The 57,671-nt window shown below is 44.2% G+C and carries 51 protein-coding genes and 2 tRNA genes (1 of these 53 cut by a window edge); 35 read left to right on the top strand and 18 right to left on the bottom strand.

Going from position 1 to position 57,671, the window contains the following annotated elements; genetic code table 11:
- Positions 1–355 carry the 3' portion of a protein-L-isoaspartate(D-aspartate) O-methyltransferase gene (locus tag J3U67_RS07205; protein WP_323811382.1) on the top strand. Its footprint begins 323 nt before the window's first position, so the window shows 355 of its 678 coding nt (coding positions 324–678); its start codon lies beyond the left edge, outside the window; the stop codon is at positions 353–355.
- An 808-nt stretch (positions 356–1,163) separates the two neighbouring features.
- Positions 1,164–2,204 (top strand): zinc-dependent alcohol dehydrogenase family protein, encoded by a 1,041-nt coding sequence (locus J3U67_RS07200; RefSeq protein WP_267404540.1) that lies wholly within the window; start codon positions 1,164–1,166, stop codon positions 2,202–2,204.
- An 88-nt stretch (positions 2,205–2,292) separates the two neighbouring features.
- Here the strand turns inward: J3U67_RS07200 and J3U67_RS07195 are convergent, their stop codons facing one another.
- The 10 genes from J3U67_RS07195 to tsaB all read right to left on the bottom strand — a co-directional run bounded on the left by J3U67_RS07195 (position 2,293) and on the right by tsaB (position 11,870).
- Positions 2,293–3,300 carry an aldo/keto reductase gene (locus J3U67_RS07195; protein WP_267391237.1) on the bottom strand — a complete coding sequence of 336 codons (1,008 nt, stop codon included), beginning with the start codon at positions 3,298–3,300 and terminating at the stop codon, positions 2,293–2,295.
- 194 nt (positions 3,301–3,494) lie between these two features.
- Complete coding sequence (locus tag J3U67_RS07190) at positions 3,495–4,466, bottom strand: LysR family transcriptional regulator (RefSeq protein WP_267391236.1); 972 nt, start codon at positions 4,464–4,466, stop codon at positions 3,495–3,497.
- A gap of 400 nt (positions 4,467–4,866) precedes the next feature.
- Entirely contained in the window at positions 4,867–5,667 is an 801-nt protein-coding gene (locus tag J3U67_RS07185) for an ABC transporter permease (protein WP_267391235.1), read from the bottom strand.
- On the bottom strand, positions 5,667–6,617 hold the full coding sequence (locus J3U67_RS07180) for an ABC transporter ATP-binding protein (RefSeq protein WP_267391234.1): 951 nt from the start codon (positions 6,615–6,617) through the stop codon (positions 5,667–5,669). Before J3U67_RS07180 ends, J3U67_RS07185 begins: the two co-directional genes overlap by 1 nt.
- Before the next feature lie 981 nt (positions 6,618–7,598).
- Positions 7,599–7,675: transfer RNA gene (locus J3U67_RS07175), tRNA-Asp, on the bottom strand.
- A 33-nt stretch (positions 7,676–7,708) separates the two neighbouring features.
- Positions 7,709–7,784: transfer RNA gene (locus tag J3U67_RS07170), tRNA-Val, on the bottom strand.
- Between the two features lie 65 nt (positions 7,785–7,849).
- Complete coding sequence (locus J3U67_RS07165; protein ID WP_267404709.1) at positions 7,850–9,823, bottom strand: cation:proton antiporter; 1,974 nt, start codon at positions 9,821–9,823, stop codon at positions 7,850–7,852.
- Positions 9,824–9,913: 90 nt separating this feature from the next.
- Positions 9,914–10,765, bottom strand: a complete 852-nt coding sequence (locus J3U67_RS07160; protein ID WP_267404538.1) for a uracil-DNA glycosylase — start codon at positions 10,763–10,765, stop codon at positions 9,914–9,916.
- The gene (gene rimI / locus J3U67_RS07155) at positions 10,759–11,190 is read right to left on the bottom strand and encodes a ribosomal protein S18-alanine N-acetyltransferase (protein ID WP_267404536.1); all 432 of its coding nucleotides are present in this window, start codon (positions 11,188–11,190) and stop codon (positions 10,759–10,761) included. The genes J3U67_RS07160 and rimI overlap by 7 nt, the downstream gene beginning before the upstream one ends.
- Positions 11,187–11,870: a tRNA (adenosine(37)-N6)-threonylcarbamoyltransferase complex dimerization subunit type 1 TsaB gene (tsaB, locus tag J3U67_RS07150; RefSeq protein ID WP_267404534.1), complete on the bottom strand. Its 684-nt coding sequence runs from the start codon at positions 11,868–11,870 to the stop codon at positions 11,187–11,189. Before tsaB ends, rimI begins: the two co-directional genes overlap by 4 nt.
- A gap of 247 nt (positions 11,871–12,117) precedes the next feature.
- Between tsaB and gluQRS the strand changes: the two genes are divergently transcribed.
- The 9 genes from gluQRS (at position 12,118) to J3U67_RS07105 (ending at position 21,365) form a co-directional block, all read left to right on the top strand.
- The gene (gene gluQRS, locus J3U67_RS07145; protein WP_267404707.1) at positions 12,118–13,011 is read left to right on the top strand and encodes a tRNA glutamyl-Q(34) synthetase GluQRS; all 894 of its coding nucleotides are present in this window, start codon (positions 12,118–12,120) and stop codon (positions 13,009–13,011) included.
- Positions 13,012–13,049: 38 nt separating this feature from the next.
- On the top strand, positions 13,050–14,753 hold the full coding sequence (gene cydD, locus J3U67_RS07140) for a thiol reductant ABC exporter subunit CydD (protein WP_267404532.1): 1,704 nt from the start codon (positions 13,050–13,052) through the stop codon (positions 14,751–14,753).
- The gene (locus tag J3U67_RS07135) at positions 14,750–16,408 is read left to right on the top strand and encodes an amino acid ABC transporter ATP-binding/permease protein (RefSeq protein ID WP_267404530.1); all 1,659 of its coding nucleotides are present in this window, start codon (positions 14,750–14,752) and stop codon (positions 16,406–16,408) included. The genes cydD and J3U67_RS07135 overlap by 4 nt, the downstream gene beginning before the upstream one ends.
- Positions 16,409–16,807: 399 nt before the next feature.
- Positions 16,808–18,352 (top strand): cytochrome ubiquinol oxidase subunit I, encoded by a 1,545-nt coding sequence (locus tag J3U67_RS07130; RefSeq protein ID WP_267391227.1) that lies wholly within the window; start codon positions 16,808–16,810, stop codon positions 18,350–18,352.
- Between the two features lie 9 nt (positions 18,353–18,361).
- Positions 18,362–19,510, top strand: a complete 1,149-nt coding sequence (gene cydB, locus J3U67_RS07125) for a cytochrome d ubiquinol oxidase subunit II (RefSeq protein ID WP_100152306.1) — start codon at positions 18,362–18,364, stop codon at positions 19,508–19,510.
- A gap of 58 nt (positions 19,511–19,568) precedes the next feature.
- Positions 19,569–19,691: a cytochrome bd-I oxidase subunit CydX gene (gene cydX, locus J3U67_RS07120; RefSeq protein ID WP_267391225.1), complete on the top strand. Its 123-nt coding sequence runs from the start codon at positions 19,569–19,571 to the stop codon at positions 19,689–19,691.
- A 253-nt stretch (positions 19,692–19,944) separates the two neighbouring features.
- Complete coding sequence (locus J3U67_RS07115; protein WP_100139828.1) at positions 19,945–20,226, top strand: hypothetical protein; 282 nt, start codon at positions 19,945–19,947, stop codon at positions 20,224–20,226.
- Positions 20,227–20,490: 264 nt separating this feature from the next.
- Positions 20,491–20,853, top strand: coding sequence for a DUF423 domain-containing protein (locus tag J3U67_RS07110; RefSeq protein WP_100139829.1), 363 nt, complete (start codon positions 20,491–20,493; stop codon positions 20,851–20,853).
- 29 nt (positions 20,854–20,882) lie between these two features.
- The gene (locus tag J3U67_RS07105) at positions 20,883–21,365 is read left to right on the top strand and encodes a hypothetical protein (protein WP_267404527.1); all 483 of its coding nucleotides are present in this window, start codon (positions 20,883–20,885) and stop codon (positions 21,363–21,365) included.
- A gap of 101 nt (positions 21,366–21,466) precedes the next feature.
- On the opposite strand, the gene J3U67_RS07100 is transcribed toward J3U67_RS07105, so the two are convergent.
- From J3U67_RS07100 to J3U67_RS07090, 3 genes are all read right to left on the bottom strand, one after another.
- Positions 21,467–22,837: an NAD-dependent succinate-semialdehyde dehydrogenase gene (locus J3U67_RS07100; protein WP_267404525.1), complete on the bottom strand. Its 1,371-nt coding sequence runs from the start codon at positions 22,835–22,837 to the stop codon at positions 21,467–21,469.
- Positions 22,838–23,015: 178 nt separating this feature from the next.
- The gene (locus J3U67_RS07095; protein WP_267404523.1) at positions 23,016–23,705 is read right to left on the bottom strand and encodes an LrgB family protein; all 690 of its coding nucleotides are present in this window, start codon (positions 23,703–23,705) and stop codon (positions 23,016–23,018) included.
- Between the two features lie 36 nt (positions 23,706–23,741).
- A complete protein-coding gene (locus J3U67_RS07090) occupies positions 23,742–24,146 on the bottom strand; it encodes a CidA/LrgA family protein (RefSeq protein ID WP_267404521.1) in 405 nt (134 codons plus the stop codon).
- Positions 24,147–24,248: 102 nt separating this feature from the next.
- On the opposite strand from J3U67_RS07090, the gene J3U67_RS07085 reads away from it, so the two are divergent.
- Positions 24,249–25,142 (top strand): LysR substrate-binding domain-containing protein, encoded by an 894-nt coding sequence (locus J3U67_RS07085; protein ID WP_267391221.1) that lies wholly within the window; start codon positions 24,249–24,251, stop codon positions 25,140–25,142.
- A gap of 616 nt (positions 25,143–25,758) precedes the next feature.
- Positions 25,759–25,905 carry a hypothetical protein gene (locus tag J3U67_RS07080; protein WP_267404518.1) on the top strand — a complete coding sequence of 49 codons (147 nt, stop codon included), beginning with the start codon at positions 25,759–25,761 and terminating at the stop codon, positions 25,903–25,905.
- Positions 25,906–26,104: 199 nt separating this feature from the next.
- Here the strand turns inward: J3U67_RS07080 and coaD are convergent, their stop codons facing one another.
- Positions 26,105–26,620, bottom strand: a complete 516-nt coding sequence (gene coaD, locus J3U67_RS07075; protein WP_100139835.1) for a pantetheine-phosphate adenylyltransferase — start codon at positions 26,618–26,620, stop codon at positions 26,105–26,107.
- Between the two features lie 364 nt (positions 26,621–26,984).
- Between coaD and J3U67_RS07070 the strand changes: the two genes are divergently transcribed.
- The 11 genes from J3U67_RS07070 (at position 26,985) to nagZ (ending at position 39,171) form a co-directional block, all read left to right on the top strand.
- Positions 26,985–28,181, top strand: coding sequence for an efflux RND transporter periplasmic adaptor subunit (locus J3U67_RS07070; protein WP_370659349.1), 1,197 nt, complete (start codon positions 26,985–26,987; stop codon positions 28,179–28,181).
- A 3-nt stretch (positions 28,182–28,184) separates the two neighbouring features.
- The gene (locus tag J3U67_RS07065; RefSeq protein WP_267404516.1) at positions 28,185–30,122 is read left to right on the top strand and encodes a MacB family efflux pump subunit; all 1,938 of its coding nucleotides are present in this window, start codon (positions 28,185–28,187) and stop codon (positions 30,120–30,122) included.
- A 96-nt stretch (positions 30,123–30,218) separates the two neighbouring features.
- Positions 30,219–31,610: a TolC family protein gene (locus tag J3U67_RS07060; RefSeq protein ID WP_323811381.1), complete on the top strand. Its 1,392-nt coding sequence runs from the start codon at positions 30,219–30,221 to the stop codon at positions 31,608–31,610.
- A gap of 592 nt (positions 31,611–32,202) precedes the next feature.
- Entirely contained in the window at positions 32,203–32,940 is a 738-nt protein-coding gene (dnaQ, locus tag J3U67_RS07055; protein ID WP_267391217.1) for a DNA polymerase III subunit epsilon, read from the top strand.
- A complete protein-coding gene (gene ispD, locus J3U67_RS07050) occupies positions 32,937–33,644 on the top strand; it encodes a 2-C-methyl-D-erythritol 4-phosphate cytidylyltransferase (RefSeq protein WP_267391216.1) in 708 nt (235 codons plus the stop codon). Before dnaQ ends, ispD begins: the two co-directional genes overlap by 4 nt.
- The gene (gene ispF, locus J3U67_RS07045; protein ID WP_267391215.1) at positions 33,641–34,123 is read left to right on the top strand and encodes a 2-C-methyl-D-erythritol 2,4-cyclodiphosphate synthase; all 483 of its coding nucleotides are present in this window, start codon (positions 33,641–33,643) and stop codon (positions 34,121–34,123) included. The genes ispD and ispF overlap by 4 nt, the downstream gene beginning before the upstream one ends.
- A gap of 81 nt (positions 34,124–34,204) precedes the next feature.
- Positions 34,205–34,873, top strand: coding sequence for a ribose-5-phosphate isomerase RpiA (gene rpiA / locus J3U67_RS07040; RefSeq protein WP_100139840.1), 669 nt, complete (start codon positions 34,205–34,207; stop codon positions 34,871–34,873).
- Between the two features lie 162 nt (positions 34,874–35,035).
- Complete coding sequence (locus J3U67_RS07035; RefSeq protein ID WP_267391213.1) at positions 35,036–35,704, top strand: thermonuclease family protein; 669 nt, start codon at positions 35,036–35,038, stop codon at positions 35,702–35,704.
- A complete protein-coding gene (gene nth, locus J3U67_RS07030) occupies positions 35,701–36,342 on the top strand; it encodes an endonuclease III (protein ID WP_267404513.1) in 642 nt (213 codons plus the stop codon). Before J3U67_RS07035 ends, nth begins: the two co-directional genes overlap by 4 nt.
- 80 nt (positions 36,343–36,422) lie before the next feature.
- Positions 36,423–37,898, top strand: coding sequence for a DegQ family serine endoprotease (locus J3U67_RS07025; RefSeq protein WP_370387874.1), 1,476 nt, complete (start codon positions 36,423–36,425; stop codon positions 37,896–37,898).
- Between the two features lie 175 nt (positions 37,899–38,073).
- Positions 38,074–39,171 carry a beta-N-acetylhexosaminidase gene (gene nagZ, locus J3U67_RS07020; RefSeq protein WP_267404510.1) on the top strand — a complete coding sequence of 366 codons (1,098 nt, stop codon included), beginning with the start codon at positions 38,074–38,076 and terminating at the stop codon, positions 39,169–39,171.
- Between the two features lie 62 nt (positions 39,172–39,233).
- Here nagZ and adhP read toward each other — a convergent pair whose 3' ends face one another.
- Positions 39,234–40,247, bottom strand: a complete 1,014-nt coding sequence (gene adhP, locus J3U67_RS07015) for an alcohol dehydrogenase AdhP (RefSeq protein WP_267404508.1) — start codon at positions 40,245–40,247, stop codon at positions 39,234–39,236.
- Positions 40,248–40,843: 596 nt separating this feature from the next.
- Between adhP and truB the strand changes: the two genes are divergently transcribed.
- Positions 40,844–41,767 (top strand): tRNA pseudouridine(55) synthase TruB, encoded by a 924-nt coding sequence (gene truB, locus J3U67_RS07010; protein ID WP_267404701.1) that lies wholly within the window; start codon positions 40,844–40,846, stop codon positions 41,765–41,767.
- Between the two features lie 88 nt (positions 41,768–41,855).
- Complete coding sequence (gene rpsO, locus J3U67_RS07005; RefSeq protein ID WP_100139845.1) at positions 41,856–42,122, top strand: 30S ribosomal protein S15; 267 nt, start codon at positions 41,856–41,858, stop codon at positions 42,120–42,122.
- 222 nt (positions 42,123–42,344) lie between these two features.
- Here the strand turns inward: rpsO and J3U67_RS07000 are convergent, their stop codons facing one another.
- Positions 42,345–42,920, bottom strand: a complete 576-nt coding sequence (locus tag J3U67_RS07000) for an acyl-CoA thioesterase (RefSeq protein ID WP_180295869.1) — start codon at positions 42,918–42,920, stop codon at positions 42,345–42,347.
- A 418-nt stretch (positions 42,921–43,338) separates the two neighbouring features.
- Between J3U67_RS07000 and pnp the strand changes: the two genes are divergently transcribed.
- The 3 genes from pnp to mpl all read left to right on the top strand — a co-directional run bounded on the left by pnp (position 43,339) and on the right by mpl (position 48,159).
- Positions 43,339–45,462, top strand: coding sequence for a polyribonucleotide nucleotidyltransferase (gene pnp / locus J3U67_RS06995; protein WP_267404506.1), 2,124 nt, complete (start codon positions 43,339–43,341; stop codon positions 45,460–45,462).
- Between the two features lie 659 nt (positions 45,463–46,121).
- On the top strand, positions 46,122–46,538 hold the full coding sequence (locus tag J3U67_RS06990; RefSeq protein ID WP_267404504.1) for a hypothetical protein: 417 nt from the start codon (positions 46,122–46,124) through the stop codon (positions 46,536–46,538).
- A gap of 226 nt (positions 46,539–46,764) precedes the next feature.
- On the top strand, positions 46,765–48,159 hold the full coding sequence (gene mpl / locus J3U67_RS06985) for a UDP-N-acetylmuramate:L-alanyl-gamma-D-glutamyl-meso-diaminopimelate ligase (RefSeq protein WP_267404502.1): 1,395 nt from the start codon (positions 46,765–46,767) through the stop codon (positions 48,157–48,159).
- Positions 48,160–48,355: 196 nt separating this feature from the next.
- On the opposite strand, the gene J3U67_RS06980 is transcribed toward mpl, so the two are convergent.
- Entirely contained in the window at positions 48,356–48,631 is a 276-nt protein-coding gene (locus J3U67_RS06980) for a hypothetical protein (RefSeq protein WP_100139850.1), read from the bottom strand.
- Positions 48,632–48,814: 183 nt separating this feature from the next.
- Here J3U67_RS06980 and J3U67_RS06975 point away from each other — a divergent pair, with 183 nt between their 5' ends.
- On the top strand, positions 48,815–49,492 hold the full coding sequence (locus tag J3U67_RS06975) for a S24 family peptidase (RefSeq protein WP_100139851.1): 678 nt from the start codon (positions 48,815–48,817) through the stop codon (positions 49,490–49,492).
- 177 nt (positions 49,493–49,669) lie between these two features.
- Here J3U67_RS06975 and clpX read toward each other — a convergent pair whose 3' ends face one another.
- Positions 49,670–50,944, bottom strand: coding sequence for an ATP-dependent Clp protease ATP-binding subunit ClpX (gene clpX, locus J3U67_RS06970; protein WP_267404499.1), 1,275 nt, complete (start codon positions 50,942–50,944; stop codon positions 49,670–49,672).
- A 409-nt stretch (positions 50,945–51,353) separates the two neighbouring features.
- Between clpX and J3U67_RS06965 the strand changes: the two genes are divergently transcribed.
- The 5 genes from J3U67_RS06965 (at position 51,354) to J3U67_RS06945 (ending at position 57,633) form a co-directional block, all read left to right on the top strand.
- Entirely contained in the window at positions 51,354–52,304 is a 951-nt protein-coding gene (locus J3U67_RS06965; protein ID WP_100139853.1) for a D-alanyl-D-alanine carboxypeptidase family protein, read from the top strand.
- A gap of 162 nt (positions 52,305–52,466) precedes the next feature.
- Positions 52,467–53,219, top strand: coding sequence for an SDR family oxidoreductase (locus J3U67_RS06960; RefSeq protein WP_100152321.1), 753 nt, complete (start codon positions 52,467–52,469; stop codon positions 53,217–53,219).
- A gap of 11 nt (positions 53,220–53,230) precedes the next feature.
- Positions 53,231–53,731, top strand: coding sequence for a Fur family transcriptional regulator (locus tag J3U67_RS06955; protein WP_267404497.1), 501 nt, complete (start codon positions 53,231–53,233; stop codon positions 53,729–53,731).
- 1,508 nt (positions 53,732–55,239) lie between these two features.
- Positions 55,240–56,043 carry a carbon-nitrogen hydrolase family protein gene (locus J3U67_RS06950; RefSeq protein ID WP_267404495.1) on the top strand — a complete coding sequence of 268 codons (804 nt, stop codon included), beginning with the start codon at positions 55,240–55,242 and terminating at the stop codon, positions 56,041–56,043.
- 228 nt (positions 56,044–56,271) lie between these two features.
- Positions 56,272–57,633 carry a sodium-dependent transporter gene (locus J3U67_RS06945; protein WP_267391195.1) on the top strand — a complete coding sequence of 454 codons (1,362 nt, stop codon included), beginning with the start codon at positions 56,272–56,274 and terminating at the stop codon, positions 57,631–57,633.
- The last annotated feature ends 38 nt before the right edge of the window (positions 57,634–57,671 follow it).

Raw genomic sequence — 57,671 nt, 5'->3', positions numbered from 1 at the left:
TCTACAAGCACTGGGTTTACGCGAAATTTATTCTATTGAGCGGTTGCGTCCGCTACATGAGCGCGCCAAACAAAACCTGCGTGCAGTTCGTTTACTTGCCCATGCACGGCTGGTATGTGGCGATGGCTATCTGGGCTTACCTCAGGAAGCACCTTTTGATTGCATTATTCTCACCGCTGCACCGAAAGAAGTCCCCTTGCCGCTGTTGCAGCAACTTTCTATTGGCGGGCGCATGGTGTTGCCACTGGATGAGGGAGGCGTGCAGTTTTTGTGGGTAATTGATAAAACAGCGGAAGGCTATCAGGAAACCTGTGTCCAACAGACTTTATTTGTGCCATTGGTGAATGATAAATAAATCTATCCTTGTAAAAAATTAAGCTTGATGTTAACAACTCTGCCGTGAGCCAAAGGCTGCTTACTGATATTAAGATTACATTTTTCGCAGATAGCAAAATACCATCTGTGTAAATTAACAGAAAATTACCAAAACTACTGCCATCAAGATTGAGATTTGCGGTGCTATCTCAATTTGGTGTTCAGCTACTTGGCAAATAATGTCCTCATGTCCATAGGCATAGCAGCCGAAAATAATCATATTTCTTATGCAGGCTGTATTGTCTAACCACGATGAAATGGCCGCAAATATTTGTAGTATCAACAGCGCCATCGGCAAACGAAGTGTCGAAATAACCTTTCTTCCTTCGTAGCTGATAGGCAGCTTAGGCTTAAAACACTTGTAATAATAGCTTTTGCTAACTTTAACGCACTGAAATTTTTGGTCATATCTTCATTATTGGTTAGATTACAATGCTGATGCAAACATTCACACTGTTGCTGCGCTCATCTTTCAGATACTACTAATAAATGGAAGGTACAACAGCCTGACCGCAGCAAAAACAATAGCACTAAAATAGACTTTTTATATTTCCTAAACAACTTTAATTATTACCCTATTAATAAAATCCTGTATAAAACAGAATTACTGGAAAAGCGATATGAACAAAATTTGATCTGAAAATTGGTTTGTCAGTTAGGGCAGAGTTTGTATCAACTTTACCAGTGCCGGTGGGAGAAGTAAGATAATCAAAGTAGATGAATTATCCGCTATAAGCAATATAATGAATCTGGAATCAACCGATTCAATAAGATAGGGATAGATAAAGATGAAAGTTGCCGTTTTTGTGGGACCCGGTAAAGTAGCCATACGAGAAATGGACAAACCAGTTATTCAGCAGCCCACTGATGCCATTATTCGTATTGTTCGTGCCTGTGTTTGTGGTTCAGACTTATGGTGGTTTCGCGGTATCAGTCAGCGCGAGTCTGGTAGCACAGTGGGTCACGAAGCCATTGGTGTGGTAGATGAGGTTGGCGATGCCGTAACTCATATTCGAAAAGGTGATTTTGTTATCGTCCCTTTCACCCATGGCTGTGGCCATTGCGCTGCATGTGAGGCTGGTTTTGATGGTAACTGCCTGAACAAACAAGATGGTGGCAATGGCGGCTATCAAGGAGAATATCTGCGTTTCAGTAACGCTGACTGGGCTCTGGTAAAAATTCCTGGTCAGCCACAGGATTATTCAGACGCAGTGCTCAATTCGTTGCTAACACTGGCTGATGTGATGGCTACAGGCTATCATGCGGCTTCCAGTGCTGAAGTTAAAGCGGGGGATACTGTGGTGGTGATGGGAGATGGTGCCGTCGGCTTATGTGGTGTAATAGCAGCCAAACTACGTGGAGCAAAACGCATTATTGCCATGAGCCGCCACCCAGACAGGGCAGCGCTGGCACAGGAATTTGGTGCCACAGATATTGTGCCCGAACGCGGCGAATCAGCTGTTGCAAAAGTTTTGTCCATGACGGCTGGAGCAGGCGCGGATGCGGTGCTGGAATGTGTAGGCAGTGAAGAATCTTTACAAACTGCTATCGCGGTTGCGCGGCCGGGAGCTGTTGTAGGTTGTGTTGGCGTTCCGCATCAAAACGAAATTAAAACAGGTGATATTTTCTGGCGCAATATAGGGCTGCGTGGCGGTATCGCCAGCGTAACCACTTACGATAAGAATTTGTTGCTTCAAGCAGTGTTGGATGAAAAAATTCAGCCGGGAAAAGTATTTACCCAGCGTTTTGCATTAAATGATATTCAGGCTGCATATGAAGCCATGGATCAGCGTAAGGCGATTAAGTCTTTGTTAGTTATTGATAATTAATTTATGATAAAAAATTCCCTGCCGGTAATTAACTATCTGGCAGGGAATATATTTTTTCAATAATGTTTTACATTGCTATGCTTTAAAATTAAAAGATACCTTTCATGCCTTCAGGGGTATAACGTTCGCCCTGAATGTTGATAGTATTTTTTAAATCATTTAAAGTCTGAACATCAGCTGCGTCCAGCTTTAACAGACTTGCCTGATTGTTTTCGTGCAGATATTTAGGGTTTTTGGTACCTGGAATTGGTACGATATGTTCCCATTGTGCCAGCAACCAGGCCAGTGCAATTTGTCCCATAGTGCAGTTGTATTTAACTGTCATTGGTTCGAGTGCCTGTAGAAGCCGTTTATTATGTTCCAGATTCTCATCCTGAAAGCGTGGGTTAGTGCGGCGGAAATCATTTTCAGACAATTCGTCTTTGTTTTGAATTTTACCAGTCAGGAAACCACGACCCAGTGGAGAGTAAGGCACCAAACCAATATTTGATTTTTTCAAAACTGGAAGGATGTCATCTTCAATTTCGCGTGTCCACAAAGAATATTCGGTTTGTACTACATCCACCGGATAAACAGCGCAGGCGCGCTGTAATACAGGCACAGATACTTCGCATAAACCAACATTGGCAATTTTGCCTTCTTTTACCAGATCAGCCAAAGTTTGCATGGTTTCTTCTATTACCGCATCTGGGTCAATACGGTGGATATAATAGAGGTCAATCTGCTCAATACCTAGTCGTGTCAAAGATTCATCACAGCATTTTCTGATATAGTCTGGATGGTTATTAATATTGCGGTTATATCCGGAAGTACTGTTTCTGTCTATACCGCACTTAGACGCGATTGTCAGCCCAGCGCGGGTTGAAGCCGGCAGGGTTTTTAATACTGAACCAATCAGCTTTTCATTAGCTCCGCGCCCATACATATCGGCTGTGTCAATTAGCGTAACGCCGCTGTCGATTACCTCATGCAACATTGAGCTTGCTTTAGCTGTATCAATGTCGCCATAGAATTCACTCAGCCCCATGGCACCATAGCCAATAGCTGAAACGGTTAAATGCTGGCCAAGTTTTCTTTGTGGTAGAGATTGAGTCATTATTGATTTTCCTATCAGTGAAATAATGCCAGAACTGTGTCTTTCAGGAATTTATCTTTTCGGCGCAGCTCTGAACAATGCTTAATTGCTGATACTGATAGTAATTAATCAAATCTGTTTAGAGAAATACAAAATTATTGATACAAAAAACATATCAATATGGTTGTAAATTTTTACTTATCACAAACATTAGCTTATGCTGATTCTTTAGGTAAATCTTGTTGTGTAAAGTATTCCGTGATGGCCAGAATAGTAGGATTATCCATAGCTGAAGTATGCCACAGAAGATGCATATCCATCGAAAGCATTTGTTCATATTTCGCAGTAAGTTTTTTATATACCACGCCTGCTACTTGAGCCTGTGCCATTGAATCAGGTAGTAGCAACATGGCTCTGCCCATAGCTATTTCCATAAGCATAGTCAAAAAATTTGGTAACTTTTCTTTTAGCAACAGTGGCTTGCTAAGTTGACTATTTACCTTTTGTAACTTATCGTACAAATTAGGATGCTGATAACGCTTACACCAATACAGCGGCAAATCCTGCACCATATTTAAATCAATTTCTTGCTCTACACTGGCAGGATGCTGCTCGGGCAAAGCCAAAACCAGTTTTTCCCGATGAACTAATAAACTTTTGGCTTGAAGGCTGGTGTTTTTATATTCAGAAATAATCACCATATCTATATTGCTTTTATTAAATTCAGCCATAAGTTCTTTGCAAGTATAATCTTGCTGTAACAAGTCGATATGTTGATTAAAGCGGCGGATAAATTCACTGAACAGTGGAATAAAATTAAAACCAAGAATCTTGGTAATACCCATTGTTACCTTACCAGCAGGCAAATTATGCACATAATTGACTGCCTGTGATAAACCTTCCAGCCAGCTTTTCGCTTTTTCCCTGAATTCTCTGCCTTGTTCGGTCAGCAACACATAACGGGTATTGCGCACCAGCAAAGTAGTTTGCAGTTTTTGTTCCAATTCCTTGATTTGCATAGATAGCGGCGGCTGACTAATGCCTAGGCGGCTGGCAGCTTTCCGGAAATTACCTTCTTCACACACTGCCAGAAAGTATTGCAGCTGCTTTATAGTTGGCAGATGCCGGCTGTAAAGAACTGAATTGTCTGGATGTAATTGTTCCTGAGGCGGTGGTGAATAAAGCATATTTTCCCCTGTTTAAAGTAATGAAAAAACAGCAATAGAGATAGTATAAATCAATTTAATTTCAAAAAAATATATGTATTCTGGTTGCGAAATGTTAATTTATTTATTTATTTTCATAATTTTGCCGGTATTTGCAATCTGTTGAAAAAAAATTCATTATGAGCAACTGATGATGCAGTATCTAAAAAAATGAAGCCAGTTACAAAGATCCAGACAGTGAAATTTTTACACTGAAGAATGGGTGTAATCAAACAGGTATAAGAGAAGTGGATACTGGTTTAATCTAATGGTCTATACCAACAGTACAGATGAATATCAAGAACAGGGTGTGAGTAAGTTTAGCTGAATTGGTAGGTTTGCAATGCCAATTCAGCTCGTGAACTTCTTTATTAGATTAAGTTTAATTGGCTAAAGATATATCCCGCCGTCTAAATATCATAACTGCTATAAGAAATAAGATGCAGGTATAGACAATATTGGCCGTAAAGGTAATATATAAATCTTTATCTACAGATTGAAAGTATGTGTTTTTGACTAATTCAATCAAATAATTATTTGCGTTTAAAGGGGATAATTTATAGATTAAACTATCTGGGGATAAATCAAAATAGCGTAAATTTATAATTTTCCACAGAATATCTGCAAAGAAATAATACATAAAACAGAAGGCGGTTATAAAGGCGGTACTGCTGGTGAAGGTTGAAAGTAGTAGTGCTAGAGAGGAGTAAAATATCGTTACGACTAATGAGAGTGCAATAAATAACACGATCGTTTTCAATATTGCATTGAATTCGGGCAGATGAGCTGTGGCCAATAGCTGTAATAATAAAACACCGATTGCACTTAATATCGGTAATACCGGCATAAGCAGAATAATGGAGCCTATTTTTGCTAGTAGTATTTTATATCGTTGGTAAGGGCGGGTAAGAATAAATTTGATTGTACCACGGGATATTTCTGTGCTCAGTGTATTAGATGCCATTAATATGGCAATATAATTTGAATAATAATAGCATATTGTCATCCCCCAAATAAATATCTTTTCTGATTTTTCAGGTGTAATAGCTGTATCTGATTTGCTGATGGCTAGATATATTCCGCCATAATAAAAGATATATACAAACAATAATATTAATGGCATAACAATTGTGTAGGTGGATTTACTAAGGTATTTACGCCATTCATTTAAAATTAACTTCATTATTTAATTCCTTTTTGATACTTTTGATTATCGTTATGAATGATGCTGAGGAATGATTCTTCCAGTGAGCTTTGGGTTAGTTTTATGCTCAGCAGGGGTATATTGTGTTCAATTAGTAGTTTGGCTATTTGTGCTCTTGGGTCTTCTTCAAATTGGTTAATCATGATTTCGAGACTGTTAAGCTGATTGTTTACCTGATAACCATGTTGCTGAAGTATTTCTTCAGCCTGTAATATGTTTCCTCCGACTTCTAGATGAATGATATTATTGGATTTCCCTAGAAAATCATGTATGGAGCCTGCATATATTTGTTTTCCTCGATTGATAATGAAAATATCGTTAACAATTTCCTGTAATTCGGAGAGGAGATGGCTGGAAATAATAATGCTGTTGCCGTCGCAGACAAAGTCTTTCATTAGGCTACGAAAATCTTTTATTCCCTCTGGATCAAGCCCATTCATGGGTTCGTCCAGAATAAGAACTTTAGGCTGATGAATGGTGGCATTGGCAACACCTAATCTTTGCCGCATGCCTAGGGAGAAGCCTTTTACTTTTTTCTTTTCTGCGCCTTTAAGTCCAGTATGAGCCAATGTTTGCATGATCTCTTCATTGGTGATGGCCCGGCGGCTCATATTGGCAAAAATTTGCAGATTTCTGAAACCAGACATGTAATTATAGAATTCCGGGTTTTCGATTATTGTGCCTAAATTGAATGCCGCTTTTTCAAAATCTTTCTGGATATCATAACCACAGATTTTGATTTCTCCGCTATTGGGAAACATTAGGCCGGTAAGCATTTTCAGCATGGTGGTTTTACCAGCGCCATTTGGGCCTATAAATCCCATGATGCGTCCGGGGGCAATTTTAAAGCTGATGTTTTCCAGAATATGCCGGCCTGAAATTTTTTTGGAAACTTGGTTTACTTCTATCAGATAATCAGTATTGCTCACGATAAGCCTTTCTTATTGTTTGTTTTGTTGTGAATCGATTTGATGCAAGAGTTTCAAGTTTTGCATATTTGTCTCCGATGAAAAGATATATGAATAATGATTTAAAAATATTTTTGAATAATAATGTATTATACAAAAATTAACAATTATATCTAATAAATATGCAGGGTAACTTTTATGTTTGTGCGCATTAGTTGATATGTATGAGTTTTTAGATTTTTGTGGTTTTTTGGGCTAGGATATTTAACAGATAACTTGTGAAATTGATTTAATCTACAGCTAAAAGGGTTTGATTTTTTTATTACGGATTAGACCTTGATAAGTAACCAAGTGTTTTATTCAGATTGATGATTTTACACTGAGGTATTGCGGCCACATTTTTTTAGAAATGAAAGTATGGCTACTAATATGTCATTATTTTTTATTAGTTCGTTTTAATCTTTTTTAAATCAATTGATTGGTTAAATTGGTATAAAAGTTGTTTTTAGATTTTTTTGAATATTTTTATATTAATAAATACATTGGTATATATTTTCTTGATTTTATACCCAGTATTTTAGGTACCTCTTTAAATTTTTGATATCGTTTATTTTTCAATAATGATTTAAAAACATTTTTATTAGGGCAACAAAGTTTATTTAAGGCTTATTAAAAGATTAGCAATTTTGTCTTTGTTGGTTCTAAAGTTCTTGGTTTATTAGGATTCTGAAAAATTTGGATTATATTGTTTTTTTACTAATTAGTATGAATACTGGAATGTAGCCCCAATTTGTGTTGAAGCTTGGCAAGCAGGATAGTGCTTGAGTGCTGGCTTGTTTGGATGATGCTGAAGTAGAAATTTTTAGCTCTAGAGAAGAATGCAAGTTGATCGCTACTGGGGATATATTTGTTGAATTCTTAACAAGATTGGCTAGTGTGAAAATTCTTGGGTAAGGCTGATAATAAAAAAGCACAGCATAAGCTGTGCTTTTTTATATTATNTGGCGCGGCGGACGGGGCTCGAACCCGCGACCCCCGGCGTGACAGGCCGGTACTCTAACCAACTGAGCTACCACCGCGCAAGTTTTACGCTATTGCATAAAACAAAAAACTGGTGGGTGATGACGGAGTCGAACCGCCGACATTCTGCTTGTAAGGCAGACGCTCTACCAACTGAGCTAATCACCCGTACTTGGGAAAGACGCTATTAAACCAGATATGCTGTCGGCTGGCAAGTGTTGGATGTGAAAAAATTAGCTTGTACCTTGTAATGACCAGTTTTCAAAGAGTATTACTTTGTCTCTAGGACCAAGTACGACAAGTGTATCTTCGGCCTTAAACTGAAAATCAGGACTGAATGCGCGTAGCTGATGTGCATTGCGGCGTACAGAAAGCAGTTTGATTTTTAGTTTCTCAAGTGGGAGTTCGTTGATGCTTTTGCCGACGAGAAAAGCATCAGGTGGTAGGGTGAAGGCTTGACGATAGTAATGTATGTTTTCTTCGGACAGTTCATCATCGCTGCCAGCAAACAGGCCTTCGAGCGCTTGGTAGCGGTTTTGGCGGATGCGCTGCATGATTTGATACACTTCATCAAATGGTTTGCCGGAACTGAGCAATGCTTGGCTGGCCAATGTCAGGCTTGATTCTTTTTCGTCGGAGACGATGTCGTCTGCACCCATGTTGGTAAACACTGGAATGTTGTCGTCGTTGGTTACGCGCACGATTACAGGCATGGTGGGTGCAATAAGCATAATGTTGTTGAGGATGTGTTTGGCCTCGGTCATGTTGTTGATGGTAATGAGTACGGTATTGGCTCGTTTCAAGCCTGCTGCCTGCAAAACTTCCTGTCGTTTGGCATCACCAAAGGTGACTGGTTCACCGGCCGCTTTGGCTGTGGCAACGCGCTCAGCATCCAAATCAATGGCATAGTAGGGTGTGTCTTCTTGTTGCAATATGCGGGCGATGCTCTGGCCGCAACGTCCAAAGCCGATGATAAGGATGTGGTCGGACTTGTTCATGGTTTCAACGAGTATGGTTTGCAAGTCAGCAGCCTGTTCGTCCCAGCTGCGTTTTACCAATAATCCTGAGAGTTTATCTGCACTTTTCATGATAAAGGGCGCCAGTATCATGGAGAGTAGGATGGCGGCGATGGCAGCTTGTTGCAAATTGAGTGAGATAAGTCCAAGCGCACCGCTGATGGCAAGCATAACAAAACCAAATTCGCCTCCTTGTGCCAGATACAAGGCTGTTTTTGTGCTGTCGCTGCTGTTTTCTTTCATGTAGCGGCCAATGCCGTAGAGAACCCCTGCTTTAAGGACAATGAGAAGAGCACATAGAACCAGTATCATGAGCCAGCTGGATTGTAATACTTGTATGTTTAGCTTCATGCCAATGGTGATAAAGAAAAAACCGAGGAGAATGTCGCGGAAGGGGCGAATGTCGTCTTCTACTTGATAACGGTATTCGGTTTCGGATATCAGCATGCCTGCAACGAATGCACCAAGTGCCAGTGACAGGCCGGCCAATTGGGTGAGATAGGCCACGCCAAGGGTCACCAGCAATACGTTTATCATGAAAAGTTCACTGGACTTGGTACGTGCAATTAAGCGAAACCATACGGGCATGATTCTGCTGCCGACTATCAGCAACAAACCAAGTGCCAGTGCCATAGTTAGAAGTGCTTTGCCCATTTGCAGTATTAGGCCGTCACTACTGTGTGCTAGTGCTGGAAACAGAATCATTAAGGGTACGACGGCTATGTCCTGCATCAGCAGTACGCCCATAATCATGTGGCCGTAATGTTGGCTGAGTTCGTTTTTTTCAACCATAATGCGGCTGACGATAGCGGTAGACGACATCGTCATGGCGGCAGCAAGGGTAAAAGCCCATGTAAGTTGAATCCCCATCAGCCCAAAAATGATAAACAGGGCTAGGAGCGTAAGGATAACTTGTAGTCCTCCTAGTCCAAGTACCAGCCGGCGCATGGCTTTGAGTTTGCCAATGGAAAATTCAAGTCCGATGCTGAACATGAGGAAGGTGATGCCGATTTCACCGATGAATTCAGTGGCATGGCTTTGGTTAATTAAATGCAGCCAGCCCGGACCGGCCATAAAACCGACGACGAGATAGCCAAGCATGGCGGGAATGTGCAGACGTCGGCAGATGATGGCGGCCAAAACGGCTACCAAAAGAATCATCACGACAGGGCCAAGAGAAATATGCATAATTCTTTGATTTTATTTAATTAAAATTTTATTATCATATTTTAACATAGATGTTTTGGCTTGTGCGGATAATCCTGAGTATTGCTGATTTTTTCAGGTGAGTTTATGTAAATATTTGCGCAATTGTTTTAATGCGGTCCATGCTGTGGCTTTTAAATGGCTTTGGCGCAATAATCTAGCCGGATGAGGAGAAATGACATAGGGAATGTTGTGCAGATTCTGAGCCAGCACTGATTGATCAAGGCGGCTGAATGTTTGTCCTAAAAGTAATATTGCCTGAGGCTGAATGTGTTTGATTTGTGCACTCAGATAAGGCAGACATGCTTGTAGCTGTTCGCTGGTTACTTTAAGACTAACATTGGGCGCACATTTTACTTGACTGGTATAGAAAACTTCCTCGGAGCTAATGTTGATGGCGGCGAGCATATTGCTGAGCAGTTGGCCGACTTCGCCGCTGAATAGTTGCTGGTTGCTGTCGTCAGGTGGTGCCGGATTGGTGCTGATAACCAGTAGACGAGCATTTGCCGAACCATAGCCAGATAGAGGCGTGCAGCGCTCCTGATGCAGGTTGCAGCGGGTGCAGGCAGCTAATGCTGCAGGTATGGCTTCGTAGCTGAGTTTTAAATTGTCTGTTGTGCTCTGGCTGCAGAAGTTTTGCCGTTCTTCAGTTTGAGTGGTGGTCGTGGTTTCACTAGCTGCTTGAGGTGGCTGCCTGATGATGTGTTGAAGGGCTGCGCGGTGTGATTGATGGATAGTTTCTTTTGTTGTTGGATTCTGTATGGCACTGGTACTGGAATGTACAGATTTGCTTGGTGGTGCAGGTTGCTTAGCTGTGACAGTTTGTGCCGGAGCTGGCTGTACGGGGAGCAGGCAGGCAGTCTGTGCCAACCACATCGGTCCCAGCCCGAGTGCTTCGTGTAAATACAGATAACGGCTGTCTAACATCGTTTTTCCATGATTATGGCATCTTCACCATTTTGATAATAGCTTTTGCGCAAGCCACAGTTTTCAAAACCATTGCGCTTGTACAGCTTGATGGCGCCCATGTTGCTGGAGCGTACTTCGAGCAATATACGGTCGATAGTCTCTGCTTGTACAATTTGAAAGAGATGATTTAGTAATTGCTGGGCATAGCCTTGGCGTCTGTGTGCTGGATGGGTGTCAAGCAGATGAATTTCTGCTTCATTCGGTATTTTTTGCCATACTAGCATGGCTACGATGCCATGTTCGGGTAGGTCGACAACCCAGATGTGCTGAGCTGCAGAGACGCTGTTGGTTAGCTGGGCTGTAGACCATGGTGATGGATTGCAAAGCTGTTCTAGCGTTTCCAAAACTGGAATGTCGGTTAGTTGAGCAGGACGTATGGTCATGCTGGCTGTCCTGTTGAGCGTCTGGCCGCTTGTTCGGTGGCGGTTAAGGCAATTTTGTTACGCACATAATGTAGGCTTGCTTCTGCAGCGGTGGTTACGGGATAGTGCCCGGTTAAAGCCAGTTGTGCATATACGTCTGCTTGCGGCATTTGGTTTTGCCCTGTGACGGGTAACTCAATATCCAATGCATAAGCGTTGCCGACACCGGTGCCATGGAGATGGCCGTTTGGCAGGTGGATGTTGCTGGCACTGTCAACGCGATAATCAGTGAGGCGGTTCAGATTACGGGTGTCATACCAGGCATAAAAGAGTTCGTTCATGCGGGCATCGGTAGCCGCCAGTACGCATGGTTGATCTGGCATCTGTGCAGCCACAGCGTCCAGACAAGGTATACCAATCAGAGGTAGGTTGTTCGGCAAAGCTAAACCGGTTGCTACCCCCAGTCCGATGCGAAGACCGGTAAAAGCCCCCGGCCCTTGTGCATAGACTATGCCATTCAGGTCGGCTAGGGTTAGGTTTGCTGTTTCCAGCAGTTGCCGGATACGCGGTAATATCAGTTCAGACTGTTTTGCGCCCACTGCTTCGTAAATGCTGTGGGTATGTCCGTTGTGATGAAGGCCTAATGATAGGTAGCCGGTGCTGGTATCGATCACCAGCAGACGTGAATTGGTACTGATCATGGTGTGTCAGAATGTTTAGATGGGTGGATTATACCTTTTTATAGCTTTTTAAATGACCCTGATGTCTGAGTTTGCTGTATCCATTATGACCGGGGCAGGGCTAATAAATGCTATTATGGGGTAAATTTTAATAATTAATTGTTTATCTTGCAGAGCTTGCTGCTATGTGAATTGGGTGGTTTGTTCTTTTGCAAATGGAATGTCAAGTTGCAAGTGATGTTCAGGATGGAAGCGGTTTGTGGCTGAGATGTATGTGGGGCGGTTTGCGCCCAGTCCGACTGGTTTATTGCATATTGGTTCACTGCTGACGGCTGTGGCTTCGTATCTGGATGCACGCAGCCGGCAGGGACGTTGGCTGGTGCGTATGGAAGATTTGGATCCGCCGCGGGAAATGCCCGGTGCGGCTGCTTCTATTTTGTCGACACTGGAGGCATTTTCGCTGCACTGGGATGGTGAGGTGGTGTATCAGAGCCGCCGCCATCATTTGTATGCGGCGGCATTGGATGCCTTGCGTGCACAGAATAGAGTCTATCCTTGTTTTTGTAGTCGTAAGACGGTGCAGGCTGAAGCACGGGGTATGGGTGTGGATGGCGTAATTTATGGTGGTAGATGTGCATTAAATGATGCAGCGATATCTGCAGTTGAGAATAAACCTCCGGCATGGCGTTTACGCACAGATACAGCCATTATCGGTTTTCATGATGCGGTACAGGGCTGGCAGCAGCAGTGTCTGGCTAGTGATACGGGCGATTTTATTTTGCTGCGTGCGGATGGCTGCTGGGCTTATCAGCTGGCGGTGGTGGTCGATGATGCAGCACAGGGTGTAAATCATGTGGTGCGTGGTCAGGATTTGCTGGTGTCGACGCCACGGCAGATTTATGTGCAGCAATTGTTAGGTCTTGCTCAGCCTGAGTATGCTCATTTGCCGTTGTTAACAAATGCGCAGGGGCAGAAGTGGTCAAAGCAGACGCGGGCACCGGCACTGGATGTGCGTCGACGTGAGGATTTGTTACGGCAGGTTTTGCTTTATCTGGGGCTGCCGCTGGCGCCGCAAGTGGATAGTTTGGCGGATTTGCTGGAATGGGCGGTATTGCATTGGCGGCTAGAGCGTGTTCGGCCACACGCTATTGTGGCTGAATAGTTTTAGGTAAGGGATTTTAGATTAAAGGGAGAAGCAGGTTGGCTACACCAAATGTTCAAGCATTTTCTGCGCGTTTTTATCTGCGTATGTGGCAAAAGCGCCAGCGTCGGTCTTTCCGGCTGGCATGGGTGCTGATGCTGACGGCAGCGGTATTAATTATCGTGCAAAGTGCTTTATTGGCCAATCTGTTTGCATTGTGGCTGGGTGGTGAGAATGTGATGGCGGCTCTCCGCCAGTTTCTGCCTTATTTGCTGGTGTGTTGGTTGCTGCGACCGTTGCTGAATTATTTTAAAGATCGGTTGGTGGCGCAAGCCAGTGCGTCTATCCGCATGCAGCTACGCAGCCAGTTGTTAAGCGCTTTGGCTTTTCTGGGGCCGGAACGCAGCCAATATGGCAGTGATGGCGCGCTGTCTTCCTTGGTGTTAGAGCAGGTGGATGCGCTAGATGGTTATTTTAGCCATTATGTGCTGCAACAGCAGTTGGCAGCACTGATGCCATTGCTGATTGCAGCTGCAACCTGTTTTTACAGTCCTTTTGCAGCGGCTTTGTTGTTGCTGACGGCACCATTGGTGCCGGTGTTTATGATTCTGCTAGGGCAGGCTGCTGCGCGGAAAAATCGGGCGCAATTGTCGGCGCTTGCTGCATTGAGCGGTCGGTTTCTGGATTTATTGCGTGGTCTGCCGACGTTACGTCGGCTGGGGGCACAGCAGATTGCGCAGCAGGCAATTGATTCGGCTGCTCATTCCTACCGCAAGCGTACTATGGCGGTGCTGCGTCTGGCATTTCTGTCTACGGCGGTGTTGGAGTTGTTTGCTTCCTTGGCGATTGCACTGGTGGCGGTGTATCTGGGATTGGGGCTACTGGGTGTGTTGCCGTGGGCAAATGGTCAGGTGCCGGTACCTTATCAGGGGGCGTTGTTTATTTTACTGCTGGCTCCTGAATTTTATGCGCCGCTGCGCCAGCTAGGTGCGAATTATCATGATAAGGCCAAAGCGGAAGCGGCAGCAGAGGCATTAATCCCTTTGTTTGAAGTTACTGAAACGGTGACAGCGTCCACTGCTGAGGTGGATTTTGTATTGCAGAGTCCGCCTGAGCTGCGAGGTGAATATCTGGTGGTTTACGGGCGAGATAAGCGGGTGAGGTTGCCTCAGTTTAGTTTCAGTGTACAGGCTGGCGAGCGAGTGCTGCTGCGGGGCGCCAGTGGTAGTGGTAAGTCGAGTCTGTTGCAGGCTTTGCTTGGATTTGCACCTTACTCCGGTATTTTACGGATTAATCAATATGATTATGTCGATTTGAATCTGCCACTACTCAGACAATCGGTGGCTTATCTGGCGCAGTCGCCGCCGATTTTGGCATTGTCGATTGCTGATAATTTGCGGCTGGCTAATGCCAGTGCTTCAGATGAGCAGTTGCGTGAAGTGTTGCAGCAGGTGGGTTTGTGGGTGCTGGTACAGAGGCTGCCGGCTCAGTTAAATACGCTATTGGGTGAGCGAGGCAAGGGATTGTCAGGTGGACAGTTGCAACGTCTCGCACTGGCACAGATGCTGCTGCGCAATTCCCCTTTGTGGCTGTTGGATGAGCCGACTGCACATTTGGATGCGCAAACAGCAGAAGAAATTATGCGGTTACTGGACAGACTCAGCTATGGCAAGACGGTGTTGCTAGTGAGCCATGATGTGAGTTATGCAGGTTGGACAGACCGAGAAATAATGCTGTCTTCTGAGCAGGAGCGGGTGCGATGAAACGTTATGATTTGTTGTGGTCGGGGCGGGAGCTAAAGTTATCGGGTCTTTTACGCAGCCGGCAGGGTGCGTGGATTCTGGCGTGGGTTTTGGGGCAGGCTACGGCAATTGCTGGTATTGCGCTGCTGGCTTTGTCTGGCTGGTTTATTACGGCGGCAGGGCTGGCAGGAATGGTGAGTCTGGCTACGGCTTATACCTTTAATTATTTTACGCCAGCAGGAGTTATCCGCTTGCTTGCTATTTTACGTACGGCTGGACGCTATGGCGAGCGTCTGGGTTCGCACGATGCGGTACTGGGATTGCTGGCTGATTTGCGCAGTGGTCTGTTTGCGCGGTTGGCCGTTGCCAGACAGCAGCAAGTGAGCTCGCTTCAGCAGATGCATCGGTTATTAAGTGATATTGAACTCTTGAATAATTGGCCGCTGAATGTGGTGTTGCCATGGTTGTGGGCGTTTATGTTGTTGCTGGGTATTCTTGGTTTAACTCTGGTTGTAGCCGGTGGCGGGCTAACGCTAGCTCTGAGTATTCCTTTGGTTCTGGCAACACTGGTAATTCCGGCATTGGCTGCTGGCTACGGGCAGAATTGGGGTCGGCGGCAAGCGATGCAGGCTGAAACGCGGCGAACTGCTTTACTGCAACCGCTGGAGGCGCTAACCGCACTATTGCAATGGCAGCAATGGCCACGTTTTGCGACTGCATTTTTTGCAGAAGATGGGAGTTATGTTGGCGCGCAGCTAAGTCAGCAGCGGCTGGCGGGTAAAGTGGTGCTGCTACAGCAGTTGTGTCTCGCAGCAGCGGCTGCGGTGCTATTGTGGCAGAGTAGTGCTTTGTTGAGTACAGGAAAGTTGTCTGTGGCGATGTTGCTAGCTTTGCTGCTGGCAATATTCGGCTTTGCTGAGCTGGTATTGGTGCTGGGAATGAATGTGATGACTTTTGGTTTGTGTCGCGCTGCCTGTACCCGTCTCAATGCGATTGTGCCCAGTGGTGTGCCGGTGTCTGAACCAAAAAAAGATTTACCTCTGCAACTGCATTTGCAGGCAAGAAATTTGTGTGCGCGCTGGCCACAGGCACTGAATGGTGCTGAGCATATTAGTTTCGATGTGAAAAACGGGGATATTTTATTGTTGCAAGGTGCCTCCGGTGCCGGTAAGTCTACTTTACTGGCGGTGCTGGCCGGAGAGCTGGAGGCAAATGATGGTGAGCTAAGCTGTAATGGTAGGCCGTTTGCGCATTGGCAATGGACAAGGCAGGTGGGATATCTGGCACAGCAGCTAGATATTTTTGATTTAACGCTGGCAGAGAATCTGCGGCTGGGCAAAGCGGACGCGACTAATGAAGAGCTATGGGCGGTGCTGGAAAGTGTGGGGCTGATGGTGTGGGCTGAGCATCAGCCTAAGCAGCTGGATACGCCGCTGGGAGAATACGGTGCCGCAGTTTCAGGCGGGCAGGCGCGACGGATTGCACTGGCTCGATTGTTGCTGCGCCCTTATGTGCTGCTGATTCTGGATGAACCTTTTGCAGGTATGGATGAAGATACGCAGTTTGCACTGGCTGCAATGCTTCAGCAACATCAGCAGCATGGCATTTTGGTTGTGGCCAGTCATCAAGCTAATCCATGGCCACAAGCACAGGTTTTGCAAGTGGGCACGAGTTAAGCGGTATGTCTTTGTTGCAGTATGCGTATTGATACAGCCACATTGTGGCTGTTTTTATTTTGAAAAGAAACACGTTGTTTGATTTAAATCAAGTTAATGCTGTGCAGATAATAAAAATTGATAAATCCATTGTTTTATAATTTATACTTATATGTGTATGAATTTTTTAAGTTGTAGAGTAAGTATTTTTTAATTATGTGTGATATCTTTTCGGTAATTTATAATCAAACTTTACAATTTTAAATTTATTCTAATTATAAGTATTTGAAAAATTTTATGTTAAGTTTCATATTCTCGATTTGAATAGTATTATTTTATCTATGTAATTGGAATATATGTGCTATTCGGGCTGTGATTTTACTGAATAAAATTTAATTAATTAAAACAAGGAACAAGGCTATGGATTTGGTGGAGCTGTCTCGGCTGCAGTTTGCTCTAGTCGCGCTTTATCATTTTTTGTTTGTGCCGCTCACAATTGGGATGACATGGATTCTGGTCATTATGGAATCAGTATATGTCCTGACCGGCAAGCAAATTTATAAGGATATGACGCGTTTCTGGGGTAAATTATTCGGTATCAATTTTGCACTTGGGGTGACTACCGGTATTACCATGGAATTCCAGTTTGGTACTAACTGGTCTTATTACTCACATTATGTGGGTGATATTTTTGGTGCCCCTCTGGCAATTGAAGGTCTGATGGCTTTCTTTCTTGAATCTACGTTTGTAGGTTTGTTCTTTTTTGCTTGGGATCGCTTGAGTCGTCCTGGCCATCTGCTGGTTACGGTGCTGATGGCGCTGGGTACCAATTTGTCTGCATTGTGGATTTTGGTAGCCAATGGTTGGATGCAGGATCCGGTGGGTGCGCATTTCAATTTTGAATCTATGCGCATGGAAATGACCAGCTTTTCGGAAATCTTTCTGAACGAGGTGGCGCAAAATAAATTCGTGCATACAGTTTCCGCCGGTTATGTGACTGGTGCAATTTTCGTGATGGCGATTTCTGCCTGGTATATGTTGAAGCGTCAGGATGTGGAATTTGCTAAGAAAAGTTTCCGTATCGCGGTGGGTTTTGGTGTGGCTTCGATTTTGTCGGTGATAGTGCTTGGTGATGAATCCGGCTATACGGTTGGTAAATCACAGCAAACCAAAATGGCTGCGCTAGAAGCCATGTGGGAAACAGAACCGGCGCCAGCTTCTTTTAATTTGATTGCTCTGCCCAATGAAGATGCGATGAAAAATGATTTTACAGTCCGGATTCCATGGGCAATGGGCTTGATTGGTACGCGCTCGTTGGATAAGCAAATTCCGGGAATTAAGGAAATCATTGTTGACAACATTGAGCGTATCCGTAACGGACGTGAAGCAGTAATTGCACTGGAAGCATTGCGTAAAAATCGTTCTGACGAGCTGGCTAAAGAAAACCTGAAAAAATATGGTGATGATTTAGGCTTTGGTTTACTGCTGAAATCATATGTACCAGATGTGCGGCAGGCTACTGAAGCTGATATTGCACATGCGGCGCGGGAAACTATTCCGCGTGTGGCTCCGATGTTCTGGAGTTTCCGCATTATGGTGCTGTGCGGATTTCTGATGCTGTTATTGATGGCAGTGGCATTTTATGCTTCGGTTAAAAATAATTTTGCAGAAAAGCGCTGGTTGCTGAAATGGACGTTCTGGAGTCTGCCTCTGCCATGGCTTGCTTGTGAAGCAGGATGGTTTGTGGCCGAATATGGTCGCCAGCCGTGGACGGTATACGGCGTGCTGCCCACTAATCTGTCTGTATCTTCGTTAACTGCCGCCAATCTATGGGGTTCTATTTTCGGCTTTGTGACTTTGTACACGATACTGCTGATTGTGGAAGTTTATCTGATGGTACGGTTTTCGCGTCAGGGACCGGGCTCGCTGGGCACGGGTCGCTATGCCAATGAAGCAGAGCATTAGGAGTTGAGCATGGAATTCTTGGATTATCCGGTATTGAAATTCATCTGGTGGTTACTGCTGGGCGTGCTGCTGATCGGCTTTGCCATAATGGATGGGCAAGACATGGGGGTTGGCGCTTTGCTGCCGTTTGTGGGCAGAAACGATAATGAGCGCCGTGTGATTATTAATACGGTAGGCCCGCATTGGGATGGCAATCAAGTATGGTTTATTACTGGAGGTGGCGCGATTTTTGCTGCTTGGCCTTATGCATATGCTACTGCTTTTTCCGGTTTTTACTGGGCGATGATGGCAGTATTATGGGCGCTGTTTTTCCGGCCGGTGGGGTTTGATTACCGCAGTAAAATTAATAATCCGCTATGGCGCTCCAGCTGGGACTGGTTATTGTTTGTTGGCAGTTTTGTACCGCCGCTGATTTTTGGTGTTGCATTCGGCAATCTGCTTTTAGGGGTGCCATTTCATTTTGATGATGATTTGCGTTCTTTCTACACCGGTAGTTTTTGGGGATTGCTAAATCCATTTAGTCTGTTGTGCGGTGTGGTTTCAGCAGCAATGATTATTTTCCACGGTGCCATTTATCTGGCTTTACGTACGGAAGATGTGGTGAAAAAACGTGCGCTGCAAGCAAGTACCATCGCGCTAATAGTGGTAGTGGTGACCTTTTCGTTGGCTGGTCTGTGGATTAATTTGGGTATCAAGGGCTACAGCATGGTAGCCGGTAGCTATCTACCAGCCGCCGCACCCGACCCACTCCATAAACAGGTGGTCACCGCCACGGGTGCGTGGATGCAAAACTATCAGCAATATCCGCTGTTGCTGGTGATTCCGGTGTTGGCTTATCTGGGCTTTATTCTGGCTTGGCTGCTGGCCAAAAATGGTAAAGCATTCGCAGCGTTTTGGTCGTCTGCACTGGGTCTAGCTGGAGTGATTGCTACTGCTGGTGTGGCTATGTTTCCATTTATCATGCCATCCAATACCGATTTGCGTTCGAGTTTAACAGTATGGGATGCTAGCTCCAGTGAATTTACTTTGAAAGTTATGCTGGTGGCTGCGGTTATCTTTGTGCCGATTGTGCTGTTTTATACCAGCTGGTGCTACCGTGTGATGCGCGGTAAGGTAACCAGTGAGCATATCCGCCGCAACGATCACAGCGCATATTGATAACGTAGTACCTGCCGGTACGCACCGGCAGGTCTGGTTAAACAGACGGGAGTATATTATGTGGTATTTTGCTTGGTGTTTAGGCATTGGTTTTGCCATATTGCTGGGTGTAGTGAATGCATTATGGGGCGAATATCAGCAGGATAGAGATTCTTTAGAGCAGAGCTCATCAGAATCGTAAGAAAATATATGCAGAATCAGGCTGAGTGGAATAAGCTCAGCTAATCTGAACAGTTCCTTTGGTTTGCTGTATACCTATGTAACGGGTATACAGCTTTTTTTATTGCTTACGGCGTATACTCATTGAGTGGTGCAAGTATCTATACAGTTGCTACTTTTGCGGTAGATGTGGGGTGAAGAGATTAATTTTTCTGGAAATTTTTGCATTTTTATATTATTATGTTTGATGGATATTCTTTTCGGAAAGGACTCCGATGAATAAATTGATACGTAATGGCTTGATGTTTTCTGTTTCCATGCTGCTGGCTATGAGCGCTGGCGCTAAGGATATTAAAATTGACGGCAACAATACTTCCTATGCACCGGAAGAAGTGCAGAAGCTGGCCAGCACCGCTGTAAAAATGGGTGTGAAAGAGCCTCTGAATATGAATTTGGCCGCTGGAAATCTAACAGTATCCGGTGCCAGCAGTACTAAATGTGTGATTAAAGTAGGCACAGGACAGACACCGCAGATTGCTGGTATCAGTTGCAAATAAGCTGCTGATTCAAGCTTATCCTGTAAAGAATGAAAAACAGGCCAATCGTTGGGATTGGCCTGTTTTTTTACTGGCTATTTGGCTAAGGGCGATGGTATAAGCGATTGGTGCTCGATCGGTGGTGGGTAACATATTAGTAATGTGGTTTGTTATCCACACGGGTGGAAGATATACTGTGGTTATCTGGCAGCAATACAGTATTTGGGTGTCTGATATATGATCAGTGAAACAGATTTTATGATTGAATAAATTAAGGGGAATGATATGTGGTTAGGTACGGCAGCAATAAATCTAGCTCTAGCGGTAATGCTCGGTGCATTTGGTGCACATGGTTTAAAGCAGATGGCCAGTGCACAGCAGCTTGAATGGTGGCATACAGCCACACAGTATTTTTTTTGGCATGCACTGGGATTGCTGATGCTCGGTGTGCTGGCCAGAACTGTACCGGCTTTTGCCGTTAAAACTCCATTCTGGCTGTTGCAGCTGGGACTAATTATTTTTTGTGGCTCATTGTATCTGATGGCTTTAGGTTTACCACGCTGGCTGGGTGCTATAACACCAGTAGGTGGGGTAACAATGATTATTGGTTGGTTAACGCTAGCTTGGATGGCGTTTAAGCAGTCTTAGCGGCAATTTTGCCAGACAGGAGGTGTGGTATGCGCAGTACGGTTTACGTCATAATGTTGGCTTGGTTGGTGGCTGCTTTTCTGAGTGCCTGTCATCGAGTTACAGCAAAAGCGGCAAAAGGTTTGGTGCCCCAAGCACAGGCTGTTACTACCGTTCCTTATCAAGAGGCAAGACACTATTTTATTAAAAATACGGTCAACCGGCCGGTACCAAGGCATATCAATACTGCGTCAGAGTTTTCAAGTTATTTTGCTATGGCTGCAACTATGGGACCTAATGGTCAGCCAACACCGATTGATTTTAACACTCACGATGTTCTGGTTTATGATGCTGGAATTGTGCAGCGGCAGCTTGATATCACCCCTATGGCACTCAGTCGCACGCGGGATAAACTGATATTAGATATACGTATCCACAACGGTACCGCGCTTGATTATCAGATGCATCCGTTTGTATTATTGATTGTGCCAAAAAATTTGCCTCAGCAGGTGGATTTTAATATCCGAAAATAAATATTTGTTTGAGTTGGGTGTTGATGTGTTCTAAAGATGGCATAGATGAAGTGTAAAAAAAGCAGTCTGAATAACAGACTGCTTTTTTTAATAAAGAAAATTTATTCTTGACCAACTACCACCAGTTTGTGGTTTACGAATTCTTTAATGCCCAGATCGCTCAGTTCGCGGCCGAAACCGGAGCGTTTTACTCCACCGAATGGCAGCTCAGCCACTGAATCCCCAAAGCGGTTTATAAATACCATACCGGTTTCGATACGTGAAGCCAGTTTTTTAGCGCGTTCGATGTCTTTCGAAAACACGGTACCGCCCAGCCCAAAATTAGAATCATTGGCCAGAGCGACAGCTTCATCATCATTTTTCACCACATACAGCTGCGCTACCGGACCAAAAAATTCTTCAAAATAAGCTGGATTGTCGCGGCTGATATCAGTAATCAGGGTAGGGGTAAAGAAGTTACCTTCAGCTGGCTGATTGCCGCATAATACTTTGGCGCCATGGCTGATAGCTGCATCAAGTTGTTTCTGCAAATCCTCTTTGCCCTTGCGAGATGATAGCGGTGCGAGTGTGGTATGTTCATCTAGTGGATCTCCCATTACCACATTGGCAAAATCTTCTTTGACAATTCGGATAAACTCTTCGGCCACTTGTTCATGCACGATAAATCGTTTTGCGGCGATACAAACCTGTCCGGCATTGAACAGGCGGCCACCAACGGCCGTATGTGCTGCTGCCGCCACGTCTGCATCTTCAGTCACGACAAAGACATCATTGCCACCCAGCTCCATGGTGGCTTTTTTCAATTTGCTGCCAGCCTGTCCGGCTACTATGCTGCCGGCACCTTCAGAACCGGTGAGCGCCACGCCTTGTACGCGCTTGTCGCTAATAATAGTGGCAATCTGCTGTGTGTTAACAAACAAATTGGTATAGGCACCTGCTGGTGCATTGGCTTCATGCAGCAAATCTTCCATCAGTTGTGCACATTGCGGCACATTGCTTGCATGTTTGGCGACCACTGGATTGCCAACAGCCATTGCTGGCGCAATCACACGAATCAATTGATATATTGGAAAATTCCATGGTTCAATCGCCAGAATAATTCCGATGGGATGATGTTCTACCCAGCCTTTACCTAGCTTACTTGGATAGGCTACTGGTTTGAGTAATTCGGCCGCCTGTTCGGCATAATACTGCACGATTTCAATGCAGTTAACCACTTCATTTCGACTTTCGGCCAGACGTTTACCCATATCCTGAGTAATGATTCGAGCAATTTTTTCTTGATGCAGCGTCATGACATCTGCTAGACGGCGTAAAAGTGCCTGTCTGTCACTCATGTTTTGTGGCTGCGACCACGCAGACTGATACAGCGTATAGGCCTGAGTGAGGATGTTTTCTACTTCAGCGTCTGTGTGATTGTTGAAAGTTTTAGTCAGTTCGTTGGTGAACGGATTGAGAGATTGATATGCCATGTGTAGCTACTCCCTATAGATATGCTATTAAGAATGTTTTGTCTGTAAATATATAAGACAAGAGAAACGTGCCGTCTGGTAATTACCAGTGCGGCTTTAATGTGATAAGGAATAGAAATAAGATGCCGAGAATCATTGTACGGCAGCGTTAAATATTTTGTAAAGTGAGGTTTAGTCTTTACAGCCATACAATAAACCGCACCAGCATCGGGCCGACCAGTACCATAAATAAACCAGCTAATATCATGGTCAGACTGGCAACCACCCCTTCATCGGCATTGCGCTGAATAGCGCGTGAGGTACCGAAGCCATGAGCGGCGTTACCAAAAGCGGCACCATTAGCAAGATGCAGACGGCTGCGGCTGAAAGCCAGTGTGATGTCACCAAACAGCATGCCGGCTAACCCAGTAATAATGGTAAATACCGATACCAGTGCGGCCGAGCCATGGATTTTATCTGCCAGCTCAATCGCAAATGGCGTGGAAACAGACCGTGCCATCAGGCTATAAGTAACTTCATGATTAAAATGAAACAAACGAGCCATAAGATAGGCACTGCCGACACCAACAGACATGCCAACAATAATGGCCGCCAAGAGTATTGGTAGCTGCCGCTTCATCACCTCGCGATATTGGTAAATGGGGATGGCAAAAGCCACTGTGGCCGGGCCGAGCAGGCCAGATATATAACGTGTGTATTGATTGTAATCGGCGTAGCTAATGTTGAGCCACTGCATCACCGCAATGGTGATGACACTAAATGTAATAGCTGGGGATAACAGCATAATGGGTTTGGCGCGATAACATTTTTTGGCCAATGCATACAGCACGATGGTCCAGATAAAGCAGCCGACAGCAATGATATTCATATAGGTTTTCTAAGCAGGAAAAATGATTATTGGTTTTTAGATATGGCGGCGCTTAATCCAGGCACGTCGCATGCGGTAACAGTATTTCAGCGTCAGAGCTGTACTACTCATCACCAGAAAGGTGCCGCTGACGATACTTACAATCAATTGCCAGCCTTCAGCCATAAAAAGTGCTTTATATTGCACCACCGCAATCAGAATAGGCATGAAGTACAGCATCAGCTCTCCGAGTAGCGCCTGTGCTCCACTGGATACCCACGACAGCCTGATTATTTTTAGTTGTAAAAGGACTAACAGCAGAAATAAACCGATTACACCAGCGGATAGAGGAATATGCGTAACTTTTTCAATACCGAGTCCAGCTATCCAGAACAATATAATTACGCCGATCTGACTGCAGATACGCAAGCAGTTAGCCGGACAAAGGTGTAAGATATTCATATTGGCTTTCCTGATGCCATTAATTCAGGCGCTAAATTATAGTAAGCCTTATTAGGCGTAATATGAATTATAAGTTTTTTATTATTCTTTTCCTGAATAATTATGATTGATATAAAAGCACTTCAGTGCTGGGTGGCTTTGGTTCAGAATCACAGCTTTTCCGCCACCGCAGAAAAACTGGCTTTATCGCAGCCCAGCGTAAGCAAAATAATACATACATTAGAAAATGAACTAAATGTAGCATTACTTTATAAAGGTGAAAACGGCCGCAAACGACTGGTACAGCCTACCGAAATTGGTCAGCGTGTCTATGATCGTTCGCAGCAGATACTGAATCAGGTTAATCTCTTGCAACAGGAAGTTGCGGATTACCGCAAATTAAAATCCGGTACCTTACGCATTGGTATGTCCCTGCTTGGGAGCCGTCTGCTTACGCCGGTTTTCTTCCGTTTTCATCAGCAATGTCCAGATATTGAGCTGGCGTTTATCGAATCCGGCACCCGCGATATCGAAGCAGCTTTGCTGGATAACCGGCTGGATGCCGGTCAGCTGCTGCTACCGGTAAGCGATGAATTTAACCACATTCCCTTGTGCGATTACCCGCTGATGGTATTGTTTCCACGAAAAAGGCTGGCTAATATTCCCGAATCGATATCGCTGCGCAGCTTGCGTGATGAATCTTTTATTCTGTTTAGCCGAGGTTTTGCTCTATATGAGCGCATTGTCAATGCCTGCCGCGATCAGGGCTTTGAACCGAATGTTGTTTGTTGTACCAGCCAGTGGGAGCTATTGCGAGATATGGTAGAGAAAGAAATAGGTATTGCTTTACTGCCACGCTATTACACTGATGATTTTGATAGCAAGGTGTTTGCAGCCGTCCCACTCACAGACCCTACAATCAACTGGCGTTTATCTATGGCGTGGCCGCGCCATAAAAAGCTGACGCCGGCACTTAAAGCGTGGCTAAATGTGGTGCGACAAGAATTCGCACAATAACAATTTCTACAATTAATGTTTATTAATATTAGTCTGATAAGAAAACGTTACTGATAGACATGCACTCTAGACAGCTTCCTCTCGTCTTGAGCATAAATAGCGCATTAGTAAAAAGCCAGTAAAAGAAATATATACTGTACGCAGCCATACAGATAAGTGAAAACCTGAGTTACATATAAGGCTAAAAGTTTTGCACTGAGCTGAATATTTACTACCAGAAGCAGTAGCGGTAAGAGCAGTGTGTGTATCATGCCATGATTTAAAAGATGAAGCCGAAATAATAGTAGCTATTCTAAATGCAATCAGCGCAAGAAATGCTGGAAAAGTAGGTATGACCACTTTTATATGGCCATGCACAGAGCAGGCTGTCAAAATCAAATCTTTACCGCCTATATCCAATGAATACTTGTATCCTATAAGGGTATATTTCGTATTGTGTACGTTTCTGCTTCGAAAAAACAGATAGATTGATTTTTAAGTTTTTAATTAAAACTTAAGTACAAATTTAATATAAATATATTTCAGAATATAAAAATTAAGTTTAAAATAAATTTGAGGTATAAATTATTAAAACCTCAGAAAATAATATTTAAATTACTTATGGAGATAAAATGATATGTCTGCAAATAAAAAAACGTCTTCAGCAATAGCATCCAATGCAGCTAAGACTTTAAAAAAACCTGATGCTTCCAAAATTCAAAAGCAGCTTGCCGCTTCTGCTTTGGCTCAATCCAGTACCACTAAACAAACCGGAAAAAAATAGAAACCATTGCATCTAAAGCTTTAAAAAGTTCAAAATATAGCGAAGAAACCAAATCCTTAGCCGGCTCGGTATTAAGCCAATCGAATAGCAAAAATTAAATAAATCCGAGTGGATAGACTAAACCGACAATTACATTAAAACCAGTAAACCTTGACTGGTTTACTGGTTGCAGAGCCGGAATCTAAACGTGCTGTACTGTTTAGTGTTCCTGATACAAATGATCCTGCATAATTTTTTCATACACCGCATCTGGTACATAGCGACGTATCATCGCCTGCCAGTTCTGCGGACCAACCATACCTTTTACCATGGTTGACGAGACTTCGGCATACTCTCGCGGTGGCATCAGAAAAACTGTAGAAATATCCGGCTGTAAATCATGATTGATATGGCGCATCGAACGCTCATATTCATAATCCGAAGCAGTACGGATACCGCGTACGATGAAATCGGCGCCAATACTACGGGCATAATTAACCAAATACTGATTCTGAAAACTGGAAATTTTCACATTAGGAAAATTGGCGGTAATGGCACGCAACATATCCTTACGCTCTTCTATGGTGTAGGTAGTTGCTTTTTCAGGATTCACGCCAATCGCAACCACTAGCTCATCAAACAACGGCTGGGCTTCGCGAATCATCCATAAATGGCCATTTGTCGGCGGATCAAAACTGCCGGCATATACAGCACGGCGGACATTCGAATTAGTCATTAGTGTGTGTTCCAAACAGCTTTCTGGGTTATTTCATTGAATAAATGCGACAGATTGCTGGATATTCATGATTTGATTGTAAACCGATGGTGTTTTTTTTCAATGCCGGCAAAAACAAAGCTGCGCAGCTTAATCAGTTATGTGTGTATTGTCAAAGCCTGCCCCTTTCCAAGGTAACTGCAGCACCGCCACGCTGAAAAGCGTAAATAATGGTTAATGAGTGCTTGCAGGTTCAGGTTTGGGCGCAGACTTATATATTTAATTATCAGATATATTGATGAGAATGGTTTTCATCCTTTACAATCTTAATCTTTTGCCGCTGGTATATTAAAAAGGGCAAAAACACTTAAGTGTGATACGGATAATGAAGCAAATGAAAAAAAAATGGGTGAAAAGGGTAGTATGGCTATTGGTTTTGTTGCTGCTAGCGGCAATCCTGTGGAACCTATTTTTCAAACCCAAAAATCAGATGAATTTTGTGACTGATGAAGTACGCCGCAGTGATATTACCCAGACAGTGAATGCGACCGGTGAAATTGCCGCAGCTCAACTGGTGGATGTGGGTGCACAAGCTTCAGGACAGATTAAAAAGTTGTATGTCAAACTGGGACAGCAGGTAAAAAAAGGCGACCTGATTGCCGATATTGATTCCACCACCCAGATGAATACCCTGAATACCAATAAAGCCAAGCTGGATACTTATCGTGCCCAGTTGGTATCGGCGGAAATCGCATTAAAAATGAAGCAGCGTGCATTTGCACGTGAGCAAGCTTTAATCGGACAAGATGCAACTTCCAAAGCGGATTATGATAATGCACAGGATAATCTGGCCGCTGCCCGAGCCAATGTGGCAGAGCTGAAATCTCAGATTCGCCAAACTCAGATTGCTATCAATACCTCAGAAGCAGATTTGGGCTATACCCGCATTACCGCGCCGATGGCCGGCACCGTGGTTTCCATTCCGGTGGAAGAAGGACAGACCGTCAACTCTAGCCAGAACACACCAACTATCGTCCAGTTAGCTGACTTAAGCAAGATGCTGAATAAAATGCAGATTGCCGAAGGTGACATGAGCAAGGTGAAGGCAGGAATGAATCTGACATTCACCACGCTGGCCGATAACAGCAAAATGCGTCAGGCGAAATTGGATGCCGTAGACCCTGGTCTGACTACTATGTCACAGGGTAGCTACAACACCAGTACCGATACCACCGATACTGCTATCTATTACTATGCCCGTGCACTGGTACCGAATGATGACGGTGCTCTGCATATTGGCATGACTACACAGAACAATATTTTTGTAAAAGCCGTGAGAAATGTACTCACTGTTTCCAATCAGGCCATCAAGCATCGTCGCGGCAAAAAAGTTGTTCAGGTACTCGATGATAACCAGCAGGTACAGGAAAGACAGATTAACACCGGCATCACTGATGGTATGCGGACCGAAGTGAAATCGGGGCTGAAAGAAGGTGAAAAGGTCGTATTATCTTCTTTGAGCAAAGCTGAAGCTAAAGATGGTGTCAGCATCGAACCGAAAAAGCGCGGCCCGAGAATGTAAGCCATGAGTCTATTGGAAATCAAAGGTATCAACCGCTGGTTTGGTCAGGGTGAAAACCGCGTGCAGGTACTTAAGGATATTAGCCTGAGTATCGAAAAAGGTGATTTTGTTGCCATTATCGGCCAGTCCGGTTCTGGTAAATCCACACTGATGAACATCATCGGTTGTCTGGATGTGCCTTCCAGTGGTTCCTACAAAATTGACGGTGTGGAAACGGCCACTATGAGTGCAGACGAGCAGGCTGCACTGCGCCGCCGCAGTTTTGGCTTTATTTTTCAGCGTTATAACTTGCTAGGCACCTTAACTGCGCGTGAAAATGTGGCTCTACCGGCCGTATATGCGGGCATGGAACACGATGAACGGCTGCAACGGGCAGATGAATTACTGGCGCAGCTCGGCCTGTCAGGTAAAGAAGCCAACCGTCCTAATGAGCTATCTGGTGGCCAGCAGCAGCGCGTCAGTATCGCACGCGCTCTGATGAACGGCGGAGAAATTATTCTGGCGGATGAGCCCACCGGTGCACTGGATACCGGCAGCGGACAGAATGTCATGGAAATCCTGCATAAACTCCACGACGCTGGCCATACCATTGTGATGGTGACCCACGATCCAAACATAGCAGCCAATGCCAACCGCGTAATAGAAATCCGCGACGGACGCATTATTGCCGACCACAGCAAAAATCCGAATATTCCCCCAAGCCGCATCGAAAGTATCGAAGAGCGCAACTCGTGGCTTTTTTATCGCGACCAACTATTTGAATCGTTTCGCATGTCAATTCAGGCGATAATGGCGCATAAGATGCGCTCATTTCTTACTATGCTTGGTATTATTATCGGTATTGCATCAGTAGTATCAGTTGTGGCACTGGGACGTGGTTCGCAGGAAAAAATTCTTGAAAACATTAATGCCATGGGCACCAATACTGTGTCTGTTTATCCAGGTTATGGCTATGGTGATCGCCGTTCTTCGCGGATTAAAACGTTGACCGTAGGCGATGCCGAAGCATTGAAACAGCAGGATTATGTTGACAGTGTTACACCTGGTGCCAACACCAGTGGCACACTTACCTATGAAAATCAGTCTCTTTCCGCCCAGCTCTATGGGGTGGGAGATCAGTACTTTGATGTACGCGGTATCAAACTTGCTTTTGGCCGCCTGTTTAACGAAGATGATGTTAGCCAAAACAGTCAGGTAGTGGTGATTGATGACAACACCAAAAATAAACTCTTCGCAGACGGCAGTAATCCATTGGGTCAGGTAATTTTGTTTAATAAGCGCCCTTTGCGCATCATTGGCGTAGCTGCACCTAATAATAATGGATTTGCTGATACCGACAGTTTACAGCTTTATACACCGTATACCACCTTGATGAACCGCATTTCTGGTTCTAAATACATTACATCTGTTACCGTAAAAATCAAAGACAATGTAAATTCCCAGACTGCGGAAAAGGGCATTATTGAATTACTTAAAACCCGCCACGGTACTGAAGATTTTTTTACCCGCAATAGCGACACCATCAAGCAGACTATTGAAAGTACTACCGGTACCATGACAATGCTGATATCCAGTATTGCTTTGATTTCACTGGTGGTGGGTGGTATCGGCGTGATGAATATCATGCTGGTATCGGTAACAGAACGGGTGAAGGAAATTGGTATCCGTATGGCCATCGGCGCACGTCAGCACAATATTTTGGAGCAGTTTCTGATAGAGGCTGTACTGATTTGTCTGATTGGTGGGCTGGTAGGGGTGTTGTTTTCTTTTGCCATCAGTATGTTGTTTAACATGCTGGCCACCGATTTTGCCATGTCATTCTCAACCATTTCGATTGTGATGGCGGTTTTGTGTTCCAGCGTCATCGGTGTGTTATTCGGGTTTATGCCGGCAAAACGTGCTTCACAGCTAAATCCGATAGATGCCCTGTCGCGAGATTAAGCCTATTACCAGTCCAGTATTCTGTAGCGGAAAGAGGTAGGCAGCAGTAATTAAATAAATGCATTGATGGCTGCTGCCAAGAAGATAAAATTAATCATGATGAAAAATATTTCTGTGAAAAAAAGCACCGCAGCTTTAATTGTAGGTTTAAGTGTGTTGCTGAATGCCTGCGCTATTCAGACACCTTATCCGCAGCAGAGCCTACATCGGGCCGGTATGCTCAGCAGTGCTGAAATTGCCGCACAGTATCAGGTAAACGGCAACTGGTGGGAAATTTATCAAGATGCTACATTGAATCAGCTGGTTACTACAGCACTGGCAAATAATATTGATTTACGGCAGGCTGCTATAACCGCTGAAAAAGCGCGCTACACTGCACGGCTGACGGGCACGGATTTATTTCCAAAAGCCAATGGTTCCCTTGGTGCCAATAGCAGTAAAGACCTGAAAGAGGGCGGAGCATCCAACCGTAGCTTTAGCGGCCAGCTGGGACTGAGCTATGAGCTGGATGTGTGGCAAAAAATCCGTGCTAATACCAATGCTGCTATCTGGCGCTATCAGGCCAGCGAGCAGGATATTGCCGCCAGCCGTTTAGCACTAATAAACAGTGTAGTGGATAATTATTTTCATTTGGCCTATATCGATGGCGCCATCAGTCTGACTAAGGACAGCATCGAGCAATACCGTCAGATTGCTCGTATCTCGCAGGCACAGTATGCGGTGGGTAAAGTGAGCAGTATTAATGCTACTAATGCCAAACAATCTCTACTGAATGCAGAAAACAGCCTGACTTCTCTGCAACAAAATCGTGCCGACGTAGTGCAGACGCTGCACAATTTACTTAATCAACGACCAAATGAAACAACGGATATCCAGCCAACACCTTTGAATCAGATTAAATTCAGTGAAGTGAATCTGGATGTACCTTTATCCGTTCTCGCCAATCGTCCAGATCTACGCGCGGCGGAATATCGTCTACAGTCTGCCTATGCTACCCAGCAAGGCACTCGCCGTAGCTGGTATCCAAGCATCAGCCTCAGTACGGCAGTAAATTCTCGTTCGGATTCGGCAAACTCTGCCTTGCGTTTTCCTGTTGGTACGGCCAGTGTTAACGTCAACCTGCCATTTCTCGACTGGCAGACTTTATATTGGCAAAATAAGCAAGCCAAAGCTGATTTTGACAGCGCTAGATTGACATTTGAGCAGTCACTGACAACGGCGCTAAATGAGGTAGAACGTTATTATCAGCAATACACCCTTAGTCGTCATACCTTAGCCAATTCCGAGCAAAAATATCAGTATGATATAAAAAACAGTCGGTACTACCATGCACGCTATCAGTATGGTACCAATCCGCTCAGTGACTGGTTGGATGCGCTGAATACGCAATATTCTTCTGCACAGAATGTCCTGAACAGCCGCTACAACGTTTTACAAAATGAAAATCTGATTTATCAAGCCATGGCCGGACGTTATCAGCCGCGATAATGTGAATAATCTGACGATGTTGCGGCAGATTTTACATTAGCTAATCTAGCCTAATTTGCTCAGAAGAGCCTGATGCTGGCAAAAAAAATCGCCCCTAAAAAAGGGGCGCAAAAAGGAACACAAACCACTACCAATAGTTAACTTCCAATATAAATCGTTGTGCAAGCAGCAATTTATATGTAAATCTGTTTGGATATTCAAATAAATCAGTACTTTATTTGGAAAAATTTGTTTTGTTGCGTGAACATAGGGGCATCATAAACAAATTGTTTTACAATTGCAAATGATAATTATTTTTATTTCTAAAAATAATTAGTATATTTTAGTAAATATTTGTTTTTATTTAAAATAAAAATAGTCATTTCTTTGTGGTCTATTGTCTAAAAGAGCAAAAAGCTGGTTTAAATCTAATTTTAAGGTCTTGGCAACAGGTAATAGACCTTTCTGTCTACAAATCGCTCAGAAATTAAAATCAATCGCTATACTCAATAAAAAACAGACTTTGGTTGCCAATTGCATTGTGCGTGTAATGGAATTTTTTAGTATTATTGTTGTTTTAAATCTGCGGTATTCTGCCGCTTAAAGCATTAGCATGCGTCAAATTATTCTCGATACTGAAACTACCGGCCTGTCTGCCAGTAATGGCGATAGATTGATTGAATTTGCCGGAGTAGAAATGATAGACCGGCGGCTTACCGGCAATAATCTGCATCTTTATATTAATCCTGAGCGTGATATACCCGAAGAAGCAGTGGCAGTTCATGGCATCACATTGGAAAAACTGCATGAGATGAAAGCTCCAGTCTTTGCCGAAGTTGCCCAGCAAATAGCTGATTATATTAGCGGAGCAGAACTCATTATCCATAATGCGGGCTTTGACGAAAGCTTTCTGGATATGGAATTTAAAAAACTTAATATGCCCGCTACCAGAACCATTACTGAGAAAATCACCGATACTCTGCAAATGGCGCGCGAAAGATACCCAGGACAGAAAAATTCACTCGATGCTCTGTGTACCCGTCTGGAAGTGGATCGCAGCAAGCGCGTACTGCACGGTGCGCTGATAGACTGCGAGCTTCTTGGTGAAGTTTATTTGGCCATGACCCGCAGCCAGTTTAGCTTGGTGGATGAGCTGATGGCAGGTAATACCGATACCAGTATTGCGGGTGGTGGCCAATATCAGATACAACATACAGCTCTTCCTGTCGTCAAACCCAATGCAGAAGATATGGCGGAACACGAAGCATATTTACAAACGCTGGATAAAATTGTCGGTGCACCATGTGCGTGGCGGCAGTGGCAGCAGCAACAAGAGGATAAATCTGCATGAGCCGGCGTATTGCGCTGATTCCGGCTGCAGGTGTCGGCGCACGCTTTGGTGCAGAGTGCCCAAAACAGTATGTCCGTTTAGTAGGGCGAACGGTGCTCGAACATACTGTCACACGATTAGCCGGAATACCAGCAATTGATTTAGTGTTCATTGTCGTGTCGGCACAAGATGAGTACATCGATACCATATATCCATCCGCTGCTTTACCTCCCAATATCGCTATTCTGCGCTGTGGTGGAGACACGCGAGCGCAAACAGTGCGCAATGGCATCAGACTGGCCCAGCAGCACTATGCCGTTCTGGATACAGACTGGCTGCTGGTACATGATGCCGCCCGCTGCTGTGTTAGTACAGAATCAGTTGAACGCCTAATAAAGGCAGTACAGCATCATCCGGTGGGCGGATTATCAGCACTGCCGGTGGCTGATACATTGAAGCAGGCAGACCCGGCACAGCAGGTCAGCAGGACGGTCAATAGAGCAGGTTTATGGCAGGCTCAGACGCCGCAGATGTTTCGTGCAGGTATGCTGGCTGCAGCACTGGATCAGGCAGATTTAGACGTAATAACTGATGAATCTTCCGCTGTAGAGGCCATGGGGCTTGCACCGCTGCTGGTGGCAGGAGATATCCGGAACCTAAAATTAACCAGTGCACAAGATGCTTTACTGGCTACTTATTTCTTACAGCAGGATAACATTGAATGAAATCTATCAGAATCGGGCAGGGCTATGACGTGCATCAGTTGGTAGCCGGCCGGCCGCTGATATTAGGCGGAGTTTGCATCCCTTTTGATAAAGGATTGCTTGGACATTCAGATGCCGATGCCCTGCTGCATGCGATTACCGATGCTTTGTTAGGTGCTGCTGCGTTGGGTGATATTGGCAAACTTTATCCAGATACTGCTGCTGTGAATAAAGATGCAGACAGCCGCGAATTGTTACGCGGGGCTTATGCACAAGTGCAGGCGGCAGGCTGGAAAGTAGTCAATGTAGACAGTACTGTGATTGCCCAGCAGCCTAAACTGCGCCCTTACATCGACCAAATGCGGCAAAATATAGCCGCTGTACTGAATTTGCCGGTTGATGCCGTTAATATCAAAGGCAAAACCAATGAAAAACTTGGTTATTTAGGGCGGCAAGAAGCAATTGAGGCACAGGCAGTTGTTCTGCTGACAGCGGTTTAATCTAATGCAGGCTTGAGCTATAATTTTTTGATACAGACAAACTAATTTGTCATCTATTTAGGATAAACAAGGAGCAGTAGTATGGCAGCACAAGATGAACTCAAGCGTCAGGCCGCAGAAAAAGCGGTTGAATATGTGCAGGAAAACGAATATCTGGGCATCGGCACCGGATCAACTGTACGTTTTTTTATTGAGGCATTGGCGCAAAGCAGAAAAAGAATCAAAGGTGCGGTGTCCACATCTGCCCAGACTAGTGCGGCTCTGAAGAGCTTTGGTATTCCTGAAGTCACATTGAATGAAGTGAACGGCCTGCCGTTATACATCGATGGAGCCGATGAAATCAATCATTTATTACAAATGATTAAAGGTGGCGGTGGCGCTTTGTTGAATGAGAAGATTGTCGCCAGTGCAGCAGAAAAATTTATCTGTATTGCCGACGAAAGTAAATATACTAGTCGCCTTGGTCATGTGCCTGTACCAGTGGAAGTGATGCCAAATGCCCGTTCACTGGTGGCGCGCCGGCTACTGAAATTCGGCGGTGAACCGGAATTACGTCTAGGCTTTACAACTGATAACGGTAACCAGATTCTTGACGTTGCCAATTTGAATATCAGCGAACCAATAAAACTGGAAGATGCTATTAACGGCATACCAGGTGTGGTCGAAAACGGTTTGTTTACCCACCATCCTGCCGATTTGCTGCTGCTAGGTTGCCAGAGTGGCGTTCAGGTGTTAACAGCCAAAGTCTGAATCAGTTGCGGCAGAGGTGAACAAACATATTTGCACTTGTTTCTGTGCAGCCAGCTATTATCAATACCAGCAGCTGGCTGCAATTGTTTTAATGGCGATTTTTATGTCTGTCAGTCTGAGATACTTACAGTAGGGTTTTTTGAGGGGTAATTTTAGAGGTAAATGCAGAACAGACAAAAAGCAGTAAGCAAATGGCGTAAAATTTTAATCTGGCTGGCGATGGTACTGACGCTGGCTAAAGTTTGGTTGCCAGACAGTATAATTGCGCCATTGCAAAACCAGATACAGAAAGCAGATAGTATTCTGCGTTCCGTACAAGATATTTTCAATGGTCGGCCGCACGTTGCCAAAGGCAGAAAGTATGCACCGGCGAGCAAAGGACGTTACACAGGACAGGTTGACAGCGTACATGATGGGGATACCATCCATGTTAAAGATAATAACGGCTATATGCACAAAATTCGACTGGCCAGTATTGATGCGCCTGAAATCAAACAGGCCTATGGCATTGCCAGTAGAGATGCTTTAAAAACGCGTATTGAAGGTAAAACAGTCGCTGTGAATGTTGTGGCTATCGACCAATATCAGCGCGAAGTAGGGCAGATAATGCTGAGCAATGAAGACATGAATTTATGGATGGTACAGCAAGGCTATGCATGGCATTACGATTCTATTGCAAAAAAACAGCAGGATCGGCTGAGTTTTAGCCGCTATCAGCAAGCCCAGCTTCAGGCACGCCAAAAACGGCTCGGTCTGTGGCACAATGCACGTGCTATTGCACCTTGGCAGTTTCGCCAGCAACAGAAAACCGCTAATAGAACAACTTCATGAATGCACATAAACGCGAAAAAATATTCAGTCGTTTGCAGGCCGCCTGTCCGCATCCGACCACAGAGCTGCAATATCATACCCCATTTGAATTATTAATCGCCGTCATGCTGTCGGCACAGGCCACCGATGTATCTGTTAACAAATGTACCGTGCAGCTTTTTAAGCTGGCACCCACTGCTCAGAGTATGCTGGCGCTAGGACAAAATAAGCTAATGGACTGTATTCGCACCATAGGCTTATATAAAACCAAAGCCAAACATGTGATGGAAACCAGCGCAATTCTGGTTGAGCAATATGGCGGCGAAGTACCGCAGACACGAGAACAGCTAGAAGCTTTACCTGGTGTAGGTCGTAAAACAGCCAATGTGGTGCTGAATACCGCATTTGGCCAGCCGACCATTGCTGTAGACACGCATATTTTTCGTGTGTGTAACCGGACCGGTTTGGCTCCAGGCAAAACCGTACGCGAAGTAGAAGATAAATTAATGAAAGTGGTGCCGAAACAGTATCGTTTGAATGCCCACCACTGGCTTATTTTACATGGCCGTTACATATGTAAAGCACGTAAACCTGACTGCGAACGCTGTTTGATAAATGATTTATGCGAATATCCGGCGAAGGCAACTTTAACTGTCTGATTAAGTAACTTTACGCCTCTTTTCGTTACAATATTATTGATCACCGCTTGTGTAAGAAAACAAACAAGATAGGGAAGTTGATGCGGATAAATCGCAAATATATGTTGACGGCAATTTTGTCAGCGTTGTTGGCGGCAGCTGGGTGTGACCGGCTGGAACACTGGTTTGGCAAAACAGCCAATCAGGGTTTTGTAAAAGAAATACCTGCCGGCACTGATGGTAACAGCAATCAGGTAGCCATGCTGTTGCCTGATTTTACTCGGCTGGTAGACCAGCAGGGTCCCGCCGTGGTAAACATACAGGCCACCCGAGATAACCGCAGCCTTGACGGTGACATTGAAAGCAGCTCCGATACGCTGCCCGATAACGACCCGTTTTACGAATATTTCAAACATCTGTTACCTAATGTGCCTCAGACGCCGCAGACAAATGATGATGAATACAATTTCGGCTCCGGCTTTTTCATAAGCAAGGATGGCTACATTCTCACCAATACACATGTTGTCAATGGCATGAACAACATCAAAGTCCTGCTAAACGATAAACGGGAATTTCAGGCAAAATTGATTGGTGCCGATCCTCAATCTGACGTGGCTTTATTGAAAATCAATGCGGATAATTTGCCAGTTGTGCAGCCTGGCAATCCGAAAGAATTGAAAGTTGGCGAGTGGGTAGCGGCTATTGGTGCACCATTCGGTTTTGACAACAGTGTCACTGCCGGTATCGTTTCTGCCAAAGGGCGTAGCCTGCCAGAAGAGAACTACACCCCATTTATTCAAACAGATGTAGCCATTAATCCGGGCAATTCAGGTGGTCCCCTATTTAACCTAAAAGGTCAGGTAGTTGGTATCAATTCCCAGATATACAGTCGTAGCGGCGGCTTTATGGGTATCTCTTTTGCCATTCCGATAGATGTGGCCATGAATGTGGCTGAACAGCTAAAAACCACCGGTAAAGTACAGCGCGGACGTCTGGGTGTGGTCATTCAGGAAGTGAACTACAATCTGGCCAAATCTTTTGGGCTCAACAAGGCTAATGGCGCGCTGATTACACAGGTAGTAGCTGGCGGACCAGCAGCCAGATCAGGTCTGCAACCCGGTGACATTGTTGAAAGTGTTAATGGAGAAGAACTGGAAACCTCCAGTGATTTACCGGTCAGAGTCGGACTGCTGCCGCCTGGAAAACAAATTATTCTCGGGATATGGCGTAAAGGCCGAAAACAGGATATTAAGGTAACACTGGATAATATGTCACCAGCCATCAGTGCTCCATCTAGTGCAGCCAGCGACATTATGCCTACTGACGGTGATAATTTTTTAGAACAACACCTTGGTCTGGAGCTGCGTGCAAGCAGTAAAGGGCTGGTGATTGAAGATGTTAGCAAATTAGCTGCACAGGTTGATTTACGTCGCGGGGATGTCATTGTCGCTGTTGGTTCAAAATTGGTACACAATGAGAAGGATTTCGAGCAGGCAGTACAGGAAAGCGGAAAAAGTGTCCCTTTACTCATCCGGCGAGCCAATAATACTTTGTATATCGCTTTGATACTGCCTTAAAAGTAAACTAAAAATATTTGGCGGGATAAACCGTCTTGTCCATTCAGTGTGTATACAGGCGTAAAATAATCTATCGACTGACTTTTGTGTTCAGACCGGATTCATTATGTTGTCCTATCATTTTAAATTTTGTTCAAGCTACTAATTCAATTATTAAAGGTTCTGGAATCATTCTATGTTGTCAGCACAACCTCCGGTAACAGCACGCGGCCCGATTATGGCCGATGTGGAAGCTTTTCATCTGAGCGAAGTAGAACGCAGACGTTTAAGCCATCCCGCCATTGGTGGCGTGATTCTATTCCGGCGTAATTATCAGTCTCGTGCACAGCTCACCGCACTTGTAGCCGAAATTAAAGCCCTGCGTACACCCGAGCTCATCGTTGCAGTTGACCATGAAGGGGGGCGGGTACAGCGTTTTATTCCGGAATTTACTCGTTTGCCGGCGATGCGGACACTGGGGCAGTGCTGGGAACAGCATGGCGCGGCCATGGCTGATAAAATGGCTGAAACAGTAGGCTGGGTACTGGCCACAGAATTACGCGCTTGTGGTATCGATTTATCATTTACACCGGTATTGGATCTAGACTGGGGCGAATGTGCAGTGATTGGTAACCGCAGCTTTCATCAGCAACCAGCTGTTGTCAGTTTTCTGGCACTTGCTTTACAGCGTGGCCTGGCTCGTGGCGGCATGGCTACTTGCGGCAAACATTTTCCTGGACACGGTGCCGCCAGCGGAGATAGCCATTTGACTCTTCCTCAGGACAATCGTAACTGGGATGAATTATGGGCTGATGATATTCAGCCGTTTAACGATTTGATTCATCATAGCATGCCAGCACTGATGCCGGCACACGTGGTTTATCCTAAAGTTGACCCTACCGAACCGGCTGGTTTTTCCACACTCTGGCTGCAAGGTGTGCTAAGAGACAAAATGCACTTTGATGGTGTGATTTTTTCAGATGATTTAACTATGGAGGGTGCCAGCATTGCAGGAGATATTCGCCAGCGTGCAGCTCATGCTTTTGCTGCCGGCTGTGATATCGCACTGGTCTGCAACAAACCAGATTGGGTAGATACTTTGTTAAACGATTTTCAGTGGCCAGAAAATAGCCGGCTGGCACAGCGCTGGCAAATGATTGCCGGTAAAGGGAAAGTGGCAGATTTCAAAGCCATCATGCAGACGCCAGAATTTCAGTCAGCACAACAACTGGTTGCTAGCCTCGCTTCCGCGCAAGATATCCTAAACGGCGTGCAAGTTGGCGAAGCCTGTTAATTTTGCTCATTCGATAAAAAAAGCCATAGTCAAACTATGGCTTTTTTATCACTTTGTCTTAATCAGGCATTTTTGAAATCAATTACCATTCGGCCAGTAAACTTACCTGCGGCCATTTCATCGAAAATATCATTGATGTCTTCCAGCGGACGCATGGTTACTTTTGGTACCACTTTGCCTTCAGCACCAAACTGGAATGCTTCACGCAAGTCTTCACGTGTACCCACCAGTGAGCCCACTACCTCAATACCATCAAGTACCAGACGCGGAATATTCAAATCCATGGTGTCTACAGGCAGAGCTACTGCCACAATACGTCCGCCAGCGCGTACAGCAGCAACGGCTGAATTAAACGCAGATTTAGCCACAGCAGTCACCACCGCAGCATATGCGCCGCCTACTTTTTCCTGAATGATTTCTTCAACTTTTTCCTTAGCCGGGTTCAGGGTCATATCCGCACCCATCTCGCGTGCCAATTCCAGTTGTTTTTCATTCACATCAATAGCAATCACTTTGGCATTAAACACATTCTTAGCATATTGCAAAGCCAGATTGCCCAGACCGCCCAAACCATAAATCGCAATCCACTGGCCGGGTTGAATATGAGATACTTTAATTGCCTTGTAAGTGGTCACACCGGCACAGGTAATACTGCTGGCTGCTTCAGAACTCAGACCATCCGGTACCTTCACCGCATAGTCTGCTACCACGATACATTCTTCCGCCATACCACCGTCTACAGTATAGCCGGCGTTTTTAACTTCACGACAGAATGTTTCACGGCCACTATTGCAGTATTCGCAATGCCCACAGCCCTCAAAAAACCAGGCCACACTGGCACGATCGCCTACTTTTAGCGAAGTGACATCTTCACCGACAGCAGTAACCACACCAATGCCTTCATGTCCCAGCGTTACACCAGTCACATCACCAAAATCTGCATTTTTTACATGCAAATCAGTGTGACAAACCCCGCAACATTCCATTTTCAGCAATGCTTCATTGGCTTTCAGCGGACGGACGGCTTTGTCCTGAATGGCCACTTTTTTGTCTTTTGTTACTACGGCTGCTTTCATAATGAACCCTTTTCATCAGTAAAGAAGAAGTGTTTGGCCTGTTAGTTTCTGTTGTCAGAAGTTAGACCGGTAGAACCTAAAAAATCAATCACCAAATAGAATCAATACCAGCGTCAGCATTATCCTGAATGAAAATGACAATCAAATTATTTAACAGCGTGAATTTTCCCCGTCACACCGACTAATTGCCACCTGAATCAGGACTAACGTATAAATTCTCTGGCAGAGATTCTGACAGATGCTCCCTTGCAATACCAGCAGTAAAACTTAAATAATTGTAACTCTAAACAAAGCCTTTGCGTAAGAATAAATTAATGCCAGATACAATATATGTTTAAGAATTCATAGCAGATTTTAAATAATTGATTAATACTAATTCTTATCCTGCTTTAGCATCAGCCAGAACATCTTAAAACCAGCCTAACAGCAATAAACCACGAATTAAGACAACACATCAATTTGCAAATTTAGCCCTTTCAAGCGTAAGCGCTACTTATCCCTTTTGGCAACAGATACGCATACCAGACAGCCGCAGAAACCGTGTTATGATGCAGGCGCCTGAACAAAGTAAACCAAATTCCTCCCTACGAATCATCATGAATACACATATCAGCCGACGCAAACGTGCCCTCAGTGGTGTACTGCTGCTGGACAAAGACAGAGGCATGAGCAGCAACAGCGCTTTACAGCGGGCGCGCTTTTTATATGGTGCCGTCAAAGCCGGACACACTGGTGTACTCGACCCGCTGGCCACCGGTCTACTGCCGGTGTGTTTTGGAGAAGCCACTAAATTTGCCCAGTATCTGCTTGATGCAGACAAAGCTTATACAGCAACATTACAGCTTGGCGTCGCCACCAGTACCGGCGATGCTGAAGGCGAAGTTGTGGCTACAGCCGATACCCACATCACACTAGCACAGGTGCAGTCTGCCATCGCTGCTTTCAATGGTGAAATAACCCAGACACCACCCATGTATTCGGCCATCAAACATCAGGGCAAACCATTGTATGAATATGCACGCGCCGGCATTACCATCGAACGCAAAAGCAGGCAGGTAACCATTTATCAGATTGGTATTGTAGAATTTGCCTATCCTACACTGATTATCAACGTGCGCTGCAGCAAAGGTACCTATATCCGCACTCTAGCTGAAGATATAGCTCAGCATATGGGGACAGTGGCTCATCTGACAGCACTACGTCGTACCGCTACCGCTGGGTTTAGTATCGACCAGACCCATACCCTTGCCGCTATCAGCAGTCTGGATGAATCAAAACGTGATAATTTGCTGCTTCCCAGCGATGTGCTGGTACAACATTTACCGGCAGCCACACTTACCGATAAAGAAATTTTGCAATTGCAGCACGGGATAGCCGTGCATTCCGGACAAAATTATGGCACAATGTGCCCCTTGCGTATTTATGCCGCCAGTGGCCGCTTCATCGGGTTGGTTCAGTATCAGGCTGCCAGCAGCCGTCTCAAAGTACTGCGTCTGATGAGCACCAATGTAGAGAGCTAAATACCTATTTGGAGTTGGCCGTTGTCAGACATCATTGTTAGCTTGGCCAACTTGTCTGCCGAAAGGCTTTTTTAATAGAGTGAATTACATGTTATCTGTTGAACAAAAAGCACAAATCGTAAAAGATTATCAGCGTACCGAAGGCGATACTGGTTCTTCTGAAGTACAAATCGCATTGCTGACCTTCCGTATTAACGACCTTACCGGCCACTTCAAAGCTAATCCTAAAGATCATCACAGCCGCCGTGGTCTATTGAAAATGGTAAGTTCCCGTCGTCGTCTGCTGGCGTATATCCGTCGTACCAAACCGGATACCTACCGCGAGCTGATTGGCCGTCTGGGTCTGCGTAAATAAGCATGCTATGCTGCTAAAAAAGCCGTCTTGATTATAAGACGGCTTTTTTAATTCTATAGTTACTTGTAAAAAATTACCTCCAACCAAAGTCCACCCTGTATTTTGCCATCAATGCAGGCAGTAGGCAGAAAACCACATATACGACTCATCCTGTCTTATCGATGAAACAGACAAGGCCTGTGCTTAGCCTCGTCTGAAACGAAAAAACACAGGCCAATAAAATCAGCCTATTTCATTATATAAATCAGGATTTAAACGTGCATTCTGAGTTTGGCACCAGTCAAGATGGTCTTTACTTAAATGAAAAGCTTTGGCCTGAAACTCTTTCAAACTTTCCTGCTGTTCTATTTTACGCGTATACGAACGCACAAAACGGCGTACCTCATTTGGTGTTTCCAAAATCAGCCCAGGTACAGTTTGCGGCTTACCGGTAGCAGAATCAATCGCCACCATAGTGAAATAACTAGAATTACTGTGGCGAATATCTCCGTTAATCAGATTTTCCGCTTCCACACGGATACCAATCATCATCGATGATTTTCCCACATAATTTACCCGAGCCTTAATGGATACCAGATCTCCCACATAAATAGGCGTACGAAAATTGACTGTATTAATTGCTGCCGTTACTGTTACACAGCGCGCATGCTTACAGGCACAGGCATAGGCCGCCTGATCCATCAGCGCCAGAATACGGCCGCCGAAAATCGTATTATTAGCATTGGTATCTTCCGGATGCATGACCACCGAAAGCAATACATCACTGTCAGTCGGTTTTTTATACAAAAGTTCGGACATAATTATCATTCCCCATAAAAAACAGGTACAGCCAATCCGGTTGAACCAATAAAATTAACATCAATCATATTAATTCTAACATATAACCCAATCCAATTAATATGCGCACAGATTGGTAAAAAGTACGATCAGCATAAATATCCGTTCTTTTCCGCCAAAAAAGACCAAAAATACCTGCAAAAACCGGCTCTACTGGTTAGAAGACATCAGGTTAGAGATAAGCTAAAAAATATATGTTAGAATTTACCCATAATACAAAGCGTATTGAGGGTTATCACAACCCTGTTAATCCCAATCAACCATCATTTGCAAACCTCGCCCGGCCAGAAACCCTACCCATGTGTATGTACAAAGCGTATACATTGTTAGGTTTTTTAGCAGGTGCGACTTTTGCAGAAACTGAAACAGAAAGTTCAGCATGTTCAATAAACACATAAAAACCTTTCAGTATGGAAATCAGACCGTTACTCTTGAAACTGGTGAAATTGCCCGTCAAGCAGCAGGTGCGGTCAAAATTTCTATGGGTGATACCGTAGTACTGGTAGCCGTTACTGCAGCAAAAGAAGTTAAACCCGGACAAGATTTTTTTCCGCTCACCGTAGATTATCTCGAGCGCACTTATGCAGCCGGTAAAATTCCTGGCGGCTTTTTTAAACGGGAAGGCAAACAAAGCGAAAAAGAAATTCTTACCAGCCGCCTGATAGATCGTCCAATACGTCCACTATTTCCTGAAGGTTTTTTCAACGATATTCAGATTGTGGCTATGGTGGTATCCATTGACCCTGAAATCGACTCTGATATACCAGCCATGTTAGGTGCATCCGCAGCTCTACTGCTGACTGGCGTACCATTTGCAGGCCCGATTGGTGCAGCCCGCGTTGGTTACGTAAATGGAGAATACGTACTCAATCCTACTAAAGCACAGTTGGCACAATCTCAGCTAGATCTAGTCGTGGCGGGTACCGAAAAAGCCGTATTAATGGTGGAATCTGAAGCCGATGTACTGTCTGAAGAAACCATGCTTGGTGCCGTAGTTTACGGTCACGACCAAATGCAGGCGGCTATCCGTGCCATTAACGAATTTGCCGATGAAGTTAATCCAGAAATATGGGACTGGCAGCCACCGGCCACCGACGATACACTGATTGCTCGTGTACGCGAACTTGCCGGAGCCACCATTGATGCTGCTTTTAAAATCAAACAGAAGCAGGCACGCACTGCCAAGCTCGACGAAGCTTGGGCCGCAGTAGAAAGCGCATTAATTACCGAAGAAACCGATACACTGCTAGCCAATCAGATTCGGGGAATTTTCAAAGATTTAGAAAAAGAAGTTGTACGTGGACAGATTCTTGAAGGCCAGCCGCGTATTGACGGCCGTGATACCCGTACCGTGCGCCCGATCAACATTCAGACCGGTGTTTTACCCCGTACCCACGGTTCAGCTTTATTCACCCGCGGCGAAACTCAGTCTCTGGCAACAGCCACTCTCGGTACTCAGCGTGACGAACAGATTATTGATGCACTGAGTGGCGAATATACTGACCGCTTCATGTTGCATTACAACTTCCCGCCATACTCTACCGGTGAAGTGGGGCGCATGGGTGCACCAAAACGCCGTGAAATCGGCCATGGCCGTCTGGCTAAACGCGCCTTACTGGCTGTGCTGCCGGATGTGGAAGACTTCAGCTACACCATGCGCGTGGTATCTGAAATCACAGAATCCAACGGTTCATCTTCCATGGCCAGCGTTTGCGCTGGTTGCCTGAGCTTGCTCAATGCCGGTGTCCCACTGAAAAGTCATGTGGCCGGCATTGCCATGGGTTTAATATTAGATGGTAACAAATTTGCCGTTTTGACCGACATTCTTGGCGACGAAGACCACCTCGGCGATATGGATTTCAAAGTGGCCGGTACCACCAACGGCGTTACTGCATTGCAGATGGATATCAAAATCCAAGGTATTACCAAAGAAATCATGCAGATTGCACTGGCACAGGCCAAAGAAGCACGTCTGAAAATTCTGAGCCAGATGCAGGAAGCTGTAGAAGGTCCGCAGGAATTATCTGCCCATGCACCGCGATTATTCACGATGAAAATCCATCAAGACAAAATCCGCGATGTGATTGGTAAAGGCGGCGAAACCATCCGTAACCTTACTGCCGAAACCGGTACCGAAATCAATATTGCCGAAGATGGCACCATTACCATTGCAGCTACTACCAGCGAAGCAGGTGAAGCCGCTAAACGTCGTATTGAAGAAATTACGGCTGAAGTGGAAGTGGGCAAAGTGTACGATGGCACAGTAATCAAGATTTTGGATAACAATGTGGGCGCAATTGTATCTGTTATGCCAGGCAAAGATGGTCTGGTACACATCAGCCAGATTTCCCACGAGCGTGTAAAAAATGTTAGTGACTACCTACAAATTGGTCAGCAGGTAAAAGTAAAAGCTTTAGAAATCGACGACCGCGGCCGTGTGCGTTTGTCCATCAAAGCGCTGCTGGAAAAAGCACCACAGGAAGCCAAACCTGAAGAACACTAAATTCAGTTTTCACCATTCAAACTGCCTTGCATCGCAAGGCAGTTTTTATATGTGGAAAGCTTGTGGATTAGCCAGATTCATCCACCTCATATACCAACCTGTTGAGAACTATAGGCCAGAATACATCTGCTAAATAGTGTTTTTCATTACTGCAGAGCACTCATCCTTGACAGATTGAGAGCCAAACAAGCTGGAATCAAGACACATGGCAAGGAGTTGCTTAAATTTTAAGCAGCGAAATAAAATTTCATTATAACAACTGCCTAAATTAGTTATCCACAGTTTATGTGCAGTAACATCCCAATATTTACAGGAATAATGTGTATTTATTCCCGCCATGACAGCTTTTGATAAACCTGTTTTGAAAAAATAAAGATAATCAGAGAAGCTATTTCTATCGTGTGGATAATTCTAATCAGACTTTCCAATGCGCTATTTCAGAAATTTATTTTCCTGCTAACATCTTCTTAGAGTATAGCAATGCAAGCATACCGTGATTAATCAGTTCCAATAAGTTGATGGCAGACATGATTGCTTAAGCTAAAAAATATCCACTGCTGCCAAAAAATAAAAGCACAACATTCATCCTCTTTAGTTTAAATAAAAAGCATATAGGAATATAATATTACAAAAGAATATCAATTTATCAAGGTAACATCATGGGAAACGGTTTAAAACTAGAAAACATTAAGACTTATTTCATACAGCACCAATTACCACCTTTAGATCAATCTTCAATCATCTATGGCATGATTAATGCCAAAGCTTGGCAATATGCTTTACTATCTGGATTAGCAACTTTATTTATTCGGCATATGCTGATTTATTTTAATGCTGAAAAAATCATTCTCATTGGTCTAACGGCCAACGCCAATTTATCCGAATCCATAACCGTTATTCCGATGACCAAAATTACCAATCTGAGCTACAAAACAGGCTTTTTCAGAGGTGAATTAACGTTTGTTTATGAGCAGCAAAAATACACATTTAAAATTCCAAACTTTATATTAGCCGCCAAATGGCAAAAAAATAATCTGAAAAATATACTGCAACGTTACATCATCAGCGCCTCCTAAGCTGATAGCATTCAGTTAGCAGATACGCTGCTCACTATTAATAATTTCATGTTGTGAATGAAGAGTGCGGATACATAGCTATCAGTACTTACTTAGCACACATAAAAAACATCTCAGTACGCCAAAAATCTTTTTTATGGCTATCCGCTGCAAAAACGCAAAACAGACGCGTCACAGACATTAACAACGGTCTATAATGCTGGTTTTCAGCGCGCAGAGATAAAAAATGCAGCATATCCACGTTATCGGAATTGGCGGCACATTTATGGGAGGCCTTGCTGCCATTGCCAAACAGGCTGGCTACCGCGTTACCGGTTGTGATGCCAAAATGTATCCGCCTATGAGTACCCAGCTGGCTGATTTAGGTATAGATGTGGTAGAAGGATTTGAAGCAGCACAGCTGGATAACTATCCGGCAGATATCTACGTCATCGGCAATGTTGCCCGTCGCGGCATGCCGGTGGTCGAAGCCATTCTCAATCGTAATCTGCCTTATACCTCAGGGCCACAATGGCTTGCTGAAAACATATTGCAACAGCACTGGGTATTAGCCGTAGCCGGCACCCATGGGAAAACCACCACTGCCAGCATGTTGGCCTGGGTACTAGAAGAAGCCGGTCTTGCGCCTGGTTTTCTGATAGGCGGCGTACCACAGAATTTTGCTGTGTCTGCCAGACTGCCACAAATTCCACCGGCTACACAGGCTGATAGCCGCGCCGAAACCAGCCCGTTTTTTGTAATAGAGGCCGACGAATACGATACCGCATTTTTTGATAAACGCAGTAAATTCGTTCATTATCACCCGCGTACCGCCATTCTCAATAATCTGGAATATGATCACGCCGATATATTTCCTGATTTGTCTGCCATCCAGACTCAGTTTCACCATCTAGTACGTACCATCCCCAGCGAAGGACTAATTGTAGTCAACGATGAATCCCAAGCATTATCCGAAGTATTACAACAAGGCTGCTGGTCTCAAGTAGAAGGCTTTGGCTCTGGTAGCGACTGGCAGGTAGGCGAAGTGTCTAAAACAGGTGGTTTCGATGTGCTTTTTCAGAAGCAGAAAGTCGGGCATATCGAATGGCAACTGCTTGGACAGCATAACCGCATGAATGCGCTGGCTGTCATTGCTGCCGCTCGCCATGTAGGTGTGACCGTAGAGCAATCATGCACCGCACTTTCACGTTTTCAGAATGTCAAACGACGCATGGAAATCAAGGGCGTCGTCAACAATATTACCGTATATGATGATTTTGCTCATCATCCCACCGCAATTGCGACCACCATTGCTGGCTTACGCCAGAAAGTCACTGGTGCCCGTATTTTGGCCGTATTGGAGCCGCGTTCTAATACCATGAAACTGGGTACTATGAAAGCAGCATTGCCCAGCAGTTTGGCCGAGGCCGATAAAGTATACTGCTATGCCGGTGGTGTGGATTGGGATGTAGCAACAGCATTAAGTCCGTTGCAAAATAAAGTGGAAGTATTTCAGGATATGCCGTCACTAATCGCTGCCATTGTAGAAGAAGCTAAGCAGGGTGATCATATTCTGGTCATGAGCAACGGCAGCTTTGGTGGTATCCATCAACAGCTACTAACTAAACTAGCAAATAAATAGCTGATTAATCATCATTGGTAAAGCAAACCAAAACCAAAAAAATATAACTATTCTCAGTTTGTTAAACCGGTTGCTCTCATATGGGTAGCCGGCTTTAATTATTTTTATTTAGGCAGAATATTCAAACAGCTCATACCAATTCACAATTGTTAGCGTACAGCAGACACTCAATTGCTGCCGATAAAAAGTTTATCATTCAGGATGCTTCATCTACCATGGCTTTAGCTAACTCAGTATGGTTCATCTTGCCATATGTACTAAGCCAGTCACGGGCAGCTTCGCGCTGATCGCAGCTTTTGGCTGCTTCTGTTTGAACTGTATTCATCTCGGTATAGGTCAGTTGTGCCAGATACTGACAATTCAGCACTTGTGTAAACGAAGCTGGTGCAGCCATGGCACCGGCCGGAGTAGGGCGAAAATTGCCCAGTAATAACAATACAGCCACCAACCCGACAGTCTTCAACACATTCATGATTGACTCCGTAAATTAGATAAATCTAATAATTTATTTATTTTTTGCTATATTACTTAGAAAAAAATAAATAAACAACCTAAAAATTTCTTGAAAATTAATTTACTATTTATTTTTTTAAAATTGTTGTATAATAAAAACAAATTTAATAACGTTATTTCTAATAATTGCTGGAGTTTGTGCATGCAAACATTTAAGGATCGTCTGGCTTCGCTCTGGCCAGGGGAGCGCCAATCCAAAATTGCCACAGACATAGATATGACCATGGCCGGATTCAGCCGAATCTGGCATGAAGGCGGTCTACCTAAAGCAGAAACCCTGAAACGCATCAAAGAATTGAAGGGATGCAGTATCGACTGGCTGCTCACCGGAGAAGGAGAGCCTTTTCCCGAACAGCCTACACAGGCGGCACACGATACACTAGGTAATCCAGTGAATGCTGATGACTTTGTCTATGTGCCGCGTTATGCCATTGAAGCTGCTGCCGGACACGGTAGTCTAGTGGATAACGAAAAACCGATGTTTACCATGGCGTTTCGCAAGGACTGGATAAACGCAATGATTAGCCCCGAAGTGAGCGGCTTATCAGTTATATCGGTTAAAGGCGACTCCATGGAAGGCGTATTAAATGATGGCGATACCATATTGGTGCAGCAAATGAATCATATCCGCCGTGATGGCTTGTATGTATTGCGTATCAACGACAACTTATTGGTAAAACGTCTGCAGCTGATGCCGGGAAATGTTGTAAATGTGATTTCTGCCAACGAAGCCTATCCAAGTTTCGAAATAAGGCTGGATAGCGAAAGTGACGATGTGCAGATTATTGGCAAAGTTTTATGGTTTGGCCGCTATCTATAATATTGTGCAGAGCAGATATTAAATTAATGTTTTTATAATTCTACCTCGCTAAGATATTGAATCTCTGCGTATAAGCCAGACTAATTTAGCCCACTACCAATGTGCTATCTGAATCCATAAAAAAACCGTCTGAATGGCAGAATTCAGACGGTTTTTTTATATTTGGATAAATCTAGATTATTTTGGACTTTTATAAATACTACCATCCGCGAGTAACCATTCAGGCTCTGCACCTTTATCAATCACATCCTGATTTACCACTACCTTTTTCACATCGGTTAAATCCGGCAGAGCATACATTGTATTCAGCAATGCCTTTTCCACAATGGAGCGCAGGCCACGTGCACCAGTTTTACGCGCCATAGCCAGTTTGGCAATTGCTTGCAGGGCGGAAGGCTGTACTTGTAATTCCACACCTTCCATAGCAAATAATGCCTGAAACTGCTTGATTAAAGCATTTTTCGGTTCGGTCAGAATATTAATCAAAGCATCTTCATCCAGTTCAGCCAGCGTAGCAATCACCGGCAAACGGCCAATCAGCTCAGGAATCAACCCGAATTTAATCAGATCTTCTGGTTCCACAGTCTGAAATAACTCACTGACATTGGTATTTTCATCTTTACTGTGTACCGCCGCACCAAAACCAATACCACCTTTTTCTGTGCGCTGACGAATTACCTTTTCCAGACCGGCAAATGCACCACCACAAATAAACAGAATATTCGTGGTATCAACATTAATGAATTCCTGATTAGGATGCTTACGGCCGCCTTGTGGCGGTACTGAAGCCACCGTACCTTCCACCAATTTAAGCAATGCCTGTTGTACGCCTTCCCCAGATACATCCCGAGTAATAGAAGGATTATCACTTTTGCGAGAAATCTTATCGATTTCATCAATATATACAATACCTCTTTGCGCTTTCTGTACATCAAAATCGCATTTGCTTAGCAATTTAGTAATAATCTGTTCTACATCCTCACCCACATAGCCGGCCTCAGTAAGGGTTGTGGCATCTGCCATCACAAACGGCACATCAAGCTTACGAGCCAACGTTTGTGCTAGCAGCGTTTTACCGGAGCCGGTTGGTCCAATCAGAAGAATATTGGATTTAGACAGCTCTACCTGTCCTTCTTCTTTGCCAAAACGCAAGCGTTTATAATGATTGTATACAGCCACGGCCAGTGATTTTTTGGCCGTTTCCTGTCCAATTACATATTGATCCAGATTCGCCACAATTTCCGCCGGTGTTGGCAGCTTGTCTAGGCCGCTGTCGGTATCAGTACCTGCCGGCTTAAATTTTTCTGCAGAAGAAGCACCTGCATTATGTAGCATGTCGTTGCATGTATCCACGCATTCATTACAGATTAATGCGTTGTCACCTTCAATCAGATTTTTAACTTCGTTTTCCGGTTTCCCGCAAAAAGAACAATAACGAATTTCTTTACTCATAAACAGGTTTTCATCAGAAAAAAGAGCTTATAGCGAAAGCCGATCCAGATGTCTAAAGCGCAAATTGCCCAGATCCGGCCAAAAAACGAGTATATAATGTTATTAGCTTGATATCAAACCAAATGCTGATGTTGTTTTATCCACTTGCGAAATCAGTTTAGCAATGCAAAACTAATTAAAATATCGTTTATAAACAGCTTTTAAACAATTAAATTGGCTCAGAAAATACCGGCCGTGATTGAAATTGCCTTATAATCAATAAGAGAAACAAAATTTCGTACTGATAATTTGTACGTTTAAACACGCCTCTCAACCATAGGTGTAGCCTAGCCGCACCTTTCGTACATTCAGAATAAGCAACTAATAGAGAATTATATAACCCTCACACAGGGTCAAAAAGGAAGTTATCATGTCACGTTTATCTTGTCTGCGTCGCTGGCAGTGGGTAAGCTTGTTAAGCAGTAGCCTGTTTTTTGCCGTACCTACGGTAGCCGGTGATCTAGATGTTCTCGGCAGATTTATCGAACAAAAACAGGCCGGTGGCCAGTCTGACACCCTCAGCTCATTTATCAGTAACCACCCAGATGCCAATCTGGAAGCTCGCGCACAAATTGCCGGTCCTTTATTAAGTTCACAATCGGCCTTGATTATGAACAATCAGACCGGAGAAATCCTTTATCAAAAAAATATTAATCAAGTTCGTTCCATTGCTTCCATATCCAAGCTCCTCTCCGCCATGGTGGTGCTGGATGCCAATCAGAATATGAACGAGCCGATTACCATCACCGATGCTGAAATAGACCGGCTGAAAAACTCCACCAGCCGTCTATCTGTTGGCACAGTGATGACGCGGCGCGAATTGCTCCACATCGGACTGATGAGCAGTGAAAATCGTGCTATCCATGCGCTGGCACGCACTTATCCAGGAGGAATGCCGGCATTTGTAGAAGCCATGAATCGCAAAGCAGCCGAGCTGGGTATGAATAATGCACGTTTCTACGAACCAACCGGCCTCGACCCGCGTAATCAGGCTACTGCACGCGATCTGGCATTGTTGGTACGCGGCGCCAGCCAATATCCGCTTATCAGACAATATTCCACTGATAATTCCGGCTCAGTTTATACCAGTAATGGCCGCGTAGAGCAGTATCACAATTCCAACGCACTGGTACGTGAAGGTGTATGGCCGATTGCTCTACAGAAAACTGGCTATATCCGTGAAGCTGGCCGCTCCATGGTGCTGCTCACCAGTGTGCAAAATCAACCCGTGACCATCGTGCTGCTTAATTCTCCAAGCTCCACCACTCGTGTTAGTGACGCTCGTGCGTTACGTTCATGGGCGATGCAGCAGTCTCTCTGATTACTGTACTAACATTGATTACCCCGTTAGCGATAACGGGGTTTTTGTTATCTTGCCGGTAAACCTTACTGCTGAGTAGCTTAGACAACACAGCAGAACGTGCTAACATTAGAGCAAACACCGGAATCAATTCTGAAACAGACAACAGGGAAAGGTACAGATATGGCTATATTAATTACAGGTGCTTCTGCCGGTTTTGGTGCCGAAATGTGTCGGGTAATGGTTCGTGCCGGATATCAAGTTATCGGTGCGGCGAGGCGGCTGGAAAAACTACACCAATTACAAGCCGAGCTGGGTACCACCTTTTTACCCCTGCACATGGATGTTGCCGACAAACAAAGTGTAGATAACGCGCTGGCCTCCCTGCAAGGCACATGGGCAGATATCGATTTATTGGTGAATAATGCGGGTCTGGCATTGGGTATGGAGCCCGCTCAGGAAGCAAACTATGCCGACTGGGAAACCATGATTCATACCAATATTCTTGGTTTAACCTATGTTACCCGTCAGATACTGCCACGCATGGTAGCCAAAAATGCCGGTTATATCATCAACCTTGGCTCAACTGCTGGTTCTTGGCCGTATAAAGGCGGCAATGTTTATGGTGCCACCAAAGCTTTTGTGCGCCAGTTCAGCCTCAATCTACGTACCGATCTGGCCGGTACCCGCATACGTGTCACCAATATCGCCCCAGGCCTGTGTGGCGATACTGAATTTTCTAATGTCCGTTTTCGCGGCGATGAGCAGCAAGCTGCGGCTGTATACGAACACATCAGCTATCTGCAACCAGCAGACATCGCCAATACCGTGTTATGGCTCTATCAGACACCAGCTCATATGAATGTAAACCACATTGAAATTATGCCTGTAGCACAAACATTTGCCGGCCTAAGTGTAACCCGTGATTTGGATTGAGGCTGATTAGAATGAGTAGTAAGACCGTGTGGCAGTCCAAAGCTGAAGAAAAAGCCCGCATCATTGCTCAATGTGTCCAGCACAGCGTCACCATCACCCAATTGCGCGAACAGGTTCTGGATATTGTATTAAACATGAGCGGTGTCATTAAAGCTTATCAAGTACTGACACACATGCAGCAACACAGCAGCAGCACCATCGCTCCGCCAACTGCCTATCGCGCATTAGACTTTTGGGCAGAGCAGGGTGTATTGCATAAAATACCAGCGGTAAACGGTTATATTCTCTGTCGCCATGTGCAGCATGAATGTAATAGTGATTGTCATGAAGATGACATCCACCACAACGATTTTGTACTGGTTTGCAACCAGTGCGGTACTGTGGATGAACAAAGCCTGAGCTCTGAATGGGCAGCTCTACGCCGGCGTGCAGCCGACAATGGTTTCATATTGAATGATGAACACATCGTACTTACCGGAATCTGCCGGCATTGCCAGCTAAAGCCAGCTTAAAATAGCTTCCAAAATTCAATCTGTATTTTGCCTGCCTGATATTCTAAATTTCAGGCTGTGCTGAATTTTTCGCGATATTTCAAACAAGCAATATATTCAGTCTCGCCAAAGTGCCTGCACTCTCTAGAAACCATAATAAACCATTAGATTGCCATTACCCCAGCAGCTATCCCTGATATTTAAAAGGCTTAATAGATGTAAACAGCTTCTTCAAGTTATCTTCGACATCTTTAATATCATCCAAATAAAGAATCCATAGTTTTTTCCGTGCGCGAGAGCAGGCGGTATAAAACAGATTACGGCTATTCTCCAATTTTCTGGTTTCCTCTTCCGTATACGTTTGTTCCGGCTCTAGAGACAGACTGGCAAAAAAATTTTAAAATTATTTTTATTGTTTCTCCTAAGGTTATATCCCAAGATTATTGCTACATTGTCATATTTTTATCTTGGTGCCATCATACGTTTTGTATTGAAATGTTTGCAGCTTATCGTGCTCATTGTTGAAAAGTCATCCATTGTTGTCATAAATCTAAGCCACTGTTCAGAATCTTTTTTATAGCTGAGTTTCTCTTGTTGATTTTTTATCTATTTGTTTATCTGTTAGTTTTACATCGGGCTTGGTTTTTGCTTCTATCCAAACATTTCTTCATGCAGCAGGCCATCAGTATAGCCCTCAATTGTTTTTACGTAATTTATTGATTCTATGCTGGAGAAAATACTTTAACGACTCAATTAGTATGTAGGTTTTATCAGCACACCCACCAGCTTGAATAATATAACTGTCAAAATTATCAATGGCTCTAAATATTTTCTGATGTATTTTTTATTGTTCGTCGTAATTGGTTTTCAAACACATTTTTATCCTCTTAATTTTTATTAAGTTAATTATTCAGTTAATTCAAACCATCCAGAATATATATTTAGATAATGCTTTTATATTCGATAATGAATCTGTGTCTATAGTAATGATGGTGAAAGTAGCGCACTGTCAAATTTGGTATTGCTTTATTTATATTAATTTTTAGCTGTAATTGAAACAAACTTTCAATATGAATCTGTTCGTTTGAATAAGGATTTTAAATAATTTTGAGAAAGCTGTTTCTAGTAATGTAATAATACTCAAATTTGTTGTAGTTTGTTTGAATAATTACCTCTTCAGCAGCCGGAAAGGCACTTCATTGACAAGATGATAATCTAGTAGAGTTTTAGCAAAAATTCCTCTTTTTTATAATAGTAATGAATAAAGAATTATTATTTTGTATTAATGACAATTTCTAGTGACAGAATAAACTAAAAGTAAAAAATTGAACAGATTTTAAAATTAACTAATAATATTAATATATTAATTAAAATAGGTATGACAAAAATTTATTCATGTGTTTAATCTAATTTAAAAATTTATTTGCCAGTCAAATATCTTAAAAAAATTTGCATGTAAAATAAGTTGAGGCTATAAATAATTTTCATTCAACAGTTCTGGCAGCAGCATTCAGTTTAAGGAGATACATATGAACAACATCTCAGTGGGCATTGTGCAGATGGTTTCTGGCACGAACGTGGCGGAAAATATTCAGTCTATGCAGCGTCTGGTGCGGCAAGCTGCGGCTGCTGGGGCTGAGTGGGTAGTGTTACCAGAGTACTGGCCCATTATGGGGCAGAATGATACTGATAAGGTGAAGGTGGCTGAAGTATTTGGCGATGGACCGTTGCAAACCGCTTTAAAATCGCTGGCCGCTGAATTGGGTATCGTGCTCTTTGGCGGTACTATACCATTACAAAGCACAGATAAAGCCAAAGTGCTTAACACTATGATGGTATATGGCCGCGCCGGTGAGCTGCTTGGCTTTTATCATAAAATGCACCTGTTTGGATTTGTGGGTGCCAATGAAAGTTATGCAGAAGCCGATACGATTTTGCGTGGCATGGATGTGCCGCAGTTAAAAGTAGATGATGTTTCCGTAGCTCAAGGTATTTGTTACGATTTACGTTTTCCTGAATTCTTCCGTGCTCAACTGCCTTTTGATGTACTTGTACTGCCCGCTGCTTTTACCTATACCACCGGTAAAGCGCACTGGCATACGCTATTAACCGCACGTGCAATTGAAAATCAATGCTATCTTCTCGCATCAGCACAAGGTGGCACACATCAAAACGGCCGCCGTACCTTTGGTCACAGCATGATCATTAATCCATGGGGCGAAGTGCTGGCCTGTTTGCCGGAAGGTGAGGGTGTGATTACCGCTGAGTTGGATAATGATTTTCTGCAATCAGTACGCAGTAAATTACCGGCTCTCCAGCATCGCATATTGTAATCAGGAATGATTTGGTTCAATAAAAATAGCAAGCTTAGCACTGGAACTGACGAATTTGATAGACGTTTTGTCTAAATAATCAAATCTGTAATCATTTAAACAGGACAACAGCAATCATTACTTGTCCAAAAAAGAGAATCATGGCATGATTATCGATTAAATTTTGACTATATAAAGTTAAATGTTGAATTTTCTATCAAATTTTGATTTAGGAAGCAGTGGGCAGTTATGAGTGGTGGAACTAAGAAAAAATCGCATTCGCAATGGAGCTCGCGGATGGGCTTTATGCTTGCCGCAGCAGGTTCGGCAGTGGGTCTGGGCAATATCTGGAAATTTCCTTACATGGCTGGACAGATGGGTGGTTCTGCCTTTGTGCTGACCTATCTGATTTGTATGTTTATCATTGGCCTGCCGATTCTGGTTGCGGAATGGTTGATTGGTCGCCGCGGTCAGAAAAATCCGATTCATACCATGGAAGATGTAGCTGCTGCTGAAGGGCGTTCTAAATCATGGCGCTGGGTAGGGATTATCGGCGTTTTAGGCTCATTCTTGATTCTGTCTTTCTATAGCGTGATTGGCGGCTGGGCTACCGATTATATCTTTCTGGCCGGTAGTGGTACCTTTAAAGGACTGCATGGCGATGGTACCAGTCTGGTATTTCAGCAATTTCTGGGTAGTGTAAGCCATCTGCTTACATGGCATACAGTGTTTATGTTTGCAACTGCATTGATTGTTGCCATGGGTGTGGGAGCCGGTCTGGAGCGTTCTTGTAAAATCATGATGCCGGGGTTGGGCGTTTTGTTGATTGGTCTGGTGATTTATGCGGCGGTTGTCAGTGGCCCTTCCTTTGGTAGAGCATTCACTTTCCTGTTTACCCCAAATTGGTCCGCAATTACCGGAAAAGCAGTGTTAGCGGCTCTTGGCCATGCCTTTTTCAGTTTATCGCTTGGTATGGGAATTATGATGGCCTACGGCTCCTATCTTGGCAAAGATGTTAATCTGATTTCTACTGCTCGTACTGTGGTGATTCTGGACGTTATCGTTGCCATGTTGTCGGGCATGGCCATTTTTCCTCTTGTATTTGCCAATGGTTTGCAACCGGGCGAAGGCCCTGGCCTTATCTTTGTTACTTTACCAATTGCTTTCGGTAATATGGCTGGCGGTACTATCATCGGTATTCTGTTCTTTATTTTTCTCACTTTTGCAGCACTGACATCTTCAATTTCATTACTGGAACCAACAGTCGAACTGTTGGAAGAAAAAACGCACCTAGGCCGTAAATCCGCCACTCTGGTAAGTAGCGTGGTTATCTGGGCATTGGGTATTGCCTGTCTGTTGTCTTTTAATGAATGGCAGGATGTAACTATTTTCGGTAAAAATATTTTTGACTGCTTAGATTACCTCACCAGTAAACTGATGTTGCCATTAACTGGTCTGGGTACCATTATTTTTGCTGGCTGGATGATGAAACAGGAAACCATCCGGCAAGAACTGAATTTAAGTCCAGTAATATTTGCTGGGTGGAAATTTTTATGCCGAATCGTTATTCCAGTGGCAGTGATTGCTATTCTGATTTACGGATTTATGTAATCTTGGTATAATTCTTATTAGAATATAGGTTTATCACC

This window comes from Snodgrassella sp. B3837 (genome assembly GCF_026535955.1).
Taxonomy (GTDB): domain Bacteria; phylum Pseudomonadota; class Gammaproteobacteria; order Burkholderiales; family Neisseriaceae; genus Snodgrassella; species Snodgrassella alvi_E.
The sequence above is the reverse complement of the archived record's forward strand: the minus strand, read 5'-3'. Positions and strand labels throughout refer to the sequence as shown.

What these genes read in the sequence shown, in the direction of transcription:
- J3U67_RS07200 (WP_267404540.1), top strand. Translation starts at nt 1,164, where the DNA reads ATGAAAGTTGCCGTTTTTGTGGGACCCGGTAAAGTAGCCATACGAGAA.
- J3U67_RS07195 (WP_267391237.1), bottom strand. Translation starts at nt 3,300, where the DNA reads ATGACTCAATCTCTACCACAAAGAAAACTTGGCCAGCATTTAACCGTT.
- J3U67_RS07190 (WP_267391236.1), bottom strand. Translation starts at nt 4,466, where the DNA reads ATGCTTTATTCACCACCGCCTCAGGAACAATTACATCCAGACAATTCA.
- J3U67_RS07185 (WP_267391235.1), bottom strand. Translation starts at nt 5,667, where the DNA reads ATGAAGTTAATTTTAAATGAATGGCGTAAATACCTTAGTAAATCCACC.
- J3U67_RS07160 (WP_267404538.1), bottom strand. Translation starts at nt 10,765, where the DNA reads ATGTTAGACAGCCGTTATCTGTATTTACACGAAGCACTCGGGCTGGGA.
- rimI (WP_267404536.1), bottom strand. Translation starts at nt 11,190, where the DNA reads ATGACCATACGTCCTGCTCAACTAACCGACATTCCAGTTTTGGAAACG.
- tsaB (WP_267404534.1), bottom strand. Translation starts at nt 11,870, where the DNA reads ATGATCAGTACCAATTCACGTCTGCTGGTGATCGATACCAGCACCGGC.
- gluQRS (WP_267404707.1), top strand. Translation starts at nt 12,118, where the DNA reads ATGTATGTGGGGCGGTTTGCGCCCAGTCCGACTGGTTTATTGCATATT.
- J3U67_RS07135 (WP_267404530.1), top strand. Translation starts at nt 14,750, where the DNA reads ATGAAACGTTATGATTTGTTGTGGTCGGGGCGGGAGCTAAAGTTATCG.
- J3U67_RS07130 (WP_267391227.1), top strand. Translation starts at nt 16,808, where the DNA reads ATGGATTTGGTGGAGCTGTCTCGGCTGCAGTTTGCTCTAGTCGCGCTT.
- cydB (WP_100152306.1), top strand. Translation starts at nt 18,362, where the DNA reads ATGGAATTCTTGGATTATCCGGTATTGAAATTCATCTGGTGGTTACTG.
- cydX (WP_267391225.1), top strand. Translation starts at nt 19,569, where the DNA reads ATGTGGTATTTTGCTTGGTGTTTAGGCATTGGTTTTGCCATATTGCTG.
- J3U67_RS07115 (WP_100139828.1), top strand. Translation starts at nt 19,945, where the DNA reads ATGAATAAATTGATACGTAATGGCTTGATGTTTTCTGTTTCCATGCTG.
- J3U67_RS07110 (WP_100139829.1), top strand. Translation starts at nt 20,491, where the DNA reads ATGTGGTTAGGTACGGCAGCAATAAATCTAGCTCTAGCGGTAATGCTC.
- J3U67_RS07105 (WP_267404527.1), top strand. Translation starts at nt 20,883, where the DNA reads ATGCGCAGTACGGTTTACGTCATAATGTTGGCTTGGTTGGTGGCTGCT.
- J3U67_RS07100 (WP_267404525.1), bottom strand. Translation starts at nt 22,837, where the DNA reads ATGGCATATCAATCTCTCAATCCGTTCACCAACGAACTGACTAAAACT.
- J3U67_RS07095 (WP_267404523.1), bottom strand. Translation starts at nt 23,705, where the DNA reads ATGAATATCATTGCTGTCGGCTGCTTTATCTGGACCATCGTGCTGTAT.
- J3U67_RS07090 (WP_267404521.1), bottom strand. Translation starts at nt 24,146, where the DNA reads ATGAATATCTTACACCTTTGTCCGGCTAACTGCTTGCGTATCTGCAGT.
- J3U67_RS07085 (WP_267391221.1), top strand. Translation starts at nt 24,249, where the DNA reads ATGATTGATATAAAAGCACTTCAGTGCTGGGTGGCTTTGGTTCAGAAT.
- J3U67_RS07080 (WP_267404518.1), top strand. Translation starts at nt 25,759, where the DNA reads ATGTCTGCAAATAAAAAAACGTCTTCAGCAATAGCATCCAATGCAGCT.
- coaD (WP_100139835.1), bottom strand. Translation starts at nt 26,620, where the DNA reads ATGACTAATTCGAATGTCCGCCGTGCTGTATATGCCGGCAGTTTTGAT.
- J3U67_RS07070 (WP_370659349.1), top strand. Translation starts at nt 26,985, where the DNA reads ATGAAGCAAATGAAAAAAAAATGGGTGAAAAGGGTAGTATGGCTATTG.
- J3U67_RS07065 (WP_267404516.1), top strand. Translation starts at nt 28,185, where the DNA reads ATGAGTCTATTGGAAATCAAAGGTATCAACCGCTGGTTTGGTCAGGGT.
- J3U67_RS07060 (WP_323811381.1), top strand. Translation starts at nt 30,219, where the DNA reads ATGATGAAAAATATTTCTGTGAAAAAAAGCACCGCAGCTTTAATTGTA.
- dnaQ (WP_267391217.1), top strand. Translation starts at nt 32,203, where the DNA reads ATGCGTCAAATTATTCTCGATACTGAAACTACCGGCCTGTCTGCCAGT.
- ispD (WP_267391216.1), top strand. Translation starts at nt 32,937, where the DNA reads ATGAGCCGGCGTATTGCGCTGATTCCGGCTGCAGGTGTCGGCGCACGC.
- ispF (WP_267391215.1), top strand. Translation starts at nt 33,641, where the DNA reads ATGAAATCTATCAGAATCGGGCAGGGCTATGACGTGCATCAGTTGGTA.
- rpiA (WP_100139840.1), top strand. Translation starts at nt 34,205, where the DNA reads ATGGCAGCACAAGATGAACTCAAGCGTCAGGCCGCAGAAAAAGCGGTT.
- J3U67_RS07035 (WP_267391213.1), top strand. Translation starts at nt 35,036, where the DNA reads ATGCAGAACAGACAAAAAGCAGTAAGCAAATGGCGTAAAATTTTAATC.
- nth (WP_267404513.1), top strand. Translation starts at nt 35,701, where the DNA reads ATGAATGCACATAAACGCGAAAAAATATTCAGTCGTTTGCAGGCCGCC.
- J3U67_RS07025 (WP_370387874.1), top strand. Translation starts at nt 36,423, where the DNA reads ATGCGGATAAATCGCAAATATATGTTGACGGCAATTTTGTCAGCGTTG.
- nagZ (WP_267404510.1), top strand. Translation starts at nt 38,074, where the DNA reads ATGTTGTCAGCACAACCTCCGGTAACAGCACGCGGCCCGATTATGGCC.
- adhP (WP_267404508.1), bottom strand. Translation starts at nt 40,247, where the DNA reads ATGAAAGCAGCCGTAGTAACAAAAGACAAAAAAGTGGCCATTCAGGAC.
- truB (WP_267404701.1), top strand. Translation starts at nt 40,844, where the DNA reads ATGAATACACATATCAGCCGACGCAAACGTGCCCTCAGTGGTGTACTG.
- rpsO (WP_100139845.1), top strand. Translation starts at nt 41,856, where the DNA reads ATGTTATCTGTTGAACAAAAAGCACAAATCGTAAAAGATTATCAGCGT.
- J3U67_RS07000 (WP_180295869.1), bottom strand. Translation starts at nt 42,920, where the DNA reads ATGTCCGAACTTTTGTATAAAAAACCGACTGACAGTGATGTATTGCTT.
- pnp (WP_267404506.1), top strand. Translation starts at nt 43,339, where the DNA reads ATGTTCAATAAACACATAAAAACCTTTCAGTATGGAAATCAGACCGTT.
- J3U67_RS06990 (WP_267404504.1), top strand. Translation starts at nt 46,122, where the DNA reads ATGGGAAACGGTTTAAAACTAGAAAACATTAAGACTTATTTCATACAG.
- mpl (WP_267404502.1), top strand. Translation starts at nt 46,765, where the DNA reads ATGCAGCATATCCACGTTATCGGAATTGGCGGCACATTTATGGGAGGC.
- J3U67_RS06980 (WP_100139850.1), bottom strand. Translation starts at nt 48,631, where the DNA reads ATGAATGTGTTGAAGACTGTCGGGTTGGTGGCTGTATTGTTATTACTG.
- J3U67_RS06975 (WP_100139851.1), top strand. Translation starts at nt 48,815, where the DNA reads ATGCAAACATTTAAGGATCGTCTGGCTTCGCTCTGGCCAGGGGAGCGC.
- clpX (WP_267404499.1), bottom strand. Translation starts at nt 50,944, where the DNA reads ATGAGTAAAGAAATTCGTTATTGTTCTTTTTGCGGGAAACCGGAAAAC.
- J3U67_RS06965 (WP_100139853.1), top strand. Translation starts at nt 51,354, where the DNA reads ATGTCACGTTTATCTTGTCTGCGTCGCTGGCAGTGGGTAAGCTTGTTA.
- J3U67_RS06960 (WP_100152321.1), top strand. Translation starts at nt 52,467, where the DNA reads ATGGCTATATTAATTACAGGTGCTTCTGCCGGTTTTGGTGCCGAAATG.
- J3U67_RS06955 (WP_267404497.1), top strand. Translation starts at nt 53,231, where the DNA reads ATGAGTAGTAAGACCGTGTGGCAGTCCAAAGCTGAAGAAAAAGCCCGC.
- J3U67_RS06950 (WP_267404495.1), top strand. Translation starts at nt 55,240, where the DNA reads ATGAACAACATCTCAGTGGGCATTGTGCAGATGGTTTCTGGCACGAAC.
- J3U67_RS06945 (WP_267391195.1), top strand. Translation starts at nt 56,272, where the DNA reads ATGAGTGGTGGAACTAAGAAAAAATCGCATTCGCAATGGAGCTCGCGG.